The sequence below is a fragment of the Oceanispirochaeta sp. M1 genome (assembly GCF_003346715.1).
Taxonomy (GTDB): domain Bacteria; phylum Spirochaetota; class Spirochaetia; order DSM-2461; family DSM-2461; genus Oceanispirochaeta.
The window spans coordinates 1-57,671 of record NZ_QQPQ01000003.1; the positions used below are offsets into that span (position 1 = coordinate 1).

Consider the following 57,671-nt stretch of genomic DNA (forward strand, 5'->3'; position numbering starts at 1 on the left):
AGAAGTAATTCTTTAGTTCACTACATTTTCCGCTGGTGACGGCGGGATATTTTTTGGTTAAAAGATATCTGAACAAGTATCTAACTCAGTGCGATTTGATTGGTTTAAAATAATTTGCGAGATTACAGGTGCCCTCTTTTCAGTTCTTATTTTGTTCAATAACTTGGTTTAACTCTTCCAATACTGAATCAAGATCCTTCATCTTTACTTGTTGTGCTGTCCAGTATAAAAGTTTGACAACAGATCTATAAGAATAAAACTGCAATAACTCTTGAAATGAAGCTTCCTCTATTCTTTCAGTATCCATAAGTTTAAAAATCTTTTCTGTAAATAGTTTTTTGATCTCATTGCTAATTGAAATAATTTCTCCTATTTGGGTATTTCGGTTTATTTTTAAAAACGTATTTTTATCAATATCTATATGTACATGTGATCCGAGTCGTATGTCCCGGCTGGAAGATCCTATAAGAATTTCGTATTCTCCCGAGTCAATTATCCATTCTTTCTTTTTAACAGAGTAAAAGCTGAATGTTTCACTATCTAGGGTGAATTTTACATTTTTACTCTCACCAGGTTCTAAATTAATCTTACAAAACTTTTTTAATTCTTTTACCGGCCGTTCCGGAAATGATTTCCGACTGTTTATATACAGTTGAATGATTTCACTCCCGTAGGTATCACTTGAGTTTTTCACATAGAAAGAAACCTCTATTTTACTTTCTTCATGAAGAGTGTTGGAAGATAAAGAGATATTCTCATAAGCAAAAGAAGAGTAACTTAGTCCATGACCAAAGGGAAAAAGAACATCTTTATCAAATTTGTCATACCATCTGTACCCCACATAGAATCTCTCACCGTAATATACTTTATCATTTGTTCCCGGAAAATTTATAAATGAGGGAGTGTCTTCCAATTTCAATGGAAAACTTTCAGATAATTTACCCGAAGGATTAACTTTCCCTGTGAGAATATCTGCGATTGCTCCACCAACAGTTTCACCCAGAAGTCCACCGTATAATAAAGCCCGGCTATCTTTGCTGATCCTCTCCAGTTCTACAGCGCTTCCCGAAAGCACGACTACAGCACAATTTTCTTGAACCGATGAAATAGCTCGTACCAAAGCTTCATGCCCTTTGGGGAGTTTCATATGTTTCCGGTCACGGCCTTCTGTTTCGTAGGATTCAGGTAGACCAATAAATATTACAGCCAGATCACTTTCTGAAGCCAGTGATGCAGCCATATCCAGCTTTTCCCGGCTTGTGTTTCCATCAACATCATAACCTGAAGCATAGTCAACTTTAGCCCAGGAACAGCTTCGTGTAATTTCTTCTAAAGGAGTCTCTACGGCAAAACTGTTAACGTGAGAACTACCTCCTCCCTGGTGACGGGGGTGCTGAGCCATATATCCGGCAACTGTAATTTTTTTATACTTTTCAGTAATCGGCAGCAAACGGTCATTTTTTAAAAGAACAACACAATCAGCAGCTATCTGCCGGGCAATATTGTGATGTTCCTCCCTGTCGAATTCCTTTTTGGCTGATTGATTTACATGACATTTTTCAGTCAGTGAGAACAGCCTGGATACAGACTTATCTACTATTTTCTCACTGAGAAACCCATCTTCCACCTGATTGATAACTTCTGTATCAAAAGCGTAACATGGACCGGGCATCTGAAGATCTACACCGGCAGTCAGAGATAAGACTTTATCATTAACAGCTGCCCAGTCGGAAATGACAACTCCATCAAAGCCCCAGGTTTTTCTTAAAATATCATCAAGAAGATATGTATTTTCAGCGACCTGGACTCCGTTAAGACGATTGTAGGAACACATGATACTCCAAGGCTTAGCATTCTCAACTATGATTTTAAAAGGGAGGAGGTAAATTTCATGAAGTGTTTGTTCATCGACTTCGGCACTGATTGTGAATCTCTCTGTCTCCTGATTATTACAGGCAAAATGTTTTACACAGGCTCCGATCCCCTCCCTTTGAAGCCCATTGATATAAGCTGCTCCCAGATAACCGGCAAGGACAGGATCTTCAGAAAAATATTCAAAATTCCGACCACAGAGAGGTGATCGTTTAATATTGACTCCCGGACCGAGTAGTATATCAATAGAGGCCTCGCGGCATTCAGCCGCAAGAGTTTTGCCAAGTAATTCAAGAAGACTCCGGTCCCAACTCGAAGCCAGAGAACATGCTGCAGGATAGCAGATTGACTTGTGTGCAACTGTATCGGTTGGAGTATCCATTTCCTTTTCTATTCGCAGGCCATGAGGTCCATCGGCCATAAATACAGACTCAATACCCAATTCGGGATATTCATTTGTCTGCCACCTGTTTTTTCCCGAAGTGTACTTTACTTTGTCTTTAATATTCATCTGCCCTGTTTTATTTTCCATTTGCAAATTATCCCTTATATCAATTAATAGCTATATTATCCTGTCTGATCGGGTAAAGACCTTTATCCGGGCTCCATGCAAAACCTTCAAAAACTGTTTCATTACCCCATTGCTCAAAATAGAGTTCATCCCAATTGATTTCATCTGTACATAATGCACTTGGAACCATTGGAATAAGAGATCCGGATTTTACAAATAAAGGCATATTCAGTTTTCCACCTTTTGCTTTAATCCATTGTCCACCCTGATATGATTTACCGCTTTGAAAATCTATCCAGACACCTTGGGGAAGATAGACTTCTCTCTCATATTCATCCGCTTGAAAGAGAGGCGCTGCCATAAAAGAGGAGCCGCAAAGAAACTGATTTTCAATGAACCAGCCAGTTCTATCTTCCGGGAATTCAAAAAATAAAGTACGGATAAATGGATACCCTTTTAGAGATGATAGGGCTGATTGAGCCAATATGTATGGTAAAAGACGATATCGCAGGGAAACAGTTTCACGGAAAAAATCATTAAAATCAGACGAATAAGCCCAGGGTTCTTTTGGTGGAGCCCCATGACAACGGCTATGGCTTGAAAAAATCCCGAAGGGAAGCCACCGTCTATAGAGCTCTTCAGGGCTTTTTTTGACAAACCCTCCAATATCATGACTCCAGAATGAAAATCCGCTTAATCCCAGAGATAGACCTGCTCTCAATGATGCGGCCATGGCGGAATCACTGTTTTCAGCATCTCCGCCCCAGTGAACTGGATATCTCTGGCTGCCTGCCCATGCACTGCGTCCCCAGATGATTCCTTCAGCTCTGGTATTTTCTGTAATTTCAAAAACAGCCTTATTATACAGAAGGGGATACCGGTTGTGCTCCTGCATTCCGCTCAAACCTGATTTATAACAACCATTGAGTGGTGCCGCTTCTCCAAAGTCGGCTTTAATAGCGGAAACTCCTTGTTTCAGTAGTTTCTGAAGTAGTTTTTGATACCATTGAACAGCTTCAGGATTAGTAAAATCAATGATGGCATCTCCTGAAGGCAAGCCTTTTTTTCTATTAAAAATAACAAATCCCGAATTTATTGCATCCTTAAATAGAGGATTATTGGGAGTGAAATAAGGAAGCTGCCAGAGACTGACTCTGAAGCCGGACTGATTCAGATCGGCAATCATTTTTTCCGGATCATCAAATCGATTTTCTGAAAAATGATAATCACAATTCCACTCTTTCTCAAACCAGCCGGTATCAATATGTATCACATCACAGGGGATTTTCTCTTCCCTGAGTTTCTCAGCGACCTCACGGACTTCCTTTTCCGAGGAATAGGTAATTCTACTCATCCATAATCCGAAAGACCACAGCGGAGGCAGAGGAGAGCGCCCTGTCAGTGTCGTATACTCCTCAAGAATATCTTTTGGTGTTCCGGCAAAAAGGAAAAGATCCAGCTCGTTATCTGAGTTATATAAACCCAGAGTTCCATCATTGGATGCACCGAAATCAAAAACAACCGGCGATGTGGTATGCATAAACGCTCCCCAGCCATTACTGCTCTGAAAAAATGGGACCGGTTTGTAATAGGCATTCCGTTGACAGCCATTGGCATCTTCGCACCATAGCACACATTTTTGACCCCTCTTGTTGAGCCTGGTAAAGGATTCTCCGGTACCGAAAAAGGCTTCATCAGGATTAATGGAAAATGCGGCACATCCCGTTCTGCTCCAATCTTCTGTATTCTCTACAATGCTGAATAACGGGGTATCAGAGTTCCTCAGACTATTTTGAGTATGAGTATGAATGCTGGAAGTCAGCAATTTCCCTTTCTCGTCAAATAAATATATTCTGAAAGGATTCCGGTCAATTTTCAGAGTTATCTTCTCTGTACTGAATACAATTGAATCTTCATTTTCCTCAGTCTTAACATCTCTAAATATATTTCCCCTGAAATCATTATCATAAGGAGGGACCAACATACCAAGGTCCTCATTATTTGTCTCAAGCCCTTCTACCAATCTTATACGGAGCCTCAATGTCCTGGCAGAGGTAAAATCAACACTAAGCAGTAAATGAGGTTCTTCTTCATAGTCAGGAGGGAAACTCCAGGACTGAGAAGGTTCAAACACAGAACCGGCCTGATTGAAGGCAAATCGGATCTTTCTGACATTTCTTTTCCATTTCAAGATTCCGCTGTTGTTCAGGGGGTTCCAGCTTACTAATTCATCAGCCAGAAAGTATGTAGCATTATCACTCAGGAAATTGTTACTTATATCGATAGATTCATTCAAAATAGACATATTAATTATTCCTTTACTGATCCAAGAGTCATTCCGGATATAAAATACCTTTGTAGATAGGGGTATATAAGTAAAATGGGCACCATAGAAATAAAGACCTGGGCTGCTTTAAAGTTTTTATCTGAAAGATATTTCAGGTTCTCCACATCATCAAAGGTCAAATTTCCAGAAAGTGCTGAGGGTAATAAGATCTGCCGCAGATAAGTCTGAAGTGGCCATTTGGTACTGTCATTTATATAGATTAATCCCGAAAACCACTCATTCCAATGTCCGATTATGGAAAACAGAGCCAAAGTTGCAATTGATGCTTTAGAAATCGGAAGGTAAATCTTCCATAAAACAGTAAGATGGCCTGCACCTTCAATCTGAGCGGCTTCCGTAAGGCTTTTGGGAATACCGCGGAAAAAGTTCATTAGAATAATTATGCTGAACATGGGAACTGCTGTAGGAAGAATCAATGACCAGAAAGAATCAATAAGACCAAGATTCCGCACCTGCAGATAAGTGGGAATCAAGCCCCCGGAAAAAAGCATTGGAATGAAAACCAGCCAGGCAAAAAAGTTTCGTCCTTTCATCTCCCTGTTTTCCTTGGCAAGAGGATAGGCGGTCAGGCAGATAAAGAATAAATTAACAAACAGTCCGGCAAAAACCCTCAGCCCGGCTATTCCGAAACTCTTCAAAAACAATGGAGTATTTAAAACCTTCGAATACGCTCGAACGTGAAATCCCACGGGTAGAAATCTCACCATATTTGCAGCAGATGCCGACTTATTACTGAATGACACTGCCAGAATATGAATTATTGGCAATATGCAGCTCAGCGCCAGAAGCGCTAGAAAAAGATAGTTTAATATATCGAAAATTATTGATGAAACAGCTTTGCTTTTTATCATCATAATCAGGCTCCTTAAATGGTATTAAAAAATACGGTAATTGGCAAATTTATAAGCCAGCCGATATGAAATGGAAATCAATAAAAATGAAACAACTGATTTGGCCAGGCCCACAGCTGTAGAAAGGCTGAACTGTGCGTTCACAAGACCCATTCGGTAAACAAAAGTGTCAATTATATCGCCGCTTTCATAGACAACTTCGTTATACAGAACAAAGATCTGCTCGAAACCGGCATTGAGCACATTGCCCAGGCTGAGTGTGGCAAGCAGAACAATTGTAGAAGCGATGCTGGGTATGGTAATGTAAAATATCTGTTGAATTCTGTTGGCCCCGTCAATAGAGGAGGACTCATACAGGTTCGGATTTATGTTTGAAATGGCCGCCAGATAGATAATGGCTCCCCAACCAAAACTTTTCCAGACTTCAAGTGTGATCATAGTTTCTCGGAATAGGCTATTATCAGCTAAAAAAAAGATCGGTTCCTTTAATCCAATCCATAGAAGAAACTGATTGATAAGTCCATCGAGAGATAGAATATCTACAAATATCCCCCCGATAATGACCCATGAGAAAAAATAGGGTAGATATACTGCAGTTTGAATTATTTTCTTATATTTCTTCTTATGGATTTCATTGAGCATAAGAGCAAAAAAAATAGAAAACATTGTTGTGCTTATAATTTTCCCGACAGCAATTACTATGGTACTAATACTTATCTGAATAAAATCAGGCATATCAAGAAGATAGCGGTACCATTTTAATCCGACCCATGGAGATCCTGTGAATCCATGTACAGGCATATAATCCTGAAAGGATATTATTATCCCGTACATAGGAATATAGTTAAATAAAATGAGCATGATAACAGCCGGCAATATCATAAGATAAAGAGGGCTGTTCCTATGGAAAACTCCTTTCTTAAAAAGTTCGCCAGCTGAAAGAGAATTCTGTTTTTTCATGGAAAATAAACTCCTAAAGAACACAACAGGGAGATCGGGAGATCTCCCTGTGATAAACTACTCAACTGTAAAATGAATTATTTACTATTATTCCATTCATTGACTTCAGTAGTTATCTGACTGCCTCCGGCCTTATTCCACTCTTCGATAAATGTATCAAAAGAGCTCAGCGGCAGAGCACCAGTAATGATTTTTGTGAAATACTCTTCTTCAATCTTGTCAAGATACGCTCTCTTATCAATCATCGTGTCTGTAGGCACAGTCGTAAACTCATTGAAGATAATGATATCGGAGTTTTTGATAAAATCGTAGTTTTCAACATTCTTTACATGGGCATTCATTTTATTGGAAGGCGTTGAAAAATACTTTTCATAGTCGATGTAATCAGGCTTGCTCAAAGATTCCAGGTTATCATTTCTATAGGCTTCACCTGTCACGACATATCTTGAAAATAGATCAAATGGTCCTTCATTGTATTTAAAACCAAATGAGAGATGTACAGGGTTTTCGACAAAGGTATTCCAGAATTTATCGGGTCCTTCAATTTTGTAGTTCCATTTTTGATCTTTGGGATCGGCATCGGGGTTAACAGGAGAAGTCCATTCTTCATAGCCATACTTGAAATCATATCCCAGCGCTGCCATCTGCTCTCTAAGTTCTTTATTATATCTGAAATGGGAATCCAGTTCCTCATTAAGCAGATATATCAGAGCCTCAGGGTTTTTACAGGAGCTGCTTATAGCTCTACCGGAGTTGAAATATCCATTGCTTATATCATGCATGATACTCTGCTGCCCATCAGGTCCTATCAAAGGAAGTAGGGGAGTCATCTCTGCAGTGGGAACATTGGTCCACATGTCCGGGAAAGGCCATAAGACATACCACCAGTTGCCGTATACAGAAAGACCATTACCCGCAAGCAGGGGTTCCCTGTTTTTAGTATCGTCTTTAATAAAATACTCTTTGTCAAAATATCCGAGTTGATACCATCGGCTTAAAGTTTCAAGAGCATTTTTCATTTCAGGCTGGATACTTCCGTAAGCGAGATTTCCCGCTGAATCTTTTATCCATTTATACTGGAATGCTCCATAAGCTTCCATAATAGGAATCATTCCATTGGAATCTCCCGCATTGCTTATAAAACCCACGCCGTCAGGATATGTATTCTTATATTTCTCCAATACGGTTTCAAATTCAGCTATAGTCTCAGGAGCATCCAGATTCATCTCATCAAGAATATCCTGTCTCATCCATAAAGTTTTCCAGTTTGCAGCAAAAATATCTGATGCTTCGGGAAAAGCATAAATTTTTCCGTCTACTGTAAACAGGGAAAAGAAATTATCATCCAAAGCATCCTGATACATTTTAATCATTGCTTTTGTCAAAGGAGAACCGTATTCTTCTATTAAATCATCTAATGGAAGAAGTATTCCAGAATTAACCATTCTTGAAAAAAGATCTCCAGCTTCAATACTTACAATATCAGGCAAATCATTACTTGCCATTGCCAGTGTAAGTTTTTGCCTTTCTGTATCTGCATCCGGAGCCAGCCATTTCAACTCATAATTAATTCCCAAAGTTTCACTAGCCCACTTCGTATAGGGATTGTTGATAAAGTCAACTTCCGAACGGGCTATTCTATTACCAGTCAGTGTTATTGCAGGTTCATATTTATACAGGTACCCTTCACCGACTCTTTCATCGATCTTGTTCTGTTCTGATTCCTGAGACCCACCAGCACTTAATGCGAAAGAGATGATCATCAGAAAACTAAACAAAAATGTTACTTTTTTCATATACAGTTCCTCCTAAGAAATATCTGTTATAAGAGTAATCTGGAGATTCCCATAAGAAAATGCTCATAATCGATATAACATGCTCTCATCCCAGAAAATGACAAATCCCTTTAAGAATTGTGTATCTGATAGTTTTTCGGACTGATACCCTTAATCTTTTTAAACATTCTACTAAAATGATACGGACTACTGTATCCGACCTTGTATGCTATATCATATATGCGGGCTGATGGATCTTTAAGCATCTGTGCAGCGAATTCAATCCTCCGCTGGATTATATAACTTTGCAGGTTTACATTATCAGAATCACGGAATAAATGAGATAAATAATCGGGATGTATTTGAAGATGATCGGCAATATCCTGGATCGAATAATTTTCATTTAAATGTGTTTCAATATATTTTTTTGCCTTTATTACCATTTTATGAGGTAGAACACTTTTCCGCTCCCACGCGCCAGACAGAATAATCTTCTCAGAAGTTTCAGATCGGGGTAATGCTGCTTTTTCCATAATCCTGATATAGAAATCTCCGGATTCTTTGAAAGCATGAATTGGTGTAAAAATAGAAATTTCTGAATTGTCATTTTCATTTCCGGGAAATAGTAAATCACATATTTTTTCAAGGCTTTTCAATACATCATCAGCCAGCAGCTTATTGGGAAATAAAGCAACAAGCATTGATGTGTTATCGACTGGTAGATTCAGATATAACATATGATATTCTTCTTCATATGTTTTCAGTACATTAGACATTATCCACTGAAGGTCAGGCAGATTGCTATATTTGCAACTTATGTAGACTTGGAACATAAAAATATCTTCGTTCAAATATGAAATAATTGTTTTGAGAATCTCCCATTGATTCTGATTTATTTCCTCATCATTGATAATATAATTTTTCAAAAGATTTCTCTGGATCATCGGCAATAGCAACTCCAGTTTCTGCTCAGCATTCTGAATGAGCTCTATTCGCTGAATCTGCCGATCCTGATCGATGATTGCCTCTTGAACTGATTCCCTTATTTCACTATAAGGACAGGGCTTCGATAAAAACCGGAATACATTGTATTTCATTGCCTCTTGAGCATAACTGAATAAATCATACCCCGAAAGAATTATCAGACGGCAGAGAGGCAGCTTCTCCTTAACAATTTTTGCCAGAGACAGTCCATCAAGCAGGGGCATTCTAATATCAGAGACTATGATATCAATTCTCTGCTTTTGCAGAATTAGATAAGCTTCTTCTCCATTATACGCTTCAATAACTTCAGTAATCCCTAATGATGGCCAGTCAATTTCCTCAGAAAGGCCCTGTATAACTGTAGGTTCATCATCAATCAGCATTATAGTCTTCATAGTAAAATATCCTTTTGATTTTCCAGTTTTTCAGGAAACGTAACAGAGACTGTAATACCCCGCATATCATTGACTTCGAGCCTGATAGATGAACTGCTACCGTAGCGAAACAATAATCTCTGTAATGGATTCTTCAGGCCGCAGCCTTCAAGGAGCTCTGGATTATTACTTAGTTTCATATTCAGTTCATCCATTTTTACAGGATCCATTCCTGCTCCCGAATCGGCTATTGTGATCACTATATTCTTTTCAACTTTCTTTGCTGTAATCGAGACAATCATGGAATCAGATGAATTATCAAGTCCGTATACTATTGAATTCTCGACTATTGGCTGAAGCAGCAATCTGGGTACCGGAAGATGCATTAGCTGTTCATCGATGTTCTCTTCATATCTGAAACGATCGGGATGCCGCAGAGAAAAGAGTTTGATATAATTGTGAAGGTTTTCCAATTCCAATTTCAATGGAACAAGTGAGTCTTTGGGCTTGGTCACACTTTTAAAATATTTACTCAAGGATATGGCCATTTCAGCGGCTTTCTCATTTTCCCCTGCTATGCTTACCTGGTAGATAAAATACAGGTTATTGTATAAAAAATGAGGATTGATCTGCGCCTGTAAAAAACGCAATTCAGCTTCCTGGGAACGGAGACTCTCAAGTCTGACTTCATTCATAAGAAGGTTTATACGGGCAGCCATGGAATTAAACTTGTTTAAGATATAATCCAGCTCATTGATATGATGCCCCTGAATCACGACTTCAAAATTTCCCGATTCGACAGAAGACATCCCTGTATACAAATTTTGAAGGGGGTTTGTAATCCAGCGATAGAGTAGGAGGAATATTGAAGTAAACAGAATCATTGCCAGAGTAAAAAGAATAACGAGCAATCTATTATTTTTTTTGACAGGCATCATAATTGAATCATCTGGAAAAACTAAGCCCAGTGACAATCCCTCAGTCAATGGAGTGTACATAATTCTTAACTTCTTATTTTTCAGTAAAAGAAGTCCTTCCTGATTGATCTTTATTTCTTCCTGGGAAATCAAATATTTATAAGAGGTATCGCGGCTGAATATCGTCCGCCCCTCTTTATCAAGTATAAACGCAATACCTTTGTTTCTAATATTGAGAGCTTCAAGCTGCTTATGAAGGGCATCCCTCCCTATACTGATTAACACGGAAACCTGTCGCTCGGGATATTCTCCATCGTGAACAATAAAATAAGAAAGCCGGTCTCCCATAGCAGAATAGTCAATCATCCAATGACGATTGCGCTTGTAAAGTGGATCCATAAGATCCGGACTCATTGAAATTACATTTTCATGAGAAGAAAGGCCCTTGTTCTTACTTCCTAGAAATAGAGTAAAACGGGCATCCAGTTCATTCAGAGCGGAATAAACCTGCAGGTTCTTGAGAATCTCTCTGTATTCCCACAAATCTTCCGGACCCTGATTGGTTGAATTATAGTTCATGTCATAACACAGTGATCCTGCAAATCTATTCAAATTATCCAGTTGGATCTCCAGTACACTGGCCATTTTGTTCAATGAATCCTTATGATATTCCTCTGCATCGGAGATAGAGATACGTATAACACCTGTGTATAAAGAAAAAGCTAGAATGGCAAAAAAAACCATTAATATAATAAAGCTGGAAGCAAAAAATATTTTTATAGACATTTCGATAGAACCCTATCTAACTAGTTGGATTACTGAATTCAATAAATGATAATTCAAATATCAATTGACATATTATCCTCAACCCACAGTTCGTCCAGTCGCAGGATTATTTTCAGCTTAATTAGTTTACTCTCATATTCAATAGGCGTCATTCTTTTTAATATTTCCTCTTTTATTAATAATCCCTGGCAATAGAGGAGTAATAGAAATAGTATATAATTAAGTCAAATTGGAGTTAATATGAAAAAGTTTTTACCATTGTTTCTTGCAATAGTTCTCAGTTCTTGTTTGAGTACTGGAATTGAAAAAGTTGAGATAGAATTACCAGTAGGGGAATCAACGATAACACTTCCCAGTGGAGCAAAAGGAACAATTCTTATTGCGGACAATCAGGCTGCACCCTTTGTCATTATGTATCATGGATACGCCAGTACTAAAGATGAAGTCGGTAACATGTTTAAAGATGAAGCGGCAAAATTACAGACAATGGGAATAAGTTCTCTACGTATTGGATACCGTGGTTGGGATGGACCTGAATATGATGAGGCCTTTCTTACTGTTCATACGATGATGGACGACAGTCAGGAAGCCCTGGATTATGTTCAGTCTCTTCCCTATGCAGATAACCGTAGAATAGGTCTTTTGGGATTTAGTATGGGTGGTGGAGTTGTACAGTATATTTCAGGAAACAATGCTAAGGAAATCGCTGCTGTGACAACCTGGTCCAGTAGTCTCGGATATTCTACTCTTCTAGAAGCGGATGCTAAAGCCACAGCTATGGCAGAGGGAAAAGTTGAACTTGATCTTGGATGGAGAACAATAACCCACAGCAAAGAATTTGTTGAATCCCTGGATGAATATGACCCTCTGGAAACATCAAAAAAATATAAGAAAGCGTTCTTGATTGTAGATGGAACTGATGATTATCTCCATGCAAATACAGCAATCTTAAGTGAGACTCATTCACAGGCTGAAGTATATGAAGTAAAAGGTGCCGACCACATTTATCACGTTTTATCAGGAGATAATACTCTCTCCAATATGGCGATAGATAAAACAGCAGATTGGTTTAAAGCAAATCTCTATGATGTAAGATAGATCTCCCGGAGTTGATTATCAATAATGGGAGGTTTTTACCTTTTTGGAATACCTGTGAAATCCATGCTATCTACCTTTACAATCATGATCAGATAATAATCCTTCTCCTTTCACCAGTTCATCTCTGCCGGCTTTCCAGCCGAAGACGATCAACAGGACTAGAAAGAGAATCAGTATCTGGATCGAAATAGTCCAGGAACCGGACCTGTCAAAAATAAATCCCAGAAAGAACGGGCCTATGGCAGCCAGCAGGTAACCGGCGGACTGGGCCATACCGGAGAGCTCAGCAGTCTTTCCGGCACTGGGAGTACGTAGGGAGATGAAGGTGATGGCAAGACTGATGCTTCCCCCCATGCCGATCCCGATAAACACTACTGCAGTAATAATCGACAGGGCCGATTCTGAGATTAATAGCAGGATCATTCCCATGAGATATATGAGGGACGAGCTTGTTGTTATCGCTCTTTGATCTTTGAATCTATCTGCGATAATAGGCATGATCAGGGTAGCGGGGAGACCGATAAGCTGAAAAAGAAGAGCCATCATACCTGAGAATTCGACAGTCATTCCTCTGGATGCCACAATGGACGGTAACCAGGCCACAAGACAGTAGAACAGCAGCGATTGGGTCCCCATAAACAGGGTGACCCACCAGGCAAGGGAGGATTTCCATATGGAACTTCTCTCAGTCCTTTTTTGATGAGTTTGATCGGCCTGGAAACCCGCGGGCTTTTTAACTTGAGGTAGCCATATAAAGACAGTTAACAGGGTGAGGATTGTCCATATTGCCAGGGTATGCCTCCAGCCAAAACCGGAACCTATGGCCAGAGGAACGCTTACACCTGCTCCCAGGGCGGCAAATATGCACATGCTGGTTGTGTATACGCTGGTCACAATCCCTACATTCTTTGAGAATTTCAACTTAATGATACTGGGGATCAATACATTCCCTATGGCGATCCCCATACCTATAAGTGCAGTCCCCATAAACAGTCCGATAGAATCAGTGTAGGATCTGATAAGTTCTCCTGCCAATATCAGAAAAAGCCCGGTCAACATGGTTAAGCCATATCCGAGACGGGAACTTATCCTTGATACGAGGGGCGAAAACAGGGCAAAGGCAATGAGGGGGAGGGTCGTAATAATCCCAGCCGAACCATTGGAGAGATCAAACTGTTTTTTGATCAGATCGATAATGGGTCCGACGGCTGTGATCGGGGCTCTCAGGTTGAAGGAGATAAAGATGATTCCTATAAGGATGGATAAGTTCATTTTCTTGTTCATATACTCTTTGCCTCTGTTCCTACAAATTTAGCAGTTCAATAATCGTTAATTCCGCTTTTATACAATCCTGTTCCTGAATGGCAGCAAAGAGTTTTCTGTGAAGAAAATCAACCACATCACCCTCCAGTTTCTCAAGCTCCACCTTCTGCCTGATGGTTCTGCCTATATAGGCGGAAATATGCTTGTACAGGTCATAGAAAAGGCTGTTGTGGGAGGCTCGGGCGATTGTCATATGAAATTCGATGTCCGCATCGGTATTCTCTTTGGCGGATAAGCTGATGGCCTCTCTTTTATGGAGAGCCTTTTTCATCTCCGCGAGATCAGAATCAGTTCGCCTCTCTGCTGCCAGTCTTACGATATCCTTTTCGAGGCACAACCTGATTTCATACACCTCATTCATAGCCGATAAACTCAGTCGTTTCAGGATATTGGCTTCAAAGGGGCCTGAAGCGAGGACATAGGTACCGTCTCCCTGACGGGCTTCCAGTACGCCGGCGTGGATCAGAGACTGTATAGCCTCACGAATTGTATTCCTACTCACTCCAAAGGATTTGACCAGTTCCGGTTCCGCAGGAATCTTACTCCCCAGCAGTAGTGTCCCTGTCCTAATCTCTTTTTCAATCTCATCAGCGATCTGTTTCGGCAGTGACAGTCTAATCGGTTTCGTGACATCCATTTTTATACCTCCAAACATCGGATGTTTAAACTATCCAGATCTTATTCTTCTGTCAATCCCACTATGGAAAAGGAGCTTATCCGTGAGCTGGAAGAGTTCAAGAAAGAGAAGGAGCGTGTTAAACAGATCCCTGAGAATCCGGGAGGTTCACAGTCCAGCCGCAGGGAGAAGATTATCAATATTGGATTTATCTTAGTTGTTCTCTCCCTTTTCATCATGGAGATAACAACTCACTTCCAGTTCTGGATTCACAACTCCATCGAGAGACATACTGAAGAGACAATCGTCAACTCCCGGAGTTTCCATAGATAGAGGATAAATTTTCCAACTGATTCAGGGCTGCTTTTAATTGATATTTTTTAATACTCTGTTTGAGCTCATTCATATGTTGCCTCATGTTCTCTGGAATCGAAAAATCTTCCAGTTCTTCTAATATCGTAAGGCATTTTTGGGGTCGTCGTTTTTTTAGCTGTTCTTTCATAGGCTCCAGATGACTTAACAGTTTTTCGGGAGAGATTATTCTGTACGAAGGGGCGTTCCTTTCTGACTCTTCCAGTCCGCTTTCCTCAATATTTTTCACAATTGTCATCAATCTGGCTGAAAAATCTTCAAGGGCGGGATGATCAGTGGGAATCGTACTTTCTTTTAGCAGTACGTCAAGAACAGCGGCAGATTCCTGAAGAGTTTACAATTCCCTCTAACCCTGTTTAGTCCATCCTGGATATCAATACCCGGGATACAGGGAATGTCGTTTTCATTTTCCACTTCAGGCATTTGTAAATCCATAAGGATGCAGTCATAGCCTTCCCTGTGTGAAGCCAGAGCCTCATTACCATTATTTACGACATCTACCCTGAAGCCCTCCTGTTCGAGGGTCTCAAGGGCTACCTGCTGATTGATTTCGTTATCTTCGGCCAATAGAATCCTGGCAGCTTTTATTTTTTCGAAGCCCTCCTGTTTTTCTTCTTTTAGTACATCTCCGCCTCTTACGGTCATCTCAACTTTTCCGAAAACCTGCATAATACAGTCTCTGCACCCATCAAACTGATACAGCCGAAAAGTCAATGAGCACAAGTTTCATAGCATGTTGTTCCAGGAATCCGAGAACCCTGCTGCTAAGCTCATCGGCTTTCCTGTTATCTATCTCTTCCTGTATGGGAACAATCAGGCAGCCGTCCATTTCATATATACCCGACAATCCCGTATCAGAATCAGACAATGTTGTTTTCATTTTTCTGCATTACTATAATATCCAGAAGACGGAAAGCATCAGCCAGTGCTTCGGCTTTGGTCCCACATCTTTTCTTCCTGCCGGACTTTATCAGTATTATCTATAATAAATTCCAGACCGCCGATGATTTCTCCGTTTTCATCACGAAGAGCATCGCTGTATACTTTATAGGAATAGATTGACCGTTGACTCTGGCTATATTACGGACGGTGACCTGTTCACCCCCTGCATTATTTATATAGACTAGTTCTAAATCAATATCCACTGCCATTACGGGGGTATTGTTCTTTCATCTCGTACTATTAATGATCATTTTTTTGATATTCATTAAAAAATTTAATGATAGATGAACAGTAATTCTAATGAATGATTTATTATAAGAATCCAGGTATGAATCTCTACAGAAGTTAATGAACTTCAGATTAGCTAAAATGCTGACCTTCCAGTTCCGTTATTTTCTGTTCAAGTTCTTTGTATCCGAATTATGGATAAATATTATGAAGATAAGTCCTCTCTATTTTTACGGGTTTTACTTTAAAAAGTATCTGGAAAATAAGAGGAAGTAGGCATGATAAGTGAATCGGGAAAATGATTATGATTGAAAAATGGTGTAAATATTTATTCTTTTTTTGATCTTTTCCTTCACCAAGTGGATGACATCCGGGCTTTCCAAGGCTGCACTACCACTCCGAACATCTCAAAAAATTGGCGCTTGTAATTCAATTTCTTCTCAAAATTTGAATTATTTGTAAGAAAATCAGGAGAAAACAACGATTAATCGGCTATCTATCAAACTAAAGGTGTTCTTAACTTGACTTTGTTTGGTGTTCTCCGTAATCTCTCAGTGAAGATCATAAATTAGTGATTAAAGGAATAAAGAAGTATGAGTACAGGTACAGTAAAGTTTTTTAATGAGTCAAAAGGTTTCGGTTTTATTACACCAGAAGAGGGTGGTAATGATGTTTTCGTTCACAGTTCAGAAATTGTGGATGGACCTCTTTATGAAAATGACAAAGTCACTTTCGAAATCGGAGAAGGTCAGAAAGGACCTTGTGCTATAAAAGTAAGCAAAATTTAATATAATTATTATAATAATAAATTCTTACCGAGAAGGGGTTTCCTGTATAGGGAATCACTTCTAGCAATGAACATAATAGGCATGCATTCCTCTAGAAGGATAGTATGCCTATTTTTTTTATAAGTAGATTATTTAATTTGAATAGATTGCATGATGAAGTACATTGTTTTAGATTTATTTCCCCTGCAGAAGCATCGTTTCTCTCAGGGAGACACCATTTGCTTCTGCAGAATCCAATGGTTCTGATTTACTGTTTACTTCTCCTGCCTTAAAGCAATGCAGTACCTTCTGATTAAATACAGTTCTGAATCCCAGTGATTCAAAGGTTTTTTGAAGAACTTGCGGGGTGAATCCCATATCATCAACATTGTTTTGTTCGCAAATACTGATATATCCTGCAAATTTCCTGGGGCCTGAATCAAATTCACTTGTCCAAACCGAACGGTTGCCGGGCATGTAGTTTGTGAAGCAATAACAGCGGTCAATGAATTTTTTCATGTCACTGCTCACATTGTAAAAATATGTAGGCGATCCGATAATCACAGCATCTGCTTCTCTCAGTAAAATATAGGCTCTCTGCATATCATCTTTGATTACGCATTGGTTGCTTTTTGAACAACCCTCACAGCCGTTGCATCCGACAAAATTCATTTCCCCCAGAAAAAGGGTCTCTACCGAAAAATCCTCTGAATTCTGAAAAGCACTGAGGGTTTTTTCAATTAACGCGGCAGTATTACCGTTTTTTCTTTTACTTCCGACCACAGCTAATATTTTCATGCTCATTAGGATACTTCACTGTTCGATGAGGAGTCTTCATCCATGAATCTGTAAACCTCCTGAGACGTGGCAGCAATAGGGCCACTCACAAGAAGAGGAGGAGAAATTATTTTTTCGGCATTGAGCATGGATGCCATTCGCTGAAGAGAGGAGATAATCATATTTTTTTCCCACTCCTCCAGTTTTTCAAATTCGTCTGTAAATTCTTCCTGAAGCAGAGAGGGATTCGTGTCCAATATCTTTTCAGATTTCTCAGTGAGAAGAATATTTACCTTACGTTTATCCAGAGAACTTCTCTGACGTGTGGCAAAACCCTGTTGTTCGAGACGGTCCAGGATGCTGGTTACCGTAGCCTGAGACAGGCTGACCTCTTTGGCAATGGCCGAAATAGGTCTATCAGAACCTTTGTGTATCTCCTTTAGAACAATCAATTGAGGACCAGTGAGACCATATCGTTTGGACAGTTTTTTAGACTGAAGGTCTATGGCCCGAATAATCTGTCTCAATGTAGAGACAACAATGTCTGAATTATTCTGCAACACCATATATTCACCTCTTATATTAAATTATTTTAAATTATTTTTACAATATCACTCAAATTGATGAATTGTAAAGTATACATATTTTAACGGCACTAATAATTATATATTCAGAAAATTAGTAATTAATATCACTTTAAAGCATATTTAAATAAATTATAGGGGCTCATGAGGGCATTCTAGCCCTTTATTTCATGATTTTTAAACTTTGATCGTTTGACTAAGGTGTTGTTTTCGTTTAGTGTACTAAGTAAATACATCAAAAATTGAGGTTTTTATGAAAAAAAGTATTTTAATACTACAGGTATTATTGATAATGGTTTCTTTTTCGCTGACTGCTGAAGGTCAGCAGGATAATAGTACAACTATAATATTCGGAGATGTCTCCTGGGACAGTGTTCAGGTTCACAATCGAATTATGGGATTCATCATTGAAAATGGTCTGACAGGTTACAAAGCAGATTATATCCCCGGTGATACAATGCCCATTATAAATGGAATCATACAGGGTGACGTTGATGTGGACATGGAGTCCTGGCACTCAAATGTTCCTGAAATATATAAAGAGGGAATTGAATCAGGAGATATGATTGACTTGGGAAAAAATCTTCCCGATGCTCCTCAGGGATGGTGGATACCACGTTACCTTGTTGAAGGTCCTGATGCTCCAGCCCCTGACCTGAAAACGGTTGCAGATCTTCCCAAGTATGCTCATCTGTTCAAAGATCCTGAAGATCCTTCTAAAGGACTTATATACGGCGGTGTTGCAGGATGGGGACAGCTCACAGTATCTGAAGATTTTTTCAAAGAATATAATTTAGAAGAAACCTTTAATCTGGGAATTGCCGGATCAGGAACAGCTTTGGCCGGTACCATGGTAGGTGCCTATAAAAAGAAAGAAGCCTGGTGTGGTTATTATTGGGCTCCCACAGCCGTACTTGGAAAATTGGATATGATTCGCCTCGCAGGAAGTGAATATCCTGCAGCAGATGTGAATATTCTTGTGAGTAAATCTATGCTTGAAAAAGCTCCGGATGTCGTTGAAATCCTGAAAAAATACAGTACTACTGTAGATGATAACAACGAATTTCTGGCCAAAATGGAAGATGAAGGCTGGGATACAATGCAGACTGCACAATGGTTCCTGAAAAACAAAGAAGAAGTCTGGACTAAATGGGTCTCTTCCGAAGTTGCCGAAAAAGTAAAAGCAGCACTCTAAAAAGGATATATAATGACTGATACGACTCTTGGGAATGAACAGGAAATGGTTCATTCCGGGGGGAGTAAATCCCCTCAAATTATAATAAAAGACTTATGGAAGATCTATGGTCGTGATCCAAAAAGAGTTCTTAAGAAAGACCTGAGAAATAAATCAAAAGATGAGATACAGAAGAAAACCGGTTGTATTGTCGGTATGCGAAATATCAATCTGGAGATTGAAAAGGGTCAATTTTACATCCTGATGGGATTGTCTGGAAGCGGCAAATCCACTCTGATCAGAAGCCTTATTCGATTGATAAATTCCAGTAGTGGATCAATTACAATCAATGACAAAAACATCACAAAGATGAATCAGGAACAGCTCCTTCAATTTAGAAGGAAAACCTTCGGTATGGTATTTCAGCATTACGGATTACTTCCGCATCTGACTGTTCTGGATAATGCCGCCTATGGACTGAAAGTCAAAGGCATGCCAAAGGGAGAACGCTACGCCAAAGCCATGCGAACCCTGGAAACTGTCGGTCTTAAGGGTTGGGAAGATTATTATCCCGGATCTTTAAGTGGAGGCATGCAGCAGCGTGTCGGTCTGGCCAGGGCTCTCTCCAATGACCCTGAGATTCTCCTTATGGATGAACCCTTCAGCGGACTTGACCCCCTTATCCGCAGACAGATGCAGGATGAACTTGTTGAGCTCCAGGAGACCCTGAAAAAAACAATCGTATTCGTAACCCATGACCTGCATGAAGCTCTCAAGCTTGGTGATAAGATCGCCATCATGAGAAATGGTGAGGTTGTTCAGGAAGGGACTCCCGAAGAGATCGTAACTCAACCTGCTGATGATTATGTTCAGGAATTTGTCAGAGATGCATCTCCGGCCAAAGTACTGACAGCCGGCAGTATCATGGAAGAGCCCAAGATTATCCTTTATGACTGGGAAGGTCCCCGGACGGCCCAAACCCTTTTACTCTCCAATAACAGACGCTCAGCCTTTGTTGTCAGCAAATCCAGAAAGTTTCTGGGAGTGGTCACAGACGTCAAGCTCAATAAGCTGTTAGAGAATAAAGATCACAGTGGAGGGATTCCAGAGTCTATCATTCGAAAAGTCCCGACTGTCACTGAAGACACGATACTGGAAGACTTGTTTTCCATCGTCAATGAAAATCCCTATCCCATACCGGTGGTTGATGAAAATGGCCGATTCAAAGGGAAAGTGACTACAGACCAGATCTTTGAATCTATAACGCCCCTGGAAGAAGGAGAAGGCAATGATTAAGTTTCCTGATATTGTCGGTATACCTCTTGCTAAATGGATCGATGCAATTATGGACTGGCTTTTGGAAAATCTTGATGGGTTTTTTGATGCCGTAGGTTTTGTTATTCTCCAGGTTGTTGTCGGAATTGAAAAGATTTTTCTCTTTACTCCCTGGTTTATTATAATTCTTCTTGTCGGACTGGCTGGATGGAAACTTGTCGGGAAATGGAAAACCGGAATCGTATTTATGGTTCTCATGTTTATGATAGGAACTTTCGGATATTGGGAGCTCGCCATGCGGACCCTCAGTCTTGTTATTGCTTCTGTCTTTTTCTCTTTGCTTATCGGTATCCCTACGGGTATTAAAATGGCTCGGAGTGACCGTGCCCTATCCATCCTGCAGCCCCTGCTGGACGGCATGCAGACCATGCCCAGTTTTGTTTATCTAATTCCTGCCCTAATGTTTTTCGGTATGGGTAAGGTGCCAGCCATGTTTGCCACCATTATATATGCTGTCCCTCCGGTGATCCGGCTTACCAATGTGGGTATCAGGACTGTTGATGTAGAAGCCGTTGAAGCCTCCAAGGCTTTCGGTGCTACCCCCAGACAGGTCCTTATAGATGTACAACTGCCTCTGGCGAAACCCTCAATTATGGTGGGGATTAATCAGACAACCATGATGGCCCTGGCCATGGTGGTCATCGGTTCCATGATTGGTGCTAAAGGACTTGGAATGGAAGTTCTGCTGTCGATCAACCGGATTGAGGTAGGACGTGGTTTTGAAGCTGGAATTTCTATTGTTTTTCTAGCCATCATTATTGACCGCATCACTCACTCATTTTCTGTCAAAAAAGACTGATAACTGGGGATTCCTAAAATTGCTTTTGCGGTTTTGGAATCCCCTTTATTTTAATCATGCCCTCTCTTCTGAAGGGATCACTCTCCATATTCAAATCATTTTTTAATTCCCTGATTTCATACATCTCTAAATCTCTTTTTTTTTGTACAGACCATTCTGTATTCACTCATAAGTAAATTTAAAAATGTCACATAGTTTGACAGCTTTAAATGCAGGATATATGCTTACTATGATATTTTTTCCTTAAAGTGAAAAATATCACTATGTATTCATCAAAGTCCAAGGAGAAAAATTATGAAAGATTATTTTAAAGTGACCACAAGAACCATTGTGGCTACCGGCCTGGGTGCAGCTCTTTTCATGCTGCTTTTTATGTATGTTAAAGTACCTTCTCCCATTCCTGAAACCAGCCTGCAGACAGCGTACGGTCTCGGTGCTTTCTTTGCTGTGCTGTTCGGACCCATTGCCGGCGCACTGATTGCTTTAATCGGTCATGCTCTTTCGGATGCTCTTCAGTATGGTTCTCCCTGGTGGAGCTGGGTAATTGCCAGTGGTGTCTGTGGTTTTTTCTATGGACTGGCCTACAAAAAAACTGGTGTAGAAGAGGGTGAATTCAAGGGAAAATCAATTATTATCTTCAATGTAATTCAGATTGTCGGAAATATTATTGCCTGGGTTGTTGTTGCTCCCGTTCTTGATATTCTTATCTACAAAGAACCTGTAAATCTTGTATTTACACAGGGAATTGTTGCAGCCGGAATGAACTCTGTAACAGTAGCCATAATCGGTACACTTCTGCTGATTGCCTATAATGCAACCAGAACACAGAAAGGAAGTCTCGATAAAGAGTAGATTTTCCTTTTAGAGAAAACAATTTAAAAAGATTTATTTAAGAAGAGGTTTTAAGTGGGTAATGACAGTATCATTGAGTTCAAAGATTTCAGTTTTCAGTATTTTACCCAGGCAAAACCAACTCTTCATAATATAGATCTTACTATCAAAAAAGGGGAAAAGATCCTTATAGTCGGTCCCAGCGGCAGTGGTAAAAGCACCCTGGGACATTGCCTGAACGGTCTTATCCCCTTTTCCTATAAGGGCGAAATATCCGGTAGTCTGAAGATTCAGGGTCAGGAGACACGTGATCTTGATATATTCCATTTGTCCAAGATTCTGGGAACTGTTCTGCAGGACCCGGATGGTCAGTTCGTGGGTCTCACAGTTTATGAGGATATCGCCTTTGCCCTTGAAAATGACAATATTCCGCAGTCGGAAATGAAAGAGCGGGTAGATAAAGCTGCCCGTATGGTGGATATGGAGAGCTTTCATTCTTCATCTCCCTATGAACTTTCAGGAGGACAGAAGCAGCGTACATCCCTGGCGGGAGTTCTTGTGGATGAAGTGGATATTCTGTTATTCGATGAACCCCTGGCCAATCTTGATCCTGCGACCGGAAAAGCCGCCATTGAGATCATTGATGATATACACAGAAATACTGATAAAACCATCATAATTATTGAGCATAGGCTTGAAGATGTTCTTTACCGGAATATTGATAGGGTTCTTCTGATGAATGATGGTTGTATCCTGGCTGATCTTGATGCGGATGCTCTTATGGCATCTCCTGTACTCATTGAAAACGGGATAAGAGAACCTCTCTATGTCACAGCTCTTAAATATGCTGGTGTTGATGTCACAAGGGATCTTCATGCAGGTAATATAGATACACTTAAGATCAATTCAGTAAAAAGTGCTGTTTGTGATTGGAATGATACAATCATCTCTCCTCAGCCCACTAAAGTGAAAGATACATTACTGGAGATGAAAAACATAAGTTTTTCATATGATGGAGAGAGGGATATCATCAACGATGTCAGTTTTAGCTTAGGAAAGGGTGAGCTTATAGCCATAGTGGGAAGAAATGGTGCCGGTAAATCGACACTCTCCCGTCTTATCTCAGGATTTGAGAAGGAGTCTTCCGGTACAATCTCCTATTTGGGAGAGGATATCAGCGATCTGACCATTAAAGAACGTGCCGAGAAGATCGGTGTGGTTATGCAGAACCCCAATCAGATGATATCTAAACCCCTTATCTATGATGAGATTGCTCTGGGGCTGCGTCTTCGGGATATAGACGAAGAAGAAATTAAAATTAGGGTGGAAAAGGTACTTAAGGTCTGTGGTCTGGCACCATTTCGTAAATGGCCCATTGCTGCCCTTAGTTTCGGGCAGAGGAAAAGGGTCACTATAGCTTCCATTCTGGTTCTTGATCCTGAAGTAATTATACTTGATGAACCCACAGCCGGACAGGACTTCAAACATTATACTCAGATCATGGAATTTGTTGATGAGATCAATCAGCTGGGAGTAGCTATTATTCTGATTACACATGATATGCACCTGATGCTCGAATACGCCAGCAGAGCTGTTGTTATCTCTGGAGGGAAAAAAATTGCGGATGCCCGACCCAGTGATATTCTGACAGATTTAGATGTTATTGAGCAGGCAAATTTAAAGGAGACGTCTCTTTATCAGCTCAGTCAGAGTGTAGGTATTGAAGATGGTACTGCTTTTGTGCAGAACTTTATTGATTATGAAAAGAAGGTCAGAGTCCATTGAACAATAAATTATTCTCATACAACTTTGTAGATACCCCGATTCATAGACTCTCGGGACTAACCAAACTGATCGCCTTTTTGTTTCTGACTTTTGCAGTCATGTTCAGTTACGATCTCAGAGTCATAATGCTGGTTATGATTTTTTCTATATTTGTAATGCGTATTTCTCAGATTAAATACAGACAGATCAGGCTTATGGTTATCTATGTAGCCGTTTTTATTGTGACCAATGCGGTCATTACATTCTTTTTCTCACCCGAAGAAGGAGTCAAAATCTACGGAACACGACATGTGCTGTTCAAGATCGTTGGTCCCTATATTGTCACTCAGGAGCAGCTCTTTTATCAGATTACCAAACTGTTTAAATATGCATCTGTTATCCCCCTGGGTATAACATTTCTTTTGACAACTAATCCAAGTGAGTTTGCTTCTGCTTTAAATGGAGTCGGTGTTCATTACAAGGCTGCCTATGCTGTATCACTGACACTTCGCTACTTTCCGGACATTCAGCGGGAATATAGAAACATCAGTCTTTCACAGCAGGCCCGTGGGCTTGATCTCTCCAAAAAAGCTGGTTTTTCAAAGAGGGTAAAGAATTCACTGTTAATTATTATCCCTCTTGTTTTTTCAACCCTGGACAGAATTGAACTTATCAGTAATGCCATGGATTTAAGAGGATTCGGAAAACATAATAAACGAAGTTGGTTCAGTAAAAAAAGATTTACTACTGCTGATTTCATAGCCCTGCTTATTTCAGCAGCTATTTTTGCAGGAACAATTTATGTTTCTGCTTTTATCAATCATGGAAGATTTTATAATCCTTTTATATAGGATTTTATTTTAACGTAGGAGTTAACATGGATAAACCAATACTTGTGTTTCAGACCGATTTTACCTACAAGGAGGGAGCAGTCTGTTCCATGTACGGGGTTGTAAAAACTGTAGACCGCTCTCTTGAAATCATTACCGGTACCCATGAGATTCCCCAGTTTGATACCTGGAGTGCATCATACCGTCTCTATCAGTCTATGAAGTTCTGGCCCGAAGGTACTGTGTTTGTTTCAGTTGTAGATCCCGGAGTGGGAACTCCCCGAAAGGCTTCTGTTGCTCTCACGGAAAACGGATACTATATTGTCACACCTGATAACGGTTCTCTCACTCATGTGGACAAAGAATTCGGAATCAAAGCCATAAGGGAAATTGATGAGGATGTGAACCGTCTGAAGGGGAAGGGTACCGAAGAGGTCAGTATCTTTCATGGACGGGATCTTTTCTCTTACTGTGCAGCAAAATTCGCTTCCGGCATAATCAGTTTTGAAGAGGTTGGACCTGAGTATTCGACAGATGAGATCATCCGATTTCCTATACTTGAGCCGACTGTTGAGGGAAACAAGATCTCTGGTATTTTTGAAATCAATGATCCTAATTTCGGGAATCTCTGGACAAATATTCCACTGTCTGTGTTCAAAAAGGCAGGATTTGACTTTGGTGATCATCTTAATTTGAGAATATGCTGCAAGGGTGTTGAAAAGTTTTCTGAAAAGATTCTTTTTCATAAATCCTTCGGATTTGAAAAGAAGGGTCAGCCTATGATTTATAATAATGAGCTGATGAAAATTTCCCTGGCCGTTTCCCAGGGCAGTTTTATCGAAAAATATAATATCGGATACGGATCTGACTGGACTGTAGAATTTAATAAGTAAAATCAAGGAGTCTTTTTTATGAACAAACTAATTGTATTTCAAAGTGATTTCGGTCTGGTCGATGGTGCTGTATCAGCAATGCACGGAGTAGCCAATGTTGTAGATGACAGTCTTAAAATATTTGATCTTACCCATGATATCCCTCAATACAGCATCTGGGAGGCCTCTTACAGGCTTTACCAGACCACAGAGTACTGGCCCAGGGGAACTGTCTTTGTTTCAGTAGTAGACCCCGGTGTAGGTTCTAAGCGCCTCAGTGTGGTAGCGGAAACAGTGGGCGGTCACTTTATTGTCACTCCCGATAATGGGACCCTTACTCATATGAAAAAGTATGTGGGCCTAAAGGAAGTCAGGGAAATTGATGAAACAAAGCATCGTAGAGAAGATACTGAGTACTCCTACACCTTCCACGGAAGGGATGTTTATGCCAATACCGGTGCAAAACTGGCATCAGGCACCATCAGCTTTGAACAGGTGGGTGATATTGTAGACTTGGACCAGGTGTGTGAACTGGAGGTAGGTGAGGTTGTAAAGAGTGAGGATTCTGTAAAGGGAACAATCGATATTCTCGATGTCCGTTTTGGAAGCCTCTGGACCAATGTGCCCCGTGATGTCTTTGTAAGTGCAGGATTCAAGCATGGAGACACCGTCGAGGTTATGATCCGTAATGGAAACAAGATTGCCTATAACAATAGAATCGTATACGGACGATCCTTTGCCGATGTATATCCCAGCGAGCAGATCATCTATGTAAACTCTGTCTACAATATGGCCATCGCCATAAACCAGGGGAATTTTGCCAAAGCCTACAATATCGGGACCGGGCAGCACTGGGAAATTGAATTCAAAAAAATGAAATGATAATCCTTGTAAGGAGTCTTTTCAGATAAAGAGCTGTGCCGTCAGATCTTCTCAAGATAGCGGCGGCGCAGTGTCTTGATATCATCACTGCTTATTTTAAGAAAGTTTTTGATATATGTATCCATATCGCCATAGCGTTCTTCTATACCCTCATAGTATGAGGATAGATATTCCCTTTTTACAGTAATAAATCCAAACATATTATCCTTAATCTCTGAAAGCTCCAGTTCAGGAACAGACGCTGAAATTACAGAGGAGTCGGGCATGAATTTTATGCTGAGAAAATCAATAAGTTCAGGGTCGATTTTAAGATACTCTTCGATTATGTCTTCTGAATCAAATTCAAGAATATGCATCAGAATAACAGCGGCAATACCTGTTCTGTCCTTACCGGCGGTACAGTGAAACAGGAAGGCTGGAGTCTCCTGATCAAGGATATTTCGGAAAAAAGAGCTGTATTCTTTTGATACACTCAGCATATCCCTGTACATCATGTTCATAAACTTATCTGCATTTTGAAGATATATCTCCATATCATCATTACTCATTCCTGCTGCAGGGAGTATATTTACATGAATTGTCTCTGCATTGGCAACTTTCTGCTGGCCGTCTTTTTCAATCTCCATATTGCTTCTGAAATCATAGATATAGTTGATCTGTTTCTCTTTGATCTCATCAAGATCTCCCTTGTATTCAGTCAGGGGATTGCTGCTGCGGAATATGGTGTTACTGCGGAGTTTCTGTCCGTGGATATTTGTTTTGTTACTGAGTTCTCTGAAGTTTAATATTTTCATATGAACATTTTAGCTGTTTTTTGATTTTTCCGGAATAGAAAAAGAGAGGCGAATATAAATAGAATGTCAGTTATATGAAAAAAAGCTGTTTGTGTTATCTGCAGTTCTGCTTTACCATTATGTATCCATGATAGACATACAAATTCTGCCCGTAGAAAACGGAAAACAGCTGAAAGAGTTTATCAGTCTCCCACCCTCTATCTATAGAGATGATCCTCTATGGGTTCCACCCCTGCGCCTCCTGGAGAGGATGGACTATAAAGATAATGCTGTCTTGAAACGTTCCGATCACAGGATGTTTCTTGCCTATAAGGACGGAGAGGCAGTCGGGCGGATAGTTGCCTATATTGATCCCCATTATAATGATTATTACAGTTCAAAATGCGGCATGATCGGTGCCTTTGAATGTATTGATGACAATGACGCCAGCGGGCTTCTTTTTAAAACGGCGGAATCCTGGTTCTGCAAAAAAGGTATGACTGAGGTTCTGGGGCCTATAAATCCCATAGCAGAGTCCTGGGGCTTTCTTCTTGAAGGCAATACTGCTCCTGTATTTATGTCTCCCCACAACCCCCTGTACTACAACAGGATGATTGAAAGCGCTGGATTCACTAAAGCCAGGGATCTTCTTGTCTATGAAGCCCATAGCGGAAAGGGATATGAAATCCCTGAACGCTTCAGGAGGTTTTCTGAAACAATGCTGAAGAGAAAACCGAATCTGACAATCAGAAATATTGATCGGAAAAACCTTCGGCAGGAATCTATTTATATTCTGAATATCTTAAACAGAGCAGTTGCCGGAAACTGGGGGTATGTACCTGTTGAAGAAGATGAGATGAAAGACATCGTTTTGAAACTGAAATTCATCCTGGATGAGAAGGCTGTCTGTTTTGTGGAAGATGAGGGTGTACCCGTAGCCGTAGCTCTGGGTTTTCCTGATATCAATGTTTTATTAAAAAAAATAAAAGGAAGCCTTAGTCCGCGAACCCTCTTTGTACTGCTCCGGGACATGAAAAAAATAAGGGATTACAGACTATGGGGACTGGCAGTCCTGCCGGAGTATCACGGTCAGGGTCTTGATGTACTTCTTTATATTTCTCTGTTTCAGGGTCTTCAGCCCAGGGGAATAAGACTTGAAGCAAATTATATGCTTGAGGATAATTTCCATATTCTCAATGCTCTTGAGAAAATGAATCTACAGCCTATTAAACGCTACCGGGTATATCATAAGAATACTTGATGGCTGAATTATCTCTTCCTATGGGTTTAAAAAAAGGAGCCATTCCGGATGAACCAGTCTGACAAACACTACCTTAAAGCATCAGAACTCATTGCTTCGATTATAAAAGAGACTGAAAAAGGTTATCTGGGAATGCCTCAGGCTTCTGAAACTGCTGTACTGGCACTTGTAAGTGGTCTGCACCTGCTCATAGAGGATGTATCCGGTGTGGGAAAGACCACGCTGATTCGCTGTCTGGCCGCTGCATCGGGTCTGGAGCTGGGACGTATACAATTTACCCCTGATCTGCTTCCCGGAGATATTACCGGTATGATGATATGGGAACCATCCTCCCGGGAATTCCTATACAGAGAGGGTCCATTGCATCATCAGTTTATTCTGGCTGATGAACTCAACAGGGCTCCCGCCAGGACACAGTCAGCCCTTCTGGAAGCCATGCAGGAGGATACTGTGACGGTTGACGGTGTTGTCCGTCCACTCCCTTCTCCTTTCTTTGTTGCTGCTACCCAGAATCCTGCATGGTATGCCGGTACCTATAAGCTTCCGGAATCACAGCTTGACCGTTTTGGTCTCTCCATGACTCCCGGCTTTCCGGACAGAGAGACCGAAGTTCGTATCCTTTCGGAATTCAAGGACAAGAAGGCCGTTCACCAGGTCTCAAGAGTCGCTAGTCCCGAAGATATACTTGATTTACGTTCTCTTATTGCCTCGGTGCATGGGGAAGCAAATATTCTGGACTATGCTGCAGCCCTTGCAGGCATCACAAGGGATGCTGCACTTTTTCAATCGGGTCTGAGTATCCGTGGTACCCAGCATCTTCTGAGAGCCGCACAGGCACAGGCCGTGATGCAGGGAAGGTCGTTTATCATCCCTGAAGACCTCATGAACATGGCAGCCTCTGTTATGAGACATCGTCTTCTGTTGACCCCGGAAGAGAGAAGCAGGGGGGTCAGTGTCTCAAAGACAGTTGATGAATTACTGAAACGGGTTCCGGTTCCGGTAAAATGAAACTGCCCTTCCGCTTCCATAAAGAGACACTATTCTTCTTTCTGGCTGGATCGGTTCTCTTTTTCCTCTCATCCAGATACTTCGGTGGGATTTATATCCGTCTCTCCCGCTTCTGGTTCACCTTTTTTGCTGTAGATATTGCTATGCTTCTTATAAACCATCTGACCCTCCGCTATTCCCTGGACTTTGATCGTGATCATATGAGTAAGGGTGATACCATTATTTATACAATCAGCATACAGAGCGGATCAATTCTACCGGTTCCTTTACTTATGCTTGAACTGTCGCAGGTTCACCGGGAGGAGAAGCAGGAAGGGAGGCTTCTCCGTTTTTCTCTTAAACCCGGTGAGTCCTGGGTGTACAGCAGAGAAGTTCATGCATCTCTGAGAGGGGTGTATACAATGGGACTCTCCCGGCTTACGCTGCGTAGTATTTCAGGATTACTCTCTCTTGATATGCCTATCTGGGCAAGAAATTTCTATGTCTATCCGAGGATCATTGATATTCCCGAATTATTGACAAAGCACCCGGCCTCTGGAGGAAAGGCAGTCGGTCTTGAGGGGCAGAGCGGTGATGCTCATAATTTTATTGGTTTGAGAGAGTACAGGGATGGTGAGGGGCTGAAGCATATCAGCTGGTCCCGTTTTATGCAGACTGGAAAGCCCTATATTAAAACATATTCCTCCATGGGCGGATCGGATATTCACCTCTTTCTGGATAGACGGAGCTCAGGCCGTTCTGCTCTCTGTGATGATACTGTGCTGGAAACATTTCTCTGCCTGATCTATTCCGGTTTGAATACCGGACAGAATATGATTCTTCACGGATATCCCGGCTGGGAGGGGAAAAGTATTCAGACACAGCTGGATTTTGATAAACTTTATCAGAGAACTCTTATGTTTGAATTTGATGCCTTTGATCTTGAGGAACTGAATGATATTCCCTCTCTTGAATCTGTTTACATCATAAGTGGTATGCCTGATTTTACTTTGCTGGATGAGAACAGCCGTTATTCTGATCTGGGGCACCTGATCTGTGTCAGTCTCTCTTTCTCTGCCCTGGAAAATGACCGTTATCGATCTGTAATACTACGCAGAAAGCAGCAGGGTGCGGTTATTTCAGATATCCCATGGGATGATACAATTGAGGATGAGCTTCTATGCCAGGTCTATTCCTGATTCCCCTGCTGGTCTACCTGAGTATCCATCTCTATCTTGATTCCACAGCTCCTCTCTGGTTTCCTCTTCTCATTGAACTCCCTTTGATCCTGACAATCCTTGAGATAAAACTCTTCCCCCGGTGGAGAACAGCTCTTTTCCTTCGAACAGCCCGAATTGCGGCATTTACTATTCTGATCACAGGGTTTCTGATGTTTATTCTTATGCTGCCTGAATCACTCTATCAGGCTTGGCTCCTGCTGCTTGAAGCGGGAAAGGCTACAGGGATGATCTCCTTTGCTTTTGCCTATGCCGGAGGACTTGTGAGTTCAATCGGCTGTGCATCTCTTCTACGCTGGAAGAATAAGATACAGGCCCTTCTGAATCTCCTGCTTCTCTGTATTATGGTTGTTTTGATTCTGCATCCCCGCCTGATTATATTTTCAACTTTTATGATTCTTCTCATTATCAAGCTTCTGGTAATTCAAAAGAAGAATCCCCGAACAATGCGTTTACTCTCCATAAGTATCACTCTTATTCCTGCAGTAACAGCGGCCTTTCTATTTCCCCTGTTCAATGAGGAGCCCAGGGGCAGCAGAGTTGTGGACAAATTTTCCAGAGGAGTACAGTCTACTGTCTCAAGAGTATTCCCGGAGCTTCCTCTACTGCTTCAGATTCCAGGTTACGGCTACGGTTATGATCAGGTACGCGAGACAGGAGAAAGACCCTTTCTAAGTTCTAATGTTGTTTTCACTCTGGACGGGGAGGCGGGTACCGTACTCTATCTCCGCTCAGATGTGTTTTACAACTATATGACGGGAGGCTGGATCTCTGAAATCCCCGGAACAGGAGAGAGGGAAGCCGAAGTTCCGGATGAGAATATATACAGGAAGATCCGGCTGACAGTTGAAACAGATATTTATACCAGAGTGCTCCATAACAGCTGGACCAGATATTACCTGCTGGATCATGAATTGATGAGACTTGATTCACAGGGCAGTTTTGAGCTGCCTTCAGGCCTTCCTCTGAGGAGGGGAGATATGATTACTCTTTATGACAGCTCCGGAAAAGCCCCTGTTCCTGATGAAGAGACACTCAAAAGACAGATTGAAAGATCCACCCTGCTGCCTGCTGACATGAAAGACAGTTTATCCGGATTGGCAGAGAGCCTGGAAGGAGACAGTTATATACAGAGTCTGAGTAATATTAAGAACTACCTGAGAGAGGACTTCAAATACACATTGGATACAAAGAGCTCAGAGAATATGGTTCTGAATTTTCTCAATGAGACAAAAGTGGGTTATTGTGTCCATTTTTCAACAACAGCTGCTCTGCTTGCCAGAACCCTGGGTATTCCTGTACGAATGGCTGAGGGCTTTCTTGTTCAGATTCCCAATGTGGAAGATGGTTATATCTATTCTGCAGGAAGTTCTCATGGCGTGACGGGGTATTCGGCCCATCAGTGGCCGGAGATCCTAGTTGAGGGGAGGGGGTGGATGCCATGGGAGGTGACTCCCCCTTTTGAGGCACTTGGTGATTCTCTGGTTCAGGAGGATTCAATTATAGATGCCTTTACCCGTGAACAGCTTCAGCGTATGGGACTGTTCCGGCAAGGTGATGAAGAACCCCTGAATGCTTCCGGAAAAGTCCGGGCTGCCGGAATTGCTCTGATTATTCTCTTGTCAGTTATGTGTGCAATCTTTTCTCTTTTCCTGCTGTACAGAGCCTCGGGGTTGAATGGTGTAATGAAAAGAAAAACCAGAAAGGCATTTAAAAAATATGGAATCTCTTATCCTGAAACAATCGGCTGGGTACAGTGGTTTCGCAATATTCAAACCAGTCGGGATAAGAAAAGATGTCTCAACCTGGTTCTGAGGTACTGTTATCACAAGGATAGTCTTGAGAGGGTTGAAAAAAAAGAGCTCCTGAAATTACTCAGGAAGCTCTGATTTTATCCGACAGGGGAGGATCTCTCCCTTATTCTTCTGTCTTAAAACGGTCAATTTCATTTTTAAGATCTTCACTGTTCGATGCAAGATCATTTGATAGTTCCTTAACCATATCCATGGCCTGAACAATCTCATTTGAACCGATTACAGCTTCCTGAATACCCGATAGGACAGTTTTGGATACATTCTGGATGGTCTCCATCTCTTTAGAAAGATCGGCCGTTTCGGATTTCATAACATCGGCACTATCTTTAATGCTGATGGTAATTTCATTAAGTCTCCGGCTGGTACTGCCAATTTCCTGACTTCCCGCCATAAGCTCATCAGTATTGCTGGCAATTTGATTCAGGGCGTCAACAAAATCATCCACAACAGTATTCATCTCCACAAATATGGCTGCGGTCTCTTTTGTGTTTTTAACTGTATCATCAACACCATTTCTAATCTCTTTGACTGAGCTGTCAATGATTTTAACAGAACTGGAAGAGCTTTCCGCAAGTTTTCTAATTTCATCGGCAACGACTGCAAAGCCCCTACCTGAATCTCCGGCATGTGCTGCTTCGATGGCTGCATTCATTGAAAGAAGATTTATCTGATTTGAAATTCCCCTGATCACTTTAGTCATATCCTCGATGGCCGTCAGACGGCTTACTACATTCTCGTTAAATGAGCTGCTCAGATTCTCAAGCTGGGTACTTCCTTTTCTGGAGGTCTCTGTGAGTTGCCCGGCAGCAGCTTTCTTTTCCTGGCTTATACTGGCAACCTGCTTCAATGAGTTCATCATCTGTACGATAGAGGCAGAAGTCTCTTCAACAATAGCCGCCTGTTCCTCTCTTATGCTGTCAAATCCTGATACTGAACTGTCAATACTTACAACAGAGCTCGATGAATTACCGATACTCTTATCCAAACGTTGTATCTGAGTTTCAATTGAGTGCATATTGGCACTGATTTCATTAATGGCTGCTGCGGTCTCTTCAGTATTAACCAGAAGCTGATCCTTGGTTTCCATAGTCGAGTCGGCAGTTGTTTTAATCCCGGATATCATATTTCTTATAAGGGTAGTGAAATTGTTAAAGTTTTCTGTGAGTAGTGATAATTCATCATTTCTCACAACCTTTATGCTCTTCGTAAGATCCCCGTCACCTTCGGATATCTCCTGAAGAGATTCAGAGACATTGCTGATCCTTTTTGCAAAGAGACTGGATACAAAATAAACAAGTGGGGCATTAATAAGGAGTGCAACAAGAATAAAAAGGATAATCTGCAGTTTAAGAGCCTTAAGGGGACCGTAAATCAGTTTTTCACTGACCATGATGACTGTTTTCCAGGATATGCTGGGTATATCATCATAAAAAACGGTTCTTTTCGCATTGTTAAGGGTGAAATCCTGATTCCCATCGTAACTATTCATCACAGATTCCATAAAAGCTTTGCCATTGTCATCTTTCATTTCAAGAGCATTTGTTCCTACCATCTCTGCATCACTGTGCACAACAATTATACCTCGTTCATCCATAAGGGCACTGTTGGTTCCCTCCTTGTGATGAGCCTCAAGGACTTGCAGCAGGTCGCTCAGGTAGAGGTCCATACCGAGAACACCAATCAGTTTTCCGGTGATACTGTAAATTGGAGCGGCTACTGTGATATTCTGTTCGCCCGTAATGGCATCGGTATAATAGTCTGTGATAATTGTGTCTTTCTTTTCTGCAGCAGCCTTGTACCAGGGTCTTTTTGTGGCTTTATAGTCATCAGGGGTTGTCCACTCTTCTCCATAGAGGAAACTGTCGTCAGGGAGACCCAGATAAAAAACATCTACACCGTATCGGCCTTCATCACCCTTCAGATAAATGTTATTACTGTACCCGCCCTGGCGTACAAGATTTATGGTGCCTTCCTGTTCCATGAAAGCTCTTTTTGCTTCCAGAGCTGCCAGCCTGAGCTGCATCCATGAATCGATGGATTCTGCAATCAGTTCAGTATTGAGTTTCATTGTTTCATAAATACTGTCATGAAGTCTCTGCTGTTCCTGAATATAGGTCAGAGTTCCAAAGGCTGAAATAAGTAATACGGCCAGTAGACTGAATGAGATGGACATACTGTATTTCATACTGAAATATTTCTTTTTCATATTATTTTCCTTGTTTGCTGTTATTAATCAGATTTTTAAATGATTCATTATTATATCGATATTTACATATAATATGATATAATCTTCTCCTTAAAAAATGAGGAATATGAATAATTGGAGAGCTAATCTTTTGACAGAAAAGTGAACAGGGATTAAAATTGAAAGATGGATATTAGAAAAGACAGAGCCATCGCAGGAGGACTGATACTCCTGCTGCTTCTGCTCTACAGCTTCAGTTTGACCCGTTCTCTGGTCAGTCCTCCTTCAGAATATATGAGCAGAGAGATTCCCATTATTGAAACTGAATACGGCTTTTCCAGGACCGTAAACAGTCATATCCTTACAAGAGTCTTTCCCTCAGGGGATTCTGCATTGGTTCTGTGTATAGATGGAACTGCCCTGAAAATACTTGAAATTGATATTCAGGGACAGATTCTTAATGAGAAAAGCTTCAAAATTGATCTCTCCCAGGCCTCTCAGATTGAAATTTCATCATTAAGCCGGAAAACACTGGGAATCGTATATAAAACAGACGCTCTTTATCATGCCGATCTGTCTCTGGATGGCGGGACAACTGCTGTTCGAAAAATGGCTGATAACGTTTTGTATTTTAATTCCCATGAAGAGGCTCTGGTATTCGGAAACCATGAAGGACTTTTTGTCCTGAGCCCTGAGATTACAGATCCTCTCAAGATATTCAGCGGCAGGGTTCTTGATTTCAAGCTCGCCTGTGATGACAGCGGCTGTTATACGGTTATTGTACACGATATGAGTTTTGATACGGTCCGCCTTGAACTGCTCTTCTGTTCTCCAGTTTCCGGTGACTGTGAAGAACGTATGTCTCTGGATGTATCGGCAAAATATTTCTCCGATCTTCAGGATTTGCGCATTGATGACGGAATCCTTACTGTGCTCTATAAGTATGAAGACGGTCGCAACAGGTCAAACCAGCTGACTTTTCAGAAAATAAAACTCCCCGAAGGAGGGGTTATATTTGAAGAGAGGGTCTCAGTCCCTCTATATCACAGTAATTACAGGCTTCTCGAAGGCAGTCAGGATGATTCCCGTTTTATTTATCAGACTGACAGTGTAAATGGTGTCAATCTCGCAATGGGAGTCATCGGGGGGGATGGAGAGTTTTCAAGCCATCTTATTACCAAGACAAAATCTATGAGTAAACTGGCAGGAAGTTTTATGCTGGGAGAGAAGAGAGCTCTGGTTTTTTCAGATATCAATTATGACAGAAGAGCTCTGTTTTTTGCTTCTGATGATTCTCAGATGATAAAATCAACAACCCGCTTCAGAACTGTTCCCTTCTGGTATCCTCTGCTGACAACCCTGCTGATATATTTGGTATCTCTTTTTTCAGGAAGCCTCTATCTGTTGGCATTGCTCCCCCTGCCTGTGCTCTTCCTTTTTGTGTCAGATCACTATATTTTCCATAAGATGGAATCACCGGAACTACTGCAGAATTCACTCACTGCAGGCATTCATACAATTGTAAAACTGTTATTGACTTATATGTTTATCTCTTCAACCTTCAATTATAGTTTTCAGCCTGCTTTTATAGGTGCACATGTGATCATCCTGCCCATTCTGATTCTATTCAGTCTGGCTTCCGCAGGATTATCTATGAGTAAGAGGGGAGTCGATTTTTATATTTCCTTTGCAGTGTATGACTATCTGTTTTACACCGGGCTCATTACAATGTATCTGACTACTTCAATACTTCTTGGAAAGGTATAGTTACTCTCCGCTAATTGTACCGCCGGGAAACATCAGATATCTGGGGCCTGAATAGTTTTCAATGTCCAGTCTCTCTTTGGAAAGATACATCTCTTTCTGTACATCAAACAGGCATGCCGAGATAGACGCTCCGCTTATGGGAATGCTCTTTTCTCCGTCAAAATAGATGGCCAGACGGATCTCTCCACCGAAGTCTCCCGTCATCGGGTCCATCTGGAAGTCGGAAAAAGTCATTATTTCGACATAGGGTTCCTTCTTCCAGTCATCCACAGAATGAGAGCCGCTTTCTACTACAATATTGGGGATAAGGCCGCTGGCTTCTTCCTCCATATAATGGGAGTACTGCTGTGAGCCCTGATAACGTAGAAGTTTTCCCTTTTCAAAAAGCTGTATTTTCTTAAGCTCTACACCGTCCTTATCTATGGGAGATGAGAAGGGTGAGTGAGGCAGTGCGGGATCAAGAATAATGTCCAGAAGATCACCCTTTACATCCTCTCCCTGAAAGATTTTGCCTTTTTCTCCCCGGGCCGTTCCTTCAAAGATACCCTGTACATTCGAATGTATTCTGTAAAAATCCATCATCTCTCTGACAGCATAATCTCTGAGTACTATATTCACGGACTCTATCTTGGCTGCGTTACCGGCTTCTGCCCTGAATCTGCACTGCTCTATCTGTGTTCTGCACTCATCTTCTATAAGAGAAGGGGAATAATCGGCAAAGGAGAACATATTGTATAGTTCAACGCTCTTATCAGCCTTATTCCAGTCGCAGATCAGTTCTATTTCACCCCGGTTCTGTTTATAACTGACATCTGTTCCTTTGGAGGAGACAAAATGGAATTCATACTGATTTACAAAAATCTCTGCAGAATTGATTCCGCCTTCTGAATGACTGTCATTTTTGAAAAGACTCTCTGTTATCTCTGAAAGCACAGGCATAAGATCCCTCTCTGAGAGTCTTCCTGAATTTTCACTGACCTGAGGATTTGCATAGGAGGGAATGGGATAGTAGGCATTTCTTACAAAGGAGGCCGAATAGATGGCAGTTTTCAGTTTTTCACTGATTTCCTCTTCTGTCATATTGTTGCCGAGAACCACAGTGGCAGAACCTCTATAATTTTTACAGTCCTCCGAATAATCCTTGAAAACAGTTACTGTAAAGCTGCTCACATCCTTGCTGCGGTTCATATCCAGATCTTTTCTGATAAAAAACAGTTCCCTGGATCTGCTTTTCTTTTCAAGAATTGTCCATTCATTTATCTCTGCATTAATAAGCTGTTTCTGAATTGTATTAATCATTATGCAAGTTTTCCTTTAGTTTTCAGGTAGGGTCCGCCGGTGGAGGTCTTTACGAATTCTTTGTATCCTTTTCCACAGGCTCCGGAACCGGATAGTTCAAGGTCAGGACTTACCATGGAGATGGATTTGAGAAGATCGGGGACAAAGCCAGTGAGAAAGACAGGTGAGACAATCCTCCCTGTGAGCTTTCCATTTACAATCTCTCTCCCTTTCACGGCAACACACTGGATTCCCCAGTTTTTAGGATCTTCCATTCCGCTGCTGAAATTTTCCAGAAGATACCCTCTGTCTATGGAGGAGATCATATCATCAAGGGAATCAGTTCCCGGACTGAAAAAGGTATTGGTCATTCTTGTGTAGGTTTTTCTTTCAAAGGATTGGCGTTTACCGTTTCCTGTAGGTTTTGTTCCCAGTTTAAGGGCAGAAAGGAGATCGGAAATCCCCATCTTCAGAACCCCTTTATCAATTATCTTTGAATTTGCCCCCCCCATCCCTTCATCATCAAATAGATAGGAGGACACCTGATCTGCAGCCGCTGCACCGTCATGCATATTTACTTTTTCAGAAGCAACAGCCTTGTTCATATAATCTGCGGCCATAGCACGTTTTTTCACAAACATATCCATTTCCACTCCATGACCGAAGGCCTCATGAGCAATGAGTCCCGACATTGCCGGATTACAGATAATATCGTACTCACCGGGTACCAGACGTTCCGAGTTCAGAAGATCTTCTACTTCATCTATTGCATCTTTCAGAGCATCCTGCATCTCATCCAGAAGTTCAGTTCCCTTCATACCGGAAAAGCTTTTATGAGTATATTTAATTCCCTTTTCATTCTTTCCTATGGGGAACATATAACCCTGTGACCAGATATATGACTGATCCAGGTCTTTATTGGATGAAATAAAAATCTTTGAGATATGTACATATTCATAGATAACCCTCAGATCAACCAGAAAATCAGCCATTTTGAGGCCTTCATCCATTCTAGCCTTCAGCTGATTGATTATGGTTTCAGAACCGGTCTGGACAGGTGAATTTTTAACGGTTCCTCTAAAGGATTCACTCCATTTCTCTTCTTCGATCAGAGGATATTCAACCTGATTCAGACTCTTACTGAGAATCACTGCTTCTTCTGCACTCTGTCTGATGGCAGCAGCAGTTTCCTCAATATCTTTAAGCTGTGAAAATGAGTATTCACTATAGCCTCTGCCGTTATAGATACGGCAGACAAATCCTCTTTCAGCCCAGGATGATTCATTGATCGATGATCCTGTCTTCATCATCTGGTAACGGGTGCCGGAGCTGTCGCAGCCCAGGATTGATATATATTTAAACTCTTTGGATAACAGGCTGACAAGCTCTTTCAGCTTTACCCTATGATCCTGCAGAAAGGATGATATTTGCACGTTCATTAGATTCCTCCATACTATTTGTAACATTTCAGTCGATTTCTTGTAAAGAAAAGAAATGAATCTTAAAACTATTTGAAAATTCAGTTCACTTAAGGATAAAATTAAATATGGATATTTTTAGTAAAGCTGAGATTCTGGCTGTTGATGATACTCCGATGAATCTGGATATTATCCTTGAAACCCTTGATGATGATTATGAAATCAGTATCTCCTCCGATGGAAAAGAGGCTCTTGAGGTTCTGGAGACCATTATTCCAGATCTTATTCTTCTGGATATAATGATGCCGGGAATGGACGGATTTGAAGTCTGTTCCATTCTGAAAAAAGATGAAAGATTGAAGGATATTCCTGTAATATTCTTAACCGCTCTCAACTCTACAGAGGATGTGGTCAAAGGTCTCAGTCTTGGTGCTGTGGATTATATCTATAAACCTTTTAATCCCGAAGAACTGCGCTCCAGAGTTCGTACTCATATCGAACTGAAGAGAAGCAGGGAAGAGATCGTCAGACAGAATTTTGAACAGAAGGAACTGCTTCATGTTCTCTGCCATGACCTGGCAAATCCATTTACCAGTATTCTAGGTGTTCTCAGTATTCTTGAGGACGATCTTCCGGATGAACTGGACTATTATTTCAAGCTGCTGCAATCGGCAGCAAACAACGGTACTGAAGTGATTAACCTTGTCCGTCAGATGAGACAGGCTTCTGAAAAAGGCATTGATCTGGAATCTCTGAATTTAAAAGAGATGCTTGAAGAGTCAATCAGTATGCTAAGACAGAGGATCACAGACAAAAAACTGGATGTGGAGATTAATGTTGATCAGTCTCTTCAGGTTCAGGCTGAAAAAACTTCCCTTATAAACTCTGTTCTCAATAATCTGATGACTAATGCGGTCAAATTCTCCTATTCACATGAAAAAATACGTATTGATGCAGAAGAGAAGGGTGATGGAATTGTCCTCAGTATCAGGGATTATGGAATGGGAATGCCCGAAGAAATAAGGGAAAACATGTTTGATATATCCAAAAATATAAGCCGTAACGGTACAGATGGTGAAAAAGGGACCGGATTCGGTATGCCTACGGTTAAAAAGTTCATGGAGCTTTACGGCGGATCTCTGGAAGTTTCTTCTCTGGATGAGAAAAGCAGTCCCCGGGATCATGGAAGTTCAATGATTCTTACTTTTTCAAAATAGTATATCAGGAATGAAATATTGTTCAGTTTTATAATAAGATCAGTATTATAATGAATACCGGAGACATACATGGCAGAAGCAAATAGCAAGTCTATCCTCATAGTGGATGATACCCCGACCAATATTGATATACTTCTAGAAATTCTATCAGAGGAGTACGATCTTTCTGTCGCCACAGACGGTGAGTCTGCCCTGGAGAGTGTTGCCGAGTCTGCCCCTGATCTTATACTGCTGGATATTATGATGCCCGGTATGGACGGTTATGAGGTCTGTACAAGACTAAAGGCTGATGAGAGTACAAGAAGTATTCCTGTTATTTTTATTACTGCCATGAATGATATTAAAGATGAGCTGAAAGGTTTTGAAGTAGGTGCCATCGATTACATAACGAAACCCTTTTCACCACCCATTGTTCAGAGCCGGGTTGATTCTATATTGCAGCTTGAAGAGAAGAGCCAGGCATTGACGATTCTTACAAGAAAGCTCTCCAAATATCTGTCTCCACAGGTCTATGCTTCTATCTTCAGGGGGGAGCAGGATGTAATCATAGATTCCAAGAGAAAGAAACTTACAATTTTCTTTTCTGATATTGTGAATTTTACAGCCACAACAGACGGTATGGAATCGGAAGCCCTGACAGAACTTTTAAACAGTTACCTGGATGAGATGTCCAGAATTGCTCTGAAACATGGCGGAACCATAGATAAGTTTATCGGTGATGCCATTCTGATTTTTTTCGGAGATCCAGATACAAAGGGTGAACAGGAAGATGCACTGGCCTGTGTCTCCATGGCCATTGAGATGAGAGAACGTTTGAAAGAACTGCAGGAAAAATGGTACTCCTACGGTATGCAGGACCCCTTTCAGGTCAGAACGGGAATCAGTACCGGTTATTGTACTGTAGGTAACTTCGGCAGTAAAAACCGAATGGACTATACAATCATCGGGACTCAGGTAAACACTGCGGCCCGTCTTGAATCAAGTGCTCTTTCCGGACAGGTTGTTATTTCTCATGAGACATGGTCATTGATCAAGGACAAAATCAGATGTCTTAAGAATGGTATGATCACTGTAAAAGGGATACATAAGCCGATTCAGACTTATCTTGCCCTGGATCACTCTGCAAAGCAGAGTAAAGACAGTGATGTTCTGATTGCCGCTCAGCTTATGGAAGAAGCCATTTCTCTGGAACTGGATAAAACAATACAGGATCTATTTGTTCTTTTTGACAGAGAGAAGGCGGATTACGTGGTTGCCACTGAAAAAGGGATACCCCAGGGAGTTATTTATAAGGCTCAGCTCTTCGAACTTTTTCAGGGAGATCTTTCCAGGGCGGCCTACCTGAGTCAGACCATATCAAGTTTAAAAATAAGAAAAAGCCAGATTGTGGATAAAGATTGGCCAATAGTTGATATCAGGGATATATATTCCAAAAGAAAGGATCAGGAATTTTATGAACCTGTTCTTGTGACCGAAGAGGAAAAACTGGTTGGAGAAATACCTGCTTTCAGGCTGATAACATATTTCTTGAAAACTGAAAAATAAGAAGAATCAATGAGGGAAGTACTATGATTTTAGTTGTTGATGATACACCTGCCAATATCGATATAATTATTGAAATCCTCGGGGATATAGATGAAGTCGCTGTTGCCCTTGATGGTGAGGATGCCCTGGATATTCTTTCTGAAGAAAGTCCTGATCTTGTTCTTCTTGATATTATGATGCCGGGAATAGACGGTTATGAAGTATGCCGCAGGATGAAGGAAAACCCTGATTGGAAGAATATTCCCGTGATATTTCTCTCCGGGAATGATCAGGCGGCAGAAAAAGAGAAGGGAATGGCCCTCGGTGCGGTGGACTATCTGATAAAGCCAATCGATCCTGCACTGGTCATTGAAAAAGTTAAGACTTATCTACCGTCCTGATAATAAGGCGCAGGATGTTTTTGCATCTATGCGCAGGCATCCTATTACTCAGTGAATAAAAAAATCTTGTTATTTTATTCTCTTCGATTATAATCAAAATATGGCTCAACAAACAGAAAATTATAGATATTTCGGTAATCCTGAGGGCCTCGATCTCAGGGGAATGCCTGTCCGTGTATTGATAGTAGATGATGAAGAACTCACCCGCAAGCTGGTAAGCCAGGTTCTGCGGTCTGTGGGTTATGATGTTGTTGGAGAGGCAACAAATGGTGTTGAAGCTCTTGAAATGTTTAAGATGTATAAACCTGAGATGGTGACCATGGATGTCAGAATGCCTCAGATGGATGGGATTTCAGCTCTGAAGCAGCTGAAGATAATTGATCCAGGTGCAAGTGTGGTAATGCTGACCAATGAAAATGATAAGGAAACAGTTACCCAAATCATTAAAGCCGGTGCATTGAATTATATTGTAAAACCCATCAAGAGACAGACCATTCTTCAGAAACTGCGTGAAGCACGTATTTCTATTTACGAAAATCAGAAGAGTAAATAAGCTTACGAAAATTGAAATACCCGGTGTTTTCGAGAAGTCTCACTCCCCGATTTTTTTTTAGAGTTTCTTTTTTAATTCTTCAATATTTACTGTATACCTCTGGATAATTGTTCCGCATTTTTTAACTTCATTAAATCCTTTTTCATATTGAAAGACCATCTCTGATTTATTCCTGGACATATACATTGAATTTGATAATATATTTGATTCCTGTGAATGGATATCATGAAGAATCTTATCATTCAATTTCTGCCGTGCTGGAAAATTCATAAGGGTCATCTGTGAGACCTCTACTGTCGATCTATCTTTTGCGGTGATGGTTTGCTCAAAAACCCTATTAAAGGGGGAGCAAGCTTTGTGCAGATCCATCAGAGCAGACCCGATTTGCGGTCTTATCTCATCGTTGTAGGGATTTAAGAGTTGAGGTTCCATTTTTTTTGAGAGAACGTATAAGATGTTTCAGTTCGAAATCATGTCCGGTACCGGTTTTTTTCTCAGGAAGAACTATCAGAAAGAATCGATTGAGGGCAAGTTTCATATTCATAATGAAAAGTATATTCCCTAAAGCCCCTGCATGCTATAAAAAATCCTGATTCGTATATATTTTACTCTTTTTCAAAGCCTTCTGCATGTTGCAAAAGACCTGACTTATAGAATGATGACTTATTGCGGCCGGTTTTCTTTGATTGATACAGGGCGGTGTCAGCTCTCTTTAGAAGATTGTTTTCATCCAGGTTTTCAAGGTAATTGTAACTGGCAATGCCAAGACTGACAGTCACTTTGAGAATAGTTCCCTGATAATCAGTTTCCATGTCCTCTATTGCCTTTCTGAAGCGTTCAGATGCAAGCCATGCCTCTTTTCTTCCTGCATAAGGGAGGAGCACCGTGAATTCTTCTCCTCCGAAACGGGACAGAATATCGCCTTCTCTTATTGTTTTATACAGAACTTTAGCAAGACTTATTATCACTTCATCACCGGCCAAATGCCCGTAGGAATCGTTGAATTTTTTGAATTTATCTATGTCCATAATAATAATGGAGAATGGTGTTCTTATTCTGCTGGATCGGGCTATCTGCTCGTTTACCCTGTGAATAAAAAAATTATGGTTGTAAAGGTTTGTTTTAGGATCCTTCACTGAGTGCTCATAATGAATTGTGTTCTGTATGGCGATTGAAGTGAAATGCATCAGCCTGTCAATATAGGCAATTTCTTTTGCACTGTACTCTTCACCCAGCACCTTAGGTGCAAATAGAATTACCCCGTACAATCCGGATATTCCCAGAACAGGAACAACAATTTCCGGATTGAATCTACGGAAGGTGTCCATATTTTCACTGTTGCTGAGTTCATTTTCAAGAATAAGAAAGCTGGTGGTTCCCGAGTGGTTTCGAAAAAAACGCTCCATCCCTTCCAGGCTTCTTATTTCAGCATCAGTTTCAACGCTTTTCATATTTTCATAGGACAGTATTTTGATACGGTTTACCATTATTCCTTCATTCAGAATAAAAGTAAGTTTTGAAGGAATGAATTTGTCTGAAAGGAATTCAATGATAAGGTCTATAACTTCTTCAATTGATTCCTGGCGGATTATCTCATATGCTTCCTCTAGTAGTGAATCCTGAGCCTTGTTATCTTCCTGCAGGGCTTCAACAAAATTAAGAATTCCGGATTCTCTGAATAGATCATAGTTTTTGAGTATCAGTGGATTTTTTACATTTTCTTCCCATGTCATTTAATGTCAGTATAAAGGATTATTTGATTTATTACTTTTATTTTTCTTATAGAAATCTGAGGATCATCTGTTCTTTGAGAAATTCAGTATCTCTCTCTTTTCTGATAAAATGATCCATCAGAATAAGAAGTATCCATTGTGCATTCAGAGCTATCTGCATCTCCGGGATACCCCTGTATGTATCACTTTTTTTAAGAATGCTGATGATTATGGGGTAAATTTGTGAAAAGACATTCTGCTCATTATTGTTCATGTAATCTGAGGAGATCCTGTCACCATACAGAATGATTCCCAGACCATCTCTGGCACTGATCTCGGATGAAAGAATATCAATAAACTGAATTAAATTTTCCTTAGCCGGCAGGCCAGGAATCATGCTGAGCTTTTTTGCAGTATTGGACCAGCTGATAATAAAAAGATCTTCCAGCAGTGCCTTATGAGAAGGGTAGTAATTGTATATCGTTCCCACAGCAGTGCCGCAACGGGCCGCCAGCCTTCGCATACTGCAGGCCTTCAATCCCTCTTCCCTTATCAGTTCCTCAGCTGAGTGGAGTATGTCTTCTTTTGTCTTAATTTTATATCGCATTCAAGAGTTCTCCCTTCTGTTTCTGCAGCTCTATATTAAGTTCCCCGCTTTTAAGCAGAGGAAAAAGAAATGTTGCTGACAGGATAAAGGTAAGAATATCTGAAAAAGTCTGAGCAAGAAGGACTCCCAGTGCTCCATAGTTTCTTCCCATCAGAATTAGAAGAGGAATGAGTATAAATCCCTGGCGTGCAGTACTGAGAATCATAGATTCAACTCCCTTTCCCAGGGCCTGAAAAAAGACAGTGATAGTATTGGAAAATCCGTATAGAAACAGAGCTGCTGAATAGGCATAGAGTCCGGTGACCCCGAAGGCTGTAACTTCAGGGCTGGCTCTGAAAATATGCATTATATAACTGGGAACTGTCAGAAACAGAAGAGCATTAGCCCCCATGGCTACCCCGCTCACTTTCATGGCATAAAAGAATGCACTGCGTACCCGCCCGATATCTCCGGAACCTTGATTAAATCCTATAACAGGCTGAACTCCCTGTCCCAGACCGAATATTATATAGGTAGGCAGCAGGGTTATCCTGGTGAGAACTCCGATTGCCGCCAGAAGATCAGCACCGCCGTAATGGACTGAGCTTTGATTCATTACAGCCATGGAAAGGCTGAACAACAGTTGCTTGAAAAAAGTTGGTAATCCAACAGTCATAATGCTCTTAAAATAGGCTTTATCAAGACTGATGAATTTTATCTTGAGGGAACAGACCGTTTTTTTGCGCAGATAGGCAGATAGAAGAATAACAAAGGTGACTCCCTGGGAAATCGTTGTTGCTATGGCGGCTCCGCTGATACCCCATTGGAAGGTAAATATAAAAAGCGGATCCAGGATAATATTCAGAATAGAACCAAGACCCATCCCCATCATAGAAATCATGGCGCTTCCTTCAGAACGGAGAAGGTTGTTCATCACCATATTGCTTATCATAAAGATAGATCCCAGTATGATATAAAAAGCATAGGATTCGGCAAGTTCAATAACTGCTTCTGTAGCTCCAAAGAAATGGAGTATCCGATCCATGAAAATCAGATTTACTATTATAAATAGAATCCCGAGAATTATCCCCAGGAAAAAAGTCGTTGAACATATTCTTGAGGCTGCGTCTCTTTCTTTCTTGCCCAGAAGTCGTGATACAACAGCGGCAGCTCCCATCCCCAGAGCCAGACCGATGGCCGAACTGAGCATTATTATAGGCATTACAATTTGTGTCGCGCCTGTTGCCTCGGTACCGATCCAGGCTACAAACATCGTATCCACAATATTGTAGAGGGCCATGATAATCAGTCCGCTGATGGCAGGCAGTGATATTTTATTCACTGCCTTATGAATGGGTGCACTGGCCATCAGTTTTATTCTGGAATCATTCATTAATTATTATCCTTTTATATGAACACTGTTCATATTGAAAGAAATTATTTTATATGAACACAGTTCATATTGTCAATGCTGCTATAGTAAAGTATCAGCATTGACATATCTGCTCTAAAGTACTGAAATCAGAGGGGGAGAGACATCAATGAGAGTTTGTATCCGGTCAAACATAATTTTAATAATCTTCTTTTTAATGGGAGTCCTATATCTGAGGGCAGAGGAAATCGTCGAAACGGAGGAAATCCTCGAATCGGAGGAAATAACTTTTAAAACAGTTTACCGGGATGATCATGTCTTTGAGACCAGAGGTATCGTTTATGTCCGGGGCGATATGGATGATCTTAATACTGTGCTCCTGGATGTTCATGATTATCGTCACTGGATTCTTGACGGTCTTACCCGCAGGAGTGTTCAAAGTGATGAACTTCCCGCTTTACTTGTAGATGTGCTTGTTGATCCTCAGAATTCAGATGAAATTAAAATAATCTATGATCTAAACAGATTTCTCAAGTTTAGAGGATTGTCCGCAAGCTTTCGTACAGAATGGGACTATGGAGCTTCAGGTGTTCTGAGAAGTCTCTCTTTTATCTATTCCGGCAGGAAATCCTATCTAAGAGAGGGGCGTTATACCTTTAATTTTACAGAAACTGCTGAGGGCATAGGGATAGAGTTTGTTTGTGAGGCCAGGTTATCAGGGCTCCTCGATCTGTTCTTCACTGTCAGAATCTATGATAAAAATATGAGCTTTTATATCAGAGGTCTCTCTGGAAATCTTAAAAAAAGATTGGAGTCTGATTCTCAAACCCCTTAACTTTGCTCTTGAAGATGAATCCTTATTCTTCTGCAGAATGTTCTTTATTTATGGTTCTGATAGTCTCCAGATTATCCATAAAGACATTAATCAGTTCGGGATCAAAATGCTTCCCTCTCTGCTCATCCAGATATTTCAGACAATCCTCTTCACTCCAGGCCATTTTATAGGGTCTGGTGCTGCTTAAGGCATCAAAAACGTCGGCTATAGCCGTAATTCTGGCTTCAATAGGTATTGCTTCCCCCTTGATACCAAGAGGATAACCGCTTCCATCCCATTTTTCATGGTGGTTAAGAGCAATATTAGCAGCTGTTTCGATAAGAACTTCAGAGTTTTCGTCAAAAACCTTTCGGTCAATTTCATCATTCTTCATAAAGCTGTCAATGAATCTGTTTTCTGAAAGAATCTCATGACCGTACTGACAATGATTCTGCATTTCATGCCATTCAGGATTTGTCAGCTTTCCCTCTTTCAGAAGTATATTGTCAAGTATTCCTATCTTACCGATATCATGTACAGGGGATGCCAGTTTTATCAGGTTAATCCTTTTTTCATTCCAGCCGAGTCCCCGGGCCAGACAGGCTGCATATTCAGAAACTCTCAGGAAATGGTTTCCAGTTTCAAAGTCTCTGTATTCCGCAGCCTGTGAGAGTATTCCAATTATCTGCCGTCTTGAGATATCGAGCTGTTTATTCCGGAGTTCCAGTTCCTGAGTTCTTTCCTTGACCAGTTCTTCAAGATGCTTTTTATATCTTCTGTTTTCTTTAAGGAGAGTAGATTTTTCCAGGACTTTATTAATAGAATATTCAAGTAGACCAAGATCCTGAATAGGTTTTATCAGATAGTCCCATGCTCCCAGTCTGAGAGCCTGTACCGCATCATTCAGACGGTTGGCACCGGATATCACTATAATAGGTATTTCATCATCCATCTCCCTCACAGCAGCAAGAACTTCAAGTCCATCTGCACCCGGCATTCTTAAATCTGTGAGAACAACATCAGGTCTTTCCTTTTTAGCAATCTCTATTCCCTGCAGGCCATCACCTGCTGTGATTACCTCAAAATCAATATCTTCGAGATAATACTGAAGTACCTGGCGGAGAATCGGCTCATCATCAATCACTAATATTTTTGAATTCATATTGTACTTCTGCTCCAGATTCTGATATTAATGAATTTTGCATCATCCCTGTACTGGAATCAAGAGTATTCGTATAAGAATAAGAGCTATTGTATATGCAGAAACCGATGTGTCAGCAGAGATATAGATAAAAACCCATAAAAAAACTGATACCTCCGGCCAGTACAAATAGATGCCAGATTACATGACTCATGGGTATTTTCTTTGAAATATAGAAGATAATTCCAAATGTATAACATCCGCCGCCGATAAAAATCCATTTCATGAAATCCATTGGAAGTACAGCCATCATGGGTTTGACCGCAAAAATCAATAGCCAGCCCATGGGAAGATACATTAAATCTGATATCAGGTGTTTCTCTCTGAATATAAGTGTCTTTGAGAGGATTCCCAGTAGGGCTATTCCCCAGATTACTCCGAAAATTATCCAGCCCCAGACTCCCTGCAGACCCAGCAGTACTGCGGGTGTGTAGGTTCCGGCAATCAGCAGATAGATAGCCGCCTGATCAATGATACGGAATACCCTATTAATCCGGGGCATATCTGAGAATTGATGAGTCAATGCAGATGATAAATAGAGGAGTATCTGAAAAGACCCGTATATTGAATATGATACATAGGCCAGGGTTGAGCCGCCGTTTACCGCTGTCTGTTGTAAAAGGATTACGAGACCGGCAATACTGAGACCGGCTCCAATGCTGTGGGTGAAAGAGTTTAATTTCTCTTCAACACTATGTTTTTCCAAATCGTACATTCCTGTTGTCATGGTTCAAAGATAACAGCAAAGGTGAAAGTCATATATGGTGTGAAAGGACTATTTAATCTTAAACAGTACTTTTTAACTAATTTAGAACAAGCTGTACTGCTCCCACAGGGCAGGTTTATCCACGGATGATTATTGAATCGGTGACGGCATATTCCTGTGATATCATTTTTTTATTTTACATCAGTCCCGGGCTGCTGTCATCTGATACCTGAATAAGTAATGTTCCGCTAATGCTCCGGGGCTTGTTTATTCTTTTTCGCTGTTTTATGAAGTAGGGATGACTGAACAAAGCACTCATAAACATAGAAATACAAAAGGTCTGTTTCGTACCCTGTTCCATCTGAAGGGTAATCCCAGGGCCTGTGTGTATACAGAACCCTTATGGGGTATTCCTTATAGTCTCTATGCTCCCTTTGTTACAGTTTATATGTATGCCATGGGTGTCTTTGATGCACAGATTGGTCTTCTCCTCAGCATCGGAATGATCTTTCAGGTCATTGCAGCCATTGTTGGCGGCATTGTTACGGATAAACTGGGACGCCGGCTCACTACAATTATTTTTGATACAATATCCTGGTCTATTCCGGCACTTCTCTGGGCTTTCGCTCAGAATTTCTGGTGGTTCTTTGCTGCGGTGATTTTCAACAGTGCCTGGCAGATTACAAATAATTCCTGGAATTGTCTCCTGGTTGAAGACTGTGATGAGTCTCTTCTGGTCAATGTATATACCTGGGTTCATATTGCTGGATTGATTGCGGTATTTTTTGCTCCCATTTCCGCCTTTTTTGTGGAACACTATACCATGGTGAAAACTGTAAGAGTCCTCTATCTGATTACATTTGTATCAATGACTCTGAAGTTTATTATTCTGTACAGATGGACAAGTGAAACTGAAATGGGGATACAGCGGAAAAGGGAGACAGCTTCCATACCGATGAAAAGAATGCTTCTGGATTACAGACATGTGCTAACTCAGATAATGAAAACTCCTCATACCCTGTACCTTATCGCTTTTCTTGTATTCTTTAATATCGGAAGCCTTGTAACAACTAATTTTTTCGGTCTTTACATCACAAAAAATCTGGATATTCCTGAGCATTTTCTTGCTGTGTTTCCCATGATCCGGGCCGCAATTATTCTGGTATTTATGTTATTTCTGCAGGATCGTTTTAATCGCTACTCATTTAAAATAATGATGGCTCTGGGGCTATTTCTCTATTTTCTTGCAAACCTGCTTCTTATTGCAGCTCCCGAAGAAAATCTTATTTATCTATTTATATATGCTGCAGTAGAAGCAATTGCCTTTACTCTGGTTAATCCCAGAAGAGATTCCATGCTGGTCTGGTTTGTGGATAAAGAAGAGAGGGCAAGGGTAAATGGAGTCATTTATGTTCTTATGATAGGATTTTCGATCCCCTTTGGATGGATTAGCGGTCTATTATCCTCCTGGAACAGAGTACTGCCTTTTATCTTGAATATGGCTGTATATCTGTTCTGTGTGATAATGATACTCAGGTCGGGTTTTTTAAATGATCAAAGGGACGAAGTTCAATAAGAGATGACATATAAGTTTCAAGCTGTTAATATAAGATTAGTGTAATTTTCATATTTTTTACTATACTTACTAATAAAGCATGAATAACAAAAAACTTAATATCAAATCTATATTTTTTATTCTCATAATACTCTTTTCATTGGTATTAACATTGTCAATCAGCTCTGATGATTATGTTGATGATCAGATAATACGTTTTGGTCTGGTGCCGGATTATAATCCCTTTACATTTGTTGATAACAAAGGGAATCCCTCAGGATTTTATATTGAGTTGTTCTCTGAAATTATCAGAGAGTTCGGTTATGAACCTGAATTTATAGTTGCTCCCTTTCAGGATCTGTATCCCCGTATCCTTAATGATGAAATAGATATTTTTTCTACCATACTCCGGATTGAATCCCGTGAGGATTTATTTTACTGGCCTCGGGAAGCCACAGTTACGGGATGGGGACAGTTTTTTATTGAAAGCAGTGCTGAGCTCAATGACATACACGAACTTCAGCATCAGAACGTAGGCATTGTCAGGGATGAAGCTCAGGGACAGGTCTTTCAGGAATATATGAAAGATCTCGGCATCATCGTGGAAACAACAGCATATGAAAATTTTGAAGATATGATTGATGCTGTTATCGATGGCAGTGTTATCGGAGGAGTTGCTCAAAATACTGTTCTTTGGGGTAACGAAAGAATCAAGGCAACGGGTATTGTGTTCTCCCCTTTAAACGGCTATACAACCTGTTCTATTACTAATTACAGAATGATTCCACTCATTGATCAGTTCAGTGAACGTCTTGGAGAACTCAAGAATGATTCAGACTCTTATTACTGGTCAATGTATAAAAAATGGTATTCTTCAGAAGGATATATTCTTACTGTTTTACCTTCCTGGTTCAGAATTGCAGCACTTTCGGTTCTTTCTCTTGTAATTCTTCTTCTCACTTTTTCCTGGTATCTGCAGAAGAGGGTGAATAGGGCAACAAAGGAATTAAAGAATCTGAATGAGTCTTTAGAGGATAAAGTTGCTCAAAGGACTAAAGATCTGCAGAAAGCAGCAGTGAAGCTTGCAGATTCAGAAAAGGCCTCCATTACCATGCGTCTTGTGAGCGGGATCGCTCATGAGATAAATACGCCTATTGGAATTGTTGTTACCGCAACCTCTCATCTGGAAGAAGAGGTTAAGAGATTAAGAACAGCCTACAAGGAAGATAAACTTTCCATGGAGCAGTTTGAGGCTTTTCTGGATGAATCATCAGAGGTCCTTTCAATGACTGCGAATAATCTGCAGCGCTCTGTCGAACTGATTACAAATTTCCGTAATGTTAACTCTGATCAGTCCCTTAAAGAGAAAAGAGAAATAGAACTGAACTCTTATATAAAAAGTATTGTTAAATCAATTCAGCCTCAGTTTAAAAAGACAAAACACAAAATCCATCTCAACCTGAAACATTGCAGTGTTGTCACCTATCCGGATATTCTGATTCATATTCTTCTTAACCTGATGATCAACTCCCTGACTCACGGCTTCAGAGATAAAGATGAAGGACATATTTATATTTCAGCCATGGAAGAGAACGGTCATATTAAAATTATCCATACGGATACAGGATCTGGTATTTCAGATGAGGCTGCAGAGCATATTTTCGAGCCTTTTTATACAAGCAACAGGGAAGAGGGGAATACGGGACTTGGTCTAAGTATTGTCTATAATTTTATTCATGACATTCTGAAAGGAAGTATTACAATGAAAAGTCAGCCCGGGATATATACAAAATTCTGTATTGAATTTGATGTCTAAGGCTTTACTGATTCCCCTTTAACCCGGAAGTATTACAGATCCTTCGGCTTTAGAAAGAATGAATCAATAACTGTAAAATCATCATCTTTTTCAAAACTGATAACCGCTGCGGAACATGTGGACATTGAAGTCTCAATATCCCTGATAGTTGTGGCTGCAATTGACATACCTGGATTGTGACCGAATATAAATACACAGTCATATTTTCCAAGTGCTCCATAGGCAGTCTGAAGTATGTCATTTACTGACGCCAGATATAAGGAGGATTTTTCCTCTATATCGGTAATTTCAAATTGATCAGCCATCAGCTGTGCCGTTGTCAGGGCTCTCAGAGCCGGGCTGGTAAATATTTTATCAGGGATGATACCCCGTGCTTTAAGTTCCCTGGCTATTATGGGGGCATCTTTTATTCCTCTTTTATTGAGAGGTCTGTCAAAATCGTCTTTTCCTGCATGCCAGTCGGATTTGCCGTGTCTAATCAGTACAAGTTTCATTTTCTATCCTTACACACCGTGATTACAACAGCAATATTAAGCTAAAATTGCTGTTGATGAAAATGTCTAATTCCATCAGTCCTCTTATATTGACTCTATATGTGGAACAATATATTATGTCGGGACGCTCTCTAAGAGTGTAAAATATATATCAGGAGATATAAAGTAATGGCAAGAAATTCCAAGGCAAAAGGGAAAATTGTCCGCCGCTTAGGTGTCAACATTTACGGTAACAGTAAATATGATAAATTACTTAAGAAGAAACCGCACGGACCGGGAATCGAAAAAGGTAAACGAATCCGTAAGAAAGAAAGCGATTTCGGTAGACAGTTAGTAGAGAAACAGAAGATCAGATTTGCATATGGACTGAGTGAAAAACAGTTCTTCAATTTGTTTGTAAAAGCTAAAAAGCTTAGCGGACTGACAGGTGACAACATGATGATCCTCCTCGAAAAAAGACTGGACAATGTTGTTTACAGACTGGGTCTTGGTTCTACAAGAACACAGGCCAGACAGTTGGTCAGCCACGGACACATTCATGTGAACGGTCGTCGTTGTAATATTCCATCAAGAACTCTCAAAGAGAGTGATGAAGTAACTATCAAAGATAGCGAAAAGAGTAAGAAACTTGTTCGGGAAAGTCTGGCTAGATCCAGTCAGCCCGTTCCTGTATGGCTTACTCTTTCTGAAGACAGCCTTAATGGCCGGATTGAAAGAAGTCCCTACCGGACTGATATTGTTTCCGTTGCCAACGAGCAGATGGTTGTTGAGTTCTACTCAAGATAATCTATCATCATATTGAAAAAACCCGGTTTTATACCGGGTTTTTTTTGTTATAATGACCCGCCATTTCCATCAAATCTCTCTATTTCCTTATTTTAATACTACATAAAGAGTTACTCAATATTTCATGCCTTTAATTCTTACGATTTCTTTCCAAATCCTCCCATCTTTAATGCTAATTGCTTACACAACTGCCTACACGGCAATAGAAAGAAGTCCATATTCAGAAACAAATTAACATTCAAGCACCTTCACAAAGGCTGCAGTCTTTTTCCCAATAAAGGCAGGTTTTTCCCTATAATCGCCCTTGTTTCGGCTCTTTTGGACCACTGGTCATATGTTTTCTATATAAAACTGAACTTATCCACTTACCAAGCGGGACATTTCATACTACACATACAGCCATATGTAGTCTATAATGTCATGCATGACCAATGAAACCAGAAATCGGATTATACAAGTCTTTACGGAACACTCCGGTTACGCTAGGACCCAGGATATTCGTTCCAGTGGAATCCACCATAAATACCTCCAGCAGCTTGTCGAAGAAGGTTCAATCATCAGACTCAAACACGGTCTTTACAGCCTGGTGGAAGTTGATAATTATGCCGTTCTTCAGGAAGCACTGCTTACGGTACCGGATGGAATCATCTGCATGGGAACAGCGCTCTCATTCTATGAGCTGACAACATGGAATCCCCCGGAAACTCACATAGCAATCCAACGGGGAAGGAAGGTTGTGCTTCCAGATTATCCTCCTATTAAACTGTATCATGTATCGGAAAACACTCTGACCCTTGGACGCACTGAGATCAAAGTGGATTCCGGACAAATGATCCCTATATATGACAGAGAGAGAGTCGTCTGTGATGCTGTACGATTCAGAAACAAGATAGGTATGGATATTATGAAGGAAGTTCTTAAAGAATATATGACAAGCAAACAAAAGGATCTCAACACCCTATACAGCTATGCACGAAAGCTTCGAATCGCAACAGTGCTCAACCAATACCTGGATGTGCTCCTATGAAGAATCCAGCAGCATCTATCCAGGCTCGGTTACTTAATCTGTCCCGAAAAGAGAAGAAAGACTTTTATGATGTTTACGACATCCTGATAAACAAGAAGATAGATTCTGATATTTTGAAGGAAGCGATCAGACAAACCTTCGAAAGGAGACATACAGTTCTTCCCCAGGAGCCAGCAGTATTCCAGGAAAGCTTCGGTACAGATACTCGGAATCTACAATTATGGAAGGCTTTCCTGAACCGGATCAAAGCAGAGCAGATTGATTTCTCTGTAGTTATTGAAAAGTTGCGAGAATACTTATTTCCCATATATCAGGAATTGAAGGAGTGAGAACAGAGGGGGGGGAGTCATTACTTACCCTTATTTCTTCGTATCCAGTCGACAATATCATCCCTGTCAAAGTGAATAAGATTTCCTAACTTGATTTTGGGAATCACTCCTTAGGTGTTAAGGGTATAAATATTGCTTTCTGAAACCTGAATATATTTATCTACGAATCCGGCTTCACATCGGCTCATCCCTCCCAAATACAAAAAAAAATATCCGATACGGACCGCCCCTGTTACGCCAAACCTTCCTCGCCAACTGCTGCACAAAACCGGAATGATTACACCAGCCACATCCCTCCATTCCCGCTCTTACAAAATGAGTACAACAGTGGGTTCCAAGAGCCGGAACTCCGGGGTCTCCCCCTATGGGGCTGCTCCGCAGTCGTCCTCCAGATCCGCCGCTGCCGGCGTTCCTGGTCCGGACGCCTGCTCCCGCATCCCCATCATTTTTCTCGCTGGCAGATCCGCAAATCGCCGCCCACGGCTTTCCTTTGCGGGCCTGGTTGGACTCATTTGCAGTCAGCTGCTCAGGCAAACCTCCTGTTTGCCATTTTCTCCCTCATATTCCTGGAATGTGTTAGTCCTACTCACAAGGCCGAGTGTCTTGTCCCAAGATTTATTTTCCAGGCAAAGAGAGTGGGGGAAGGAGTAGAGGCCTCATTCGCAAGGCCTACTTTCAGGCGGGCTCCACCGGACGGGCAGGCCTGCAAGGATGGGTATATTAATGATGCCCCCCTCCCGTCCCCCGTTGGGGGAAGCGTCCGCTTCCACCCGCTTGAAAGAACTTCTTGCAAAGGAAAACTGATAACCCTGACCCCGACCTACGGGTACTGCTGCGCAGACCCCGTAGGCCGTAGGAATCTTTTTAGAATTTCAAATTACTCTGAAGGGGGGGGGGATTTATTTAGGGCTTGAATTGATACTGGTAAAAATGAGATGTATGAAGCTTATCTATGAGAGTTCTTACTTTTAAGCATTCTCCCTTTCTTCTTCTTATATTTATTCTTTATTTCTTTATAAGTCTTTTTATTCTTTTATATACATTTATACATTAAGAATTATAAAAAGATTATAAAAGAGATAGGAAAGAATAGAATTCTAGAGAGATTTAGTAGCCTTCACTAATTCATGTATACTCTGTAGGTATGCCATGCAGAAAGGGTGTAAGGGGAATTTAAAATAATCCTAAATGTATAATAATGTATAAAAAAATCCACAATAAATCTTTTTTAAATCATGACACATCCCATTAAAAATACGATAAGATGGATAAAAGAAAAGGCGGAAAGATGTCGCCATTCAATAAACAATAATTCTCCTTTGGAGCTAGGATGAAAATACAAGACTTAAAGTATCATCCATTTTTTGCATCCTTTCACAATACTCTCTGGAATAGAAGAGGAGTTTTAAAATGACAATCAATCAAATAAAAGAACTTCTCAAGCAGGGAGAAAGCCTCAACTGTGAATTCAAAGAAGCAGAGAATGAACTTCCTGGAAATCTATTTGAAACGATTTGTGCTTTTCTCAATACTGATGGTGGAACCATTCTTCTGGGTGTTACTGATAAGGGGGAGATAAAAGGAATTAATCCAGCTCAAAAGGATCAAATGAAAGCCAATCTGGCTAATCTTTCCAATAATCCCCAGAAGCTGGATCTTCCCTATCTCCTTTTTCCCAAGGATTATGAATTTGAAGGTAAGTGGATTATTACAGTGCAGGTGCCTTTAAGCTCACAATTACATAAGACAGGAGGGTATATTTACCTCCGTAGTGAAGACGGTGACTACCGCGTAAGAGGAACGGAGCAGTTAGCTGGACTAATCAACCGCAAGCTGGGACTATTTTCTGAACAAAAGCCCCAGCCTTTTGCAACAATAGAAGATCTGCGGTCTGAGCTTTTTGATAAAGCCAGAGCTTTGATGCACAGCTACAATTCCCGGCATCCCTGGTTACAGTTGAGCAATGAGGAGCTGCTTAAGATCGGGGGATTCTATACAGATGACAAGGAGACGGGTAAAAGGTGCCTTTCACTGGCCGCACTCCTTTTTTTTGGTAATGACCTAGCCATACAGAGAGCTGTTCCGGCTTATAAATTCGATTGTCTTTTACGTCGTAATGATGTGGAACGCTATGATGATCGGGTGGATGTTAGAACTAATCTGATTGATGCCTATGACATTATAATGGAGTTTATTGAAAAGCATATGAATGATCCCTTTTATCTTGAAGGGGATATGCGAATCAGCTTACGTGACAAAATCTTTCGGGAAGCCATTTCCAATGTA

54 protein-coding genes (1 of these 54 running past the window's edge) are annotated in these 57,671 nt (G+C 40.8%); 27 read left to right on the forward strand and 27 right to left on the reverse strand.

The window, feature by feature from the left end:
• Nucleotides 1–139: 139 nt before the first annotated feature.
• The 7 genes from DV872_RS02185 to DV872_RS02215 all read right to left on the reverse strand — a co-directional run bounded on the left by DV872_RS02185 (nucleotide 140) and on the right by DV872_RS02215 (nucleotide 11,377).
• Nucleotides 140–2,404: a glycoside hydrolase family 3 protein gene (locus tag DV872_RS02185; protein WP_114628206.1), complete on the reverse strand. Its 2,265-nt coding sequence runs from the start codon at nucleotides 2,402–2,404 to the stop codon at nucleotides 140–142.
• A gap of 19 nt (nucleotides 2,405–2,423) precedes the next feature.
• Nucleotides 2,424–4,688: an alpha-xylosidase gene (locus DV872_RS02190; protein WP_114628207.1), complete on the reverse strand. Its 2,265-nt coding sequence runs from the start codon at nucleotides 4,686–4,688 to the stop codon at nucleotides 2,424–2,426.
• 5 nt (nucleotides 4,689–4,693) lie between these two features.
• Nucleotides 4,694–5,584, reverse strand: coding sequence for a carbohydrate ABC transporter permease (locus DV872_RS02195; RefSeq protein WP_199563415.1), 891 nt, complete (start codon nucleotides 5,582–5,584; stop codon nucleotides 4,694–4,696).
• A 21-nt stretch (nucleotides 5,585–5,605) separates the two neighbouring features.
• The gene (locus DV872_RS02200; RefSeq protein WP_114628208.1) at nucleotides 5,606–6,541 is read right to left on the reverse strand and encodes a sugar ABC transporter permease; all 936 of its coding nucleotides are present in this window, start codon (nucleotides 6,539–6,541) and stop codon (nucleotides 5,606–5,608) included.
• 77 nt (nucleotides 6,542–6,618) lie between these two features.
• Nucleotides 6,619–8,337, reverse strand: a complete 1,719-nt coding sequence (locus DV872_RS02205) for an extracellular solute-binding protein (RefSeq protein ID WP_114628209.1) — start codon at nucleotides 8,335–8,337, stop codon at nucleotides 6,619–6,621.
• 110 nt (nucleotides 8,338–8,447) lie between these two features.
• Nucleotides 8,448–9,695, reverse strand: coding sequence for a response regulator (locus tag DV872_RS02210; RefSeq protein ID WP_114628210.1), 1,248 nt, complete (start codon nucleotides 9,693–9,695; stop codon nucleotides 8,448–8,450).
• Nucleotides 9,692–11,377, reverse strand: a complete 1,686-nt coding sequence (locus tag DV872_RS02215; RefSeq protein WP_114628211.1) for a sensor histidine kinase — start codon at nucleotides 11,375–11,377, stop codon at nucleotides 9,692–9,694. The genes DV872_RS02210 and DV872_RS02215 overlap by 4 nt, the downstream gene beginning before the upstream one ends.
• A 240-nt stretch (nucleotides 11,378–11,617) precedes the next feature.
• Here DV872_RS02215 and DV872_RS02220 point away from each other — a divergent pair, with 240 nt between their 5' ends.
• Nucleotides 11,618–12,475, forward strand: coding sequence for an alpha/beta hydrolase (locus DV872_RS02220; RefSeq protein WP_114628212.1), 858 nt, complete (start codon nucleotides 11,618–11,620; stop codon nucleotides 12,473–12,475).
• A gap of 66 nt (nucleotides 12,476–12,541) precedes the next feature.
• On the opposite strand, the gene DV872_RS02225 is transcribed toward DV872_RS02220, so the two are convergent.
• Together DV872_RS02225 and DV872_RS02230 are read right to left on the reverse strand one after the other, a co-directional pair.
• Entirely contained in the window at nucleotides 12,542–13,759 is a 1,218-nt protein-coding gene (locus DV872_RS02225; RefSeq protein WP_114628213.1) for an MFS transporter, read from the reverse strand.
• Nucleotides 13,760–13,778: 19 nt separating this feature from the next.
• Nucleotides 13,779–14,435, reverse strand: a complete 657-nt coding sequence (locus tag DV872_RS02230; RefSeq protein WP_114628214.1) for a FadR/GntR family transcriptional regulator — start codon at nucleotides 14,433–14,435, stop codon at nucleotides 13,779–13,781.
• Nucleotides 14,436–14,498: 63 nt separating this feature from the next.
• Between DV872_RS02230 and DV872_RS02235 the strand changes: the two genes are divergently transcribed.
• Nucleotides 14,499–14,747, forward strand: coding sequence for a hypothetical protein (locus tag DV872_RS02235; protein ID WP_171832037.1), 249 nt, complete (start codon nucleotides 14,499–14,501; stop codon nucleotides 14,745–14,747).
• Here DV872_RS02235 and DV872_RS26445 read toward each other — a convergent pair.
• From DV872_RS26445 to DV872_RS02250, 3 genes are all read right to left on the reverse strand, one after another.
• On the reverse strand, nucleotides 14,722–15,015 hold the full coding sequence (locus DV872_RS26445) for a hypothetical protein (RefSeq protein ID WP_158546787.1): 294 nt from the start codon (nucleotides 15,013–15,015) through the stop codon (nucleotides 14,722–14,724). The two genes, DV872_RS02235 and DV872_RS26445, sit on opposite strands and share 26 nt — an antisense overlap.
• 65 nt (nucleotides 15,016–15,080) lie before the next feature.
• Nucleotides 15,081–15,455 carry a response regulator gene (locus tag DV872_RS02245; RefSeq protein ID WP_114628217.1) on the reverse strand — a complete coding sequence of 125 codons (375 nt, stop codon included), beginning with the start codon at nucleotides 15,453–15,455 and terminating at the stop codon, nucleotides 15,081–15,083.
• 19 nt (nucleotides 15,456–15,474) lie between these two features.
• Complete coding sequence (locus DV872_RS02250) at nucleotides 15,475–15,666, reverse strand: STAS domain-containing protein (RefSeq protein WP_147283086.1); 192 nt, start codon at nucleotides 15,664–15,666, stop codon at nucleotides 15,475–15,477.
• An 883-nt stretch (nucleotides 15,667–16,549) separates the two neighbouring features.
• Between DV872_RS02250 and DV872_RS02260 the strand changes: the two genes are divergently transcribed.
• Nucleotides 16,550–16,744, forward strand: a complete 195-nt coding sequence (locus DV872_RS02260) for a cold-shock protein (RefSeq protein WP_114628220.1) — start codon at nucleotides 16,550–16,552, stop codon at nucleotides 16,742–16,744.
• Nucleotides 16,745–16,918: 174 nt separating this feature from the next.
• Here DV872_RS02260 and DV872_RS02265 read toward each other — a convergent pair whose 3' ends face one another.
• Together DV872_RS02265 and DV872_RS02270 are read right to left on the reverse strand one after the other, a co-directional pair.
• Nucleotides 16,919–17,521, reverse strand: coding sequence for a flavodoxin family protein (locus tag DV872_RS02265; RefSeq protein WP_158546788.1), 603 nt, complete (start codon nucleotides 17,519–17,521; stop codon nucleotides 16,919–16,921).
• 5 nt (nucleotides 17,522–17,526) lie between these two features.
• Complete coding sequence (locus tag DV872_RS02270) at nucleotides 17,527–18,066, reverse strand: MarR family winged helix-turn-helix transcriptional regulator (protein ID WP_114628222.1); 540 nt, start codon at nucleotides 18,064–18,066, stop codon at nucleotides 17,527–17,529.
• Nucleotides 18,067–18,337: 271 nt separating this feature from the next.
• Between DV872_RS02270 and DV872_RS02275 the strand changes: the two genes are divergently transcribed.
• From DV872_RS02275 to DV872_RS02285, 3 genes are read left to right on the forward strand one after another with little or no spacing between them, the layout of a single operon-like run.
• Complete coding sequence (locus DV872_RS02275) at nucleotides 18,338–19,279, forward strand: ABC transporter substrate-binding protein (RefSeq protein ID WP_114628223.1); 942 nt, start codon at nucleotides 18,338–18,340, stop codon at nucleotides 19,277–19,279.
• Nucleotides 19,280–19,291: 12 nt separating this feature from the next.
• Entirely contained in the window at nucleotides 19,292–20,554 is a 1,263-nt protein-coding gene (locus tag DV872_RS02280) for a glycine betaine/L-proline ABC transporter ATP-binding protein (RefSeq protein WP_199563416.1), read from the forward strand.
• Nucleotides 20,547–21,392: a proline/glycine betaine ABC transporter permease gene (locus DV872_RS02285; RefSeq protein WP_114628224.1), complete on the forward strand. Its 846-nt coding sequence runs from the start codon at nucleotides 20,547–20,549 to the stop codon at nucleotides 21,390–21,392. Before DV872_RS02280 ends, DV872_RS02285 begins: the two co-directional genes overlap by 8 nt.
• Nucleotides 21,393–21,405: 13 nt before the next feature.
• Here DV872_RS02285 and DV872_RS26450 read toward each other — a convergent pair whose 3' ends face one another.
• On the reverse strand, nucleotides 21,406–21,558 hold the full coding sequence (locus tag DV872_RS26450) for a hypothetical protein (protein WP_158546789.1): 153 nt from the start codon (nucleotides 21,556–21,558) through the stop codon (nucleotides 21,406–21,408).
• Between the two features lie 128 nt (nucleotides 21,559–21,686).
• On the opposite strand from DV872_RS26450, the gene DV872_RS02290 reads away from it, so the two are divergent.
• Genes DV872_RS02290 through DV872_RS02310 form a run of 5 tightly spaced genes read left to right on the forward strand, consistent with a single transcriptional unit; the run spans nucleotide 21,687 to nucleotide 26,571 of the window.
• Nucleotides 21,687–22,244: an ECF-type riboflavin transporter substrate-binding protein gene (locus DV872_RS02290; RefSeq protein WP_114628225.1), complete on the forward strand. Its 558-nt coding sequence runs from the start codon at nucleotides 21,687–21,689 to the stop codon at nucleotides 22,242–22,244.
• 54 nt (nucleotides 22,245–22,298) lie between these two features.
• Nucleotides 22,299–24,008 (forward strand): ABC transporter ATP-binding protein, encoded by a 1,710-nt coding sequence (locus DV872_RS02295; RefSeq protein WP_114628226.1) that lies wholly within the window; start codon nucleotides 22,299–22,301, stop codon nucleotides 24,006–24,008.
• Nucleotides 24,005–24,838, forward strand: a complete 834-nt coding sequence (locus DV872_RS02300) for an energy-coupling factor transporter transmembrane protein EcfT (RefSeq protein ID WP_114628227.1) — start codon at nucleotides 24,005–24,007, stop codon at nucleotides 24,836–24,838. The genes DV872_RS02295 and DV872_RS02300 overlap by 4 nt, the downstream gene beginning before the upstream one ends.
• Nucleotides 24,839–24,864: 26 nt before the next feature.
• Nucleotides 24,865–25,710 (forward strand): S-adenosyl-l-methionine hydroxide adenosyltransferase family protein, encoded by an 846-nt coding sequence (locus DV872_RS02305; RefSeq protein ID WP_114628228.1) that lies wholly within the window; start codon nucleotides 24,865–24,867, stop codon nucleotides 25,708–25,710.
• An 18-nt stretch (nucleotides 25,711–25,728) separates the two neighbouring features.
• Nucleotides 25,729–26,571, forward strand: a complete 843-nt coding sequence (locus DV872_RS02310; RefSeq protein WP_114628229.1) for an S-adenosyl-l-methionine hydroxide adenosyltransferase family protein — start codon at nucleotides 25,729–25,731, stop codon at nucleotides 26,569–26,571.
• A 41-nt stretch (nucleotides 26,572–26,612) separates the two neighbouring features.
• Here the strand turns inward: DV872_RS02310 and DV872_RS02315 are convergent, their stop codons facing one another.
• Entirely contained in the window at nucleotides 26,613–27,365 is a 753-nt protein-coding gene (locus DV872_RS02315; protein WP_114628230.1) for a tyrosine-protein phosphatase, read from the reverse strand.
• 127 nt (nucleotides 27,366–27,492) lie between these two features.
• On the opposite strand from DV872_RS02315, the gene DV872_RS02320 reads away from it, so the two are divergent.
• From DV872_RS02320 to DV872_RS02335, 4 genes are read left to right on the forward strand one after another with little or no spacing between them, the layout of a single operon-like run.
• Nucleotides 27,493–28,605: a hypothetical protein gene (locus tag DV872_RS02320; RefSeq protein WP_114628231.1), complete on the forward strand. Its 1,113-nt coding sequence runs from the start codon at nucleotides 27,493–27,495 to the stop codon at nucleotides 28,603–28,605.
• A gap of 48 nt (nucleotides 28,606–28,653) precedes the next feature.
• On the forward strand, nucleotides 28,654–29,613 hold the full coding sequence (locus tag DV872_RS02325; protein WP_114628232.1) for a MoxR family ATPase: 960 nt from the start codon (nucleotides 28,654–28,656) through the stop codon (nucleotides 29,611–29,613).
• Nucleotides 29,610–30,791 (forward strand): DUF58 domain-containing protein, encoded by a 1,182-nt coding sequence (locus DV872_RS02330; protein WP_114628233.1) that lies wholly within the window; start codon nucleotides 29,610–29,612, stop codon nucleotides 30,789–30,791. The genes DV872_RS02325 and DV872_RS02330 overlap by 4 nt, the downstream gene beginning before the upstream one ends.
• Complete coding sequence (locus DV872_RS02335; protein WP_114628234.1) at nucleotides 30,773–32,719, forward strand: transglutaminase family protein; 1,947 nt, start codon at nucleotides 30,773–30,775, stop codon at nucleotides 32,717–32,719. Before DV872_RS02330 ends, DV872_RS02335 begins: the two co-directional genes overlap by 19 nt.
• Before the next feature lie 28 nt (nucleotides 32,720–32,747).
• Here the strand turns inward: DV872_RS02335 and DV872_RS02340 are convergent, their stop codons facing one another.
• Complete coding sequence (locus DV872_RS02340) at nucleotides 32,748–34,850, reverse strand: methyl-accepting chemotaxis protein (protein WP_114628235.1); 2,103 nt, start codon at nucleotides 34,848–34,850, stop codon at nucleotides 32,748–32,750.
• Between the two features lie 165 nt (nucleotides 34,851–35,015).
• Between DV872_RS02340 and DV872_RS02345 the strand changes: the two genes are divergently transcribed.
• On the forward strand, nucleotides 35,016–36,596 hold the full coding sequence (locus DV872_RS02345) for a hypothetical protein (RefSeq protein ID WP_114628236.1): 1,581 nt from the start codon (nucleotides 35,016–35,018) through the stop codon (nucleotides 36,594–36,596).
• On the opposite strand, the gene DV872_RS02350 is transcribed toward DV872_RS02345, so the two are convergent.
• Together DV872_RS02350 and DV872_RS02355 are read right to left on the reverse strand one after the other, a co-directional pair.
• Nucleotides 36,597–37,895, reverse strand: coding sequence for a metallopeptidase TldD-related protein (locus DV872_RS02350; protein ID WP_114628237.1), 1,299 nt, complete (start codon nucleotides 37,893–37,895; stop codon nucleotides 36,597–36,599).
• Nucleotides 37,895–39,313, reverse strand: coding sequence for a TldD/PmbA family protein (locus tag DV872_RS02355; protein ID WP_114628238.1), 1,419 nt, complete (start codon nucleotides 39,311–39,313; stop codon nucleotides 37,895–37,897). The genes DV872_RS02350 and DV872_RS02355 overlap by 1 nt, the downstream gene beginning before the upstream one ends.
• A 107-nt stretch (nucleotides 39,314–39,420) precedes the next feature.
• Between DV872_RS02355 and DV872_RS02360 the strand changes: the two genes are divergently transcribed.
• The 4 genes from DV872_RS02360 to DV872_RS02375 all read left to right on the forward strand — a co-directional run bounded on the left by DV872_RS02360 (nucleotide 39,421) and on the right by DV872_RS02375 (nucleotide 42,987).
• Complete coding sequence (locus DV872_RS02360) at nucleotides 39,421–40,509, forward strand: hybrid sensor histidine kinase/response regulator (RefSeq protein ID WP_114628239.1); 1,089 nt, start codon at nucleotides 39,421–39,423, stop codon at nucleotides 40,507–40,509.
• Between the two features lie 69 nt (nucleotides 40,510–40,578).
• Nucleotides 40,579–42,054 carry an adenylate/guanylate cyclase domain-containing protein gene (locus DV872_RS02365; RefSeq protein ID WP_114628240.1) on the forward strand — a complete coding sequence of 492 codons (1,476 nt, stop codon included), beginning with the start codon at nucleotides 40,579–40,581 and terminating at the stop codon, nucleotides 42,052–42,054.
• Nucleotides 42,055–42,077: 23 nt separating this feature from the next.
• Nucleotides 42,078–42,434, forward strand: a complete 357-nt coding sequence (locus tag DV872_RS02370; RefSeq protein ID WP_114628241.1) for a PleD family two-component system response regulator — start codon at nucleotides 42,078–42,080, stop codon at nucleotides 42,432–42,434.
• A gap of 100 nt (nucleotides 42,435–42,534) precedes the next feature.
• Nucleotides 42,535–42,987: a response regulator gene (locus DV872_RS02375; RefSeq protein WP_114628242.1), complete on the forward strand. Its 453-nt coding sequence runs from the start codon at nucleotides 42,535–42,537 to the stop codon at nucleotides 42,985–42,987.
• 397 nt (nucleotides 42,988–43,384) lie between these two features.
• Here the strand turns inward: DV872_RS02375 and DV872_RS26455 are convergent, their stop codons facing one another.
• The 4 genes from DV872_RS26455 to DV872_RS02395 all read right to left on the reverse strand — a co-directional run bounded on the left by DV872_RS26455 (nucleotide 43,385) and on the right by DV872_RS02395 (nucleotide 46,678).
• A complete protein-coding gene (locus tag DV872_RS26455) occupies nucleotides 43,385–43,531 on the reverse strand; it encodes a hypothetical protein (RefSeq protein ID WP_158546790.1) in 147 nt (48 codons plus the stop codon).
• A 61-nt stretch (nucleotides 43,532–43,592) separates the two neighbouring features.
• Nucleotides 43,593–44,720 (reverse strand): GGDEF domain-containing protein, encoded by a 1,128-nt coding sequence (locus DV872_RS02385; protein WP_114628244.1) that lies wholly within the window; start codon nucleotides 44,718–44,720, stop codon nucleotides 43,593–43,595.
• Between the two features lie 46 nt (nucleotides 44,721–44,766).
• Nucleotides 44,767–45,306, reverse strand: coding sequence for a TetR/AcrR family transcriptional regulator (locus tag DV872_RS02390; RefSeq protein WP_114628245.1), 540 nt, complete (start codon nucleotides 45,304–45,306; stop codon nucleotides 44,767–44,769).
• Nucleotides 45,296–46,678, reverse strand: a complete 1,383-nt coding sequence (locus DV872_RS02395) for an MATE family efflux transporter (protein ID WP_114628246.1) — start codon at nucleotides 46,676–46,678, stop codon at nucleotides 45,296–45,298. Before DV872_RS02395 ends, DV872_RS02390 begins: the two co-directional genes overlap by 11 nt.
• A 196-nt stretch (nucleotides 46,679–46,874) precedes the next feature.
• Here DV872_RS02395 and DV872_RS02400 point away from each other — a divergent pair, with 196 nt between their 5' ends.
• Nucleotides 46,875–47,492, forward strand: coding sequence for a hypothetical protein (locus DV872_RS02400; protein ID WP_158546791.1), 618 nt, complete (start codon nucleotides 46,875–46,877; stop codon nucleotides 47,490–47,492).
• A 22-nt stretch (nucleotides 47,493–47,514) separates the two neighbouring features.
• On the opposite strand, the gene DV872_RS02405 is transcribed toward DV872_RS02400, so the two are convergent.
• Both DV872_RS02405 and DV872_RS02410 read right to left on the reverse strand, forming a co-directional pair.
• The gene (locus tag DV872_RS02405; RefSeq protein WP_114628248.1) at nucleotides 47,515–48,633 is read right to left on the reverse strand and encodes an HD domain-containing phosphohydrolase; all 1,119 of its coding nucleotides are present in this window, start codon (nucleotides 48,631–48,633) and stop codon (nucleotides 47,515–47,517) included.
• 112 nt (nucleotides 48,634–48,745) lie between these two features.
• Nucleotides 48,746–49,399: a hemolysin III family protein gene (locus DV872_RS02410; RefSeq protein ID WP_199563417.1), complete on the reverse strand. Its 654-nt coding sequence runs from the start codon at nucleotides 49,397–49,399 to the stop codon at nucleotides 48,746–48,748.
• Between the two features lie 277 nt (nucleotides 49,400–49,676).
• Between DV872_RS02410 and DV872_RS02415 the strand changes: the two genes are divergently transcribed.
• Nucleotides 49,677–50,954, forward strand: a complete 1,278-nt coding sequence (locus tag DV872_RS02415) for an MFS transporter (protein ID WP_114628250.1) — start codon at nucleotides 49,677–49,679, stop codon at nucleotides 50,952–50,954.
• Nucleotides 50,955–51,033: 79 nt separating this feature from the next.
• Nucleotides 51,034–52,749: an ATP-binding protein gene (locus DV872_RS02420; RefSeq protein WP_114628251.1), complete on the forward strand. Its 1,716-nt coding sequence runs from the start codon at nucleotides 51,034–51,036 to the stop codon at nucleotides 52,747–52,749.
• A 32-nt stretch (nucleotides 52,750–52,781) separates the two neighbouring features.
• On the opposite strand, the gene DV872_RS02425 is transcribed toward DV872_RS02420, so the two are convergent.
• Complete coding sequence (locus tag DV872_RS02425) at nucleotides 52,782–53,243, reverse strand: histidine phosphatase family protein (RefSeq protein WP_114628252.1); 462 nt, start codon at nucleotides 53,241–53,243, stop codon at nucleotides 52,782–52,784.
• Between the two features lie 168 nt (nucleotides 53,244–53,411).
• Between DV872_RS02425 and rpsD the strand changes: the two genes are divergently transcribed.
• The 3 genes from rpsD (at nucleotide 53,412) to DV872_RS02440 (ending at nucleotide 55,385) form a co-directional block, all read left to right on the forward strand.
• The gene (rpsD, locus tag DV872_RS02430; protein WP_114628253.1) at nucleotides 53,412–54,029 is read left to right on the forward strand and encodes a 30S ribosomal protein S4; all 618 of its coding nucleotides are present in this window, start codon (nucleotides 53,412–53,414) and stop codon (nucleotides 54,027–54,029) included.
• Between the two features lie 424 nt (nucleotides 54,030–54,453).
• Nucleotides 54,454–55,056 (forward strand): type IV toxin-antitoxin system AbiEi family antitoxin domain-containing protein, encoded by a 603-nt coding sequence (locus tag DV872_RS02435; protein WP_158546792.1) that lies wholly within the window; start codon nucleotides 54,454–54,456, stop codon nucleotides 55,054–55,056.
• Nucleotides 55,053–55,385, forward strand: coding sequence for a nucleotidyl transferase AbiEii/AbiGii toxin family protein (locus DV872_RS02440; protein ID WP_114628255.1), 333 nt, complete (start codon nucleotides 55,053–55,055; stop codon nucleotides 55,383–55,385). The genes DV872_RS02435 and DV872_RS02440 overlap by 4 nt, the downstream gene beginning before the upstream one ends.
• Nucleotides 55,386–55,559: 174 nt before the next feature.
• On the opposite strand, the gene DV872_RS02445 is transcribed toward DV872_RS02440, so the two are convergent.
• The gene (locus tag DV872_RS02445) at nucleotides 55,560–55,919 is read right to left on the reverse strand and encodes a hypothetical protein (RefSeq protein WP_114628256.1); all 360 of its coding nucleotides are present in this window, start codon (nucleotides 55,917–55,919) and stop codon (nucleotides 55,560–55,562) included.
• An 876-nt stretch (nucleotides 55,920–56,795) separates the two neighbouring features.
• On the opposite strand from DV872_RS02445, the gene DV872_RS02450 reads away from it, so the two are divergent.
• Nucleotides 56,796–57,671 carry the 5' portion of an RNA-binding domain-containing protein gene (locus DV872_RS02450; protein WP_114628257.1) on the forward strand. The gene runs 645 nt beyond the window's last position, so 876 of the gene's 1,521 nt are visible here — the first part of the coding sequence; its start codon is at nucleotides 56,796–56,798; the stop codon falls past the right edge of the window.

Coding starts and splice junctions, on each gene's coding strand:
- DV872_RS02185 (WP_114628206.1), bottom strand. CDS start 2,404: ATGGAAAATAAAACAGGGCAGATGAATATTAAAGACAAAGTAAAGTAC.
- DV872_RS02190 (WP_114628207.1), bottom strand. CDS start 4,688: ATGTCTATTTTGAATGAATCTATCGATATAAGTAACAATTTCCTGAGT.
- DV872_RS02195 (WP_199563415.1), bottom strand. CDS start 5,584: ATGATGATAAAAAGCAAAGCTGTTTCATCAATAATTTTCGATATATTA.
- DV872_RS02200 (WP_114628208.1), bottom strand. CDS start 6,541: ATGAAAAAACAGAATTCTCTTTCAGCTGGCGAACTTTTTAAGAAAGGA.
- DV872_RS02205 (WP_114628209.1), bottom strand. CDS start 8,337: ATGAAAAAAGTAACATTTTTGTTTAGTTTTCTGATGATCATCTCTTTC.
- DV872_RS02210 (WP_114628210.1), bottom strand. CDS start 9,695: ATGAAGACTATAATGCTGATTGATGATGAACCTACAGTTATACAGGGC.
- DV872_RS02215 (WP_114628211.1), bottom strand. CDS start 11,377: ATGTCTATAAAAATATTTTTTGCTTCCAGCTTTATTATATTAATGGTT.
- DV872_RS02220 (WP_114628212.1), top strand. CDS start 11,618: ATGAAAAAGTTTTTACCATTGTTTCTTGCAATAGTTCTCAGTTCTTGT.
- DV872_RS02225 (WP_114628213.1), bottom strand. CDS start 13,759: ATGAACAAGAAAATGAACTTATCCATCCTTATAGGAATCATCTTTATC.
- DV872_RS02230 (WP_114628214.1), bottom strand. CDS start 14,435: ATGGATGTCACGAAACCGATTAGACTGTCACTGCCGAAACAGATCGCT.
- DV872_RS02235 (WP_171832037.1), top strand. CDS start 14,499: ATGGAAAAGGAGCTTATCCGTGAGCTGGAAGAGTTCAAGAAAGAGAAG.
- DV872_RS02245 (WP_114628217.1), bottom strand. CDS start 15,455: ATGCAGGTTTTCGGAAAAGTTGAGATGACCGTAAGAGGCGGAGATGTA.
- DV872_RS02250 (WP_147283086.1), bottom strand. CDS start 15,666: ATGAAAACAACATTGTCTGATTCTGATACGGGATTGTCGGGTATATAT.
- DV872_RS02260 (WP_114628220.1), top strand. CDS start 16,550: ATGAGTACAGGTACAGTAAAGTTTTTTAATGAGTCAAAAGGTTTCGGT.
- DV872_RS02265 (WP_158546788.1), bottom strand. CDS start 17,521: ATGAAAATATTAGCTGTGGTCGGAAGTAAAAGAAAAAACGGTAATACT.
- DV872_RS02270 (WP_114628222.1), bottom strand. CDS start 18,066: ATGGTGTTGCAGAATAATTCAGACATTGTTGTCTCTACATTGAGACAG.
- DV872_RS02275 (WP_114628223.1), top strand. CDS start 18,338: ATGAAAAAAAGTATTTTAATACTACAGGTATTATTGATAATGGTTTCT.
- DV872_RS02280 (WP_199563416.1), top strand. CDS start 19,292: ATGACTGATACGACTCTTGGGAATGAACAGGAAATGGTTCATTCCGGG.
- DV872_RS02285 (WP_114628224.1), top strand. CDS start 20,547: ATGATTAAGTTTCCTGATATTGTCGGTATACCTCTTGCTAAATGGATC.
- DV872_RS02290 (WP_114628225.1), top strand. CDS start 21,687: ATGAAAGATTATTTTAAAGTGACCACAAGAACCATTGTGGCTACCGGC.
- DV872_RS02305 (WP_114628228.1), top strand. CDS start 24,865: ATGGATAAACCAATACTTGTGTTTCAGACCGATTTTACCTACAAGGAG.
- DV872_RS02310 (WP_114628229.1), top strand. CDS start 25,729: ATGAACAAACTAATTGTATTTCAAAGTGATTTCGGTCTGGTCGATGGT.
- DV872_RS02315 (WP_114628230.1), bottom strand. CDS start 27,365: ATGAAAATATTAAACTTCAGAGAACTCAGTAACAAAACAAATATCCAC.
- DV872_RS02320 (WP_114628231.1), top strand. CDS start 27,493: ATGATAGACATACAAATTCTGCCCGTAGAAAACGGAAAACAGCTGAAA.
- DV872_RS02325 (WP_114628232.1), top strand. CDS start 28,654: ATGAACCAGTCTGACAAACACTACCTTAAAGCATCAGAACTCATTGCT.
- DV872_RS02330 (WP_114628233.1), top strand. CDS start 29,610: ATGAAACTGCCCTTCCGCTTCCATAAAGAGACACTATTCTTCTTTCTG.
- DV872_RS02335 (WP_114628234.1), top strand. CDS start 30,773: ATGCCAGGTCTATTCCTGATTCCCCTGCTGGTCTACCTGAGTATCCAT.
- DV872_RS02340 (WP_114628235.1), bottom strand. CDS start 34,850: ATGAAAAAGAAATATTTCAGTATGAAATACAGTATGTCCATCTCATTC.
- DV872_RS02345 (WP_114628236.1), top strand. CDS start 35,016: ATGGATATTAGAAAAGACAGAGCCATCGCAGGAGGACTGATACTCCTG.
- DV872_RS02350 (WP_114628237.1), bottom strand. CDS start 37,895: ATGATTAATACAATTCAGAAACAGCTTATTAATGCAGAGATAAATGAA.
- DV872_RS02355 (WP_114628238.1), bottom strand. CDS start 39,313: ATGAACGTGCAAATATCATCCTTTCTGCAGGATCATAGGGTAAAGCTG.
- DV872_RS02360 (WP_114628239.1), top strand. CDS start 39,421: ATGGATATTTTTAGTAAAGCTGAGATTCTGGCTGTTGATGATACTCCG.
- DV872_RS02365 (WP_114628240.1), top strand. CDS start 40,579: ATGGCAGAAGCAAATAGCAAGTCTATCCTCATAGTGGATGATACCCCG.
- DV872_RS02370 (WP_114628241.1), top strand. CDS start 42,078: ATGATTTTAGTTGTTGATGATACACCTGCCAATATCGATATAATTATT.
- DV872_RS02375 (WP_114628242.1), top strand. CDS start 42,535: ATGGCTCAACAAACAGAAAATTATAGATATTTCGGTAATCCTGAGGGC.
- DV872_RS26455 (WP_158546790.1), bottom strand. CDS start 43,531: ATGAATATGAAACTTGCCCTCAATCGATTCTTTCTGATAGTTCTTCCT.
- DV872_RS02385 (WP_114628244.1), bottom strand. CDS start 44,720: ATGACATGGGAAGAAAATGTAAAAAATCCACTGATACTCAAAAACTAT.
- DV872_RS02390 (WP_114628245.1), bottom strand. CDS start 45,306: ATGCGATATAAAATTAAGACAAAAGAAGACATACTCCACTCAGCTGAG.
- DV872_RS02395 (WP_114628246.1), bottom strand. CDS start 46,678: ATGAATGATTCCAGAATAAAACTGATGGCCAGTGCACCCATTCATAAG.
- DV872_RS02400 (WP_158546791.1), top strand. CDS start 46,875: ATGGGAGTCCTATATCTGAGGGCAGAGGAAATCGTCGAAACGGAGGAA.
- DV872_RS02405 (WP_114628248.1), bottom strand. CDS start 48,633: ATGAATTCAAAAATATTAGTGATTGATGATGAGCCGATTCTCCGCCAG.
- DV872_RS02410 (WP_199563417.1), bottom strand. CDS start 49,399: ATGACAACAGGAATGTACGATTTGGAAAAACATAGTGTTGAAGAGAAA.
- DV872_RS02415 (WP_114628250.1), top strand. CDS start 49,677: ATGACTGAACAAAGCACTCATAAACATAGAAATACAAAAGGTCTGTTT.
- DV872_RS02420 (WP_114628251.1), top strand. CDS start 51,034: ATGAATAACAAAAAACTTAATATCAAATCTATATTTTTTATTCTCATA.
- DV872_RS02425 (WP_114628252.1), bottom strand. CDS start 53,243: ATGAAACTTGTACTGATTAGACACGGCAAATCCGACTGGCATGCAGGA.
- rpsD (WP_114628253.1), top strand. CDS start 53,412: ATGGCAAGAAATTCCAAGGCAAAAGGGAAAATTGTCCGCCGCTTAGGT.
- DV872_RS02435 (WP_158546792.1), top strand. CDS start 54,454: ATGACCAATGAAACCAGAAATCGGATTATACAAGTCTTTACGGAACAC.
- DV872_RS02440 (WP_114628255.1), top strand. CDS start 55,053: ATGAAGAATCCAGCAGCATCTATCCAGGCTCGGTTACTTAATCTGTCC.